This window comes from Cohnella luojiensis, assembly GCF_004564235.1.
Classification (GTDB): Bacteria; Bacillota; Bacilli; order Paenibacillales; family Paenibacillaceae; genus Cohnella; species Cohnella luojiensis.
Genome location: NZ_SOMN01000008.1, coordinates 57,672 through 115,342, shown reverse-complemented (window position 1 = coordinate 115,342; position 57,671 = coordinate 57,672). Strand labels below are relative to the sequence as shown.

At 51.3% G+C, this 57,671-nt stretch carries 51 protein-coding genes (2 of these 51 cut by a window edge); 39 read left to right on the top strand and 12 right to left on the bottom strand.

Features of this window, described 5'->3' with window-relative positions:
- A protein-coding gene (locus E2980_RS08865) for an ABC transporter permease (RefSeq protein ID WP_135151820.1) crosses the window boundary here: on the top strand, positions 1 to 438 show its end. The gene continues 822 nt to the left of window position 1, outside the view; the window shows 438 of its 1,260 coding nt (coding positions 823–1,260); the start codon falls outside the window, past its left edge; it ends in the stop codon at positions 436 to 438.
- A 30-nt stretch (positions 439 to 468) separates the two neighbouring features.
- Entirely contained in the window at positions 469 to 687 is a 219-nt protein-coding gene (locus E2980_RS08860) for a helix-turn-helix domain-containing protein (protein ID WP_135151819.1), read from the top strand.
- A 49-nt stretch (positions 688 to 736) separates the two neighbouring features.
- Here the strand turns inward: E2980_RS08860 and E2980_RS08855 are convergent, their stop codons facing one another.
- Together E2980_RS08855 and E2980_RS08850 are read right to left on the bottom strand one after the other, a co-directional pair.
- Positions 737 to 2,041, bottom strand: a complete 1,305-nt coding sequence (locus E2980_RS08855; protein ID WP_135151861.1) for an aminotransferase class I/II-fold pyridoxal phosphate-dependent enzyme — start codon at positions 2,039 to 2,041, stop codon at positions 737 to 739.
- A 109-nt stretch (positions 2,042 to 2,150) separates the two neighbouring features.
- Positions 2,151 to 2,777: a pyridoxamine 5'-phosphate oxidase family protein gene (locus tag E2980_RS08850; protein WP_135151818.1), complete on the bottom strand. Its 627-nt coding sequence runs from the start codon at positions 2,775 to 2,777 to the stop codon at positions 2,151 to 2,153.
- A gap of 104 nt (positions 2,778 to 2,881) precedes the next feature.
- Between E2980_RS08850 and pdxR the strand changes: the two genes are divergently transcribed.
- From pdxR to E2980_RS08835, 3 genes are all read left to right on the top strand, one after another.
- Positions 2,882 to 4,441 (top strand): MocR-like pyridoxine biosynthesis transcription factor PdxR, encoded by a 1,560-nt coding sequence (pdxR, locus tag E2980_RS08845; protein WP_240702943.1) that lies wholly within the window; start codon positions 2,882 to 2,884, stop codon positions 4,439 to 4,441.
- Positions 4,434 to 5,219: a helix-turn-helix domain-containing protein gene (locus E2980_RS08840; RefSeq protein ID WP_135151817.1), complete on the top strand. Its 786-nt coding sequence runs from the start codon at positions 4,434 to 4,436 to the stop codon at positions 5,217 to 5,219. Before pdxR ends, E2980_RS08840 begins: the two co-directional genes overlap by 8 nt.
- A 437-nt stretch (positions 5,220 to 5,656) precedes the next feature.
- Positions 5,657 to 5,998: a hypothetical protein gene (locus E2980_RS08835; protein ID WP_135151816.1), complete on the top strand. Its 342-nt coding sequence runs from the start codon at positions 5,657 to 5,659 to the stop codon at positions 5,996 to 5,998.
- A gap of 74 nt (positions 5,999 to 6,072) precedes the next feature.
- Here E2980_RS08835 and asd read toward each other — a convergent pair whose 3' ends face one another.
- Positions 6,073 to 6,864: an archaetidylserine decarboxylase gene (asd, locus tag E2980_RS08830; RefSeq protein WP_135151815.1), complete on the bottom strand. Its 792-nt coding sequence runs from the start codon at positions 6,862 to 6,864 to the stop codon at positions 6,073 to 6,075.
- 166 nt (positions 6,865 to 7,030) lie between these two features.
- Here asd and E2980_RS08825 point away from each other — a divergent pair, with 166 nt between their 5' ends.
- The 12 genes from E2980_RS08825 to E2980_RS08770 all read left to right on the top strand — a co-directional run bounded on the left by E2980_RS08825 (position 7,031) and on the right by E2980_RS08770 (position 22,203).
- Positions 7,031 to 8,179: a glycosyltransferase family 4 protein gene (locus E2980_RS08825; protein WP_240702942.1), complete on the top strand. Its 1,149-nt coding sequence runs from the start codon at positions 7,031 to 7,033 to the stop codon at positions 8,177 to 8,179.
- Between the two features lie 225 nt (positions 8,180 to 8,404).
- Positions 8,405 to 14,560 carry a WIAG-tail domain gene (locus E2980_RS08820; RefSeq protein ID WP_167747042.1) on the top strand — a complete coding sequence of 2,052 codons (6,156 nt, stop codon included), beginning with the start codon at positions 8,405 to 8,407 and terminating at the stop codon, positions 14,558 to 14,560.
- A gap of 219 nt (positions 14,561 to 14,779) precedes the next feature.
- Complete coding sequence (locus E2980_RS08815) at positions 14,780 to 15,571, top strand: glycosyltransferase family 2 protein (RefSeq protein ID WP_135151812.1); 792 nt, start codon at positions 14,780 to 14,782, stop codon at positions 15,569 to 15,571.
- 4 nt (positions 15,572 to 15,575) lie between these two features.
- Positions 15,576 to 16,679 carry a hypothetical protein gene (locus E2980_RS08810; RefSeq protein ID WP_135151811.1) on the top strand — a complete coding sequence of 368 codons (1,104 nt, stop codon included), beginning with the start codon at positions 15,576 to 15,578 and terminating at the stop codon, positions 16,677 to 16,679.
- Entirely contained in the window at positions 16,676 to 17,413 is a 738-nt protein-coding gene (locus E2980_RS08805) for a glycosyltransferase family 2 protein (protein ID WP_135151810.1), read from the top strand. Before E2980_RS08810 ends, E2980_RS08805 begins: the two co-directional genes overlap by 4 nt.
- Positions 17,414 to 17,460: 47 nt before the next feature.
- Complete coding sequence (locus tag E2980_RS08800; RefSeq protein WP_135151809.1) at positions 17,461 to 18,189, top strand: sugar phosphate nucleotidyltransferase; 729 nt, start codon at positions 17,461 to 17,463, stop codon at positions 18,187 to 18,189.
- Positions 18,186 to 19,310 (top strand): GT-D fold domain-containing protein, encoded by a 1,125-nt coding sequence (locus tag E2980_RS08795; protein WP_135151808.1) that lies wholly within the window; start codon positions 18,186 to 18,188, stop codon positions 19,308 to 19,310. Before E2980_RS08800 ends, E2980_RS08795 begins: the two co-directional genes overlap by 4 nt.
- Before the next feature lie 25 nt (positions 19,311 to 19,335).
- Positions 19,336 to 20,748, top strand: a complete 1,413-nt coding sequence (locus tag E2980_RS08790; RefSeq protein ID WP_135151807.1) for a glycosyltransferase family 2 protein — start codon at positions 19,336 to 19,338, stop codon at positions 20,746 to 20,748.
- 194 nt (positions 20,749 to 20,942) lie between these two features.
- Positions 20,943 to 21,233 carry a nucleoside-diphosphate sugar epimerase gene (locus E2980_RS08785; protein ID WP_135151806.1) on the top strand — a complete coding sequence of 97 codons (291 nt, stop codon included), beginning with the start codon at positions 20,943 to 20,945 and terminating at the stop codon, positions 21,231 to 21,233.
- A gap of 36 nt (positions 21,234 to 21,269) precedes the next feature.
- Positions 21,270 to 21,605, top strand: coding sequence for an alpha-helical endospore appendage domain-containing protein (locus tag E2980_RS08780; protein ID WP_135151805.1), 336 nt, complete (start codon positions 21,270 to 21,272; stop codon positions 21,603 to 21,605).
- On the top strand, positions 21,602 to 21,898 hold the full coding sequence (locus E2980_RS08775; RefSeq protein ID WP_135151804.1) for a hypothetical protein: 297 nt from the start codon (positions 21,602 to 21,604) through the stop codon (positions 21,896 to 21,898). The genes E2980_RS08780 and E2980_RS08775 overlap by 4 nt, the downstream gene beginning before the upstream one ends.
- Positions 21,895 to 22,203, top strand: a complete 309-nt coding sequence (locus tag E2980_RS08770) for a hypothetical protein (RefSeq protein ID WP_135151803.1) — start codon at positions 21,895 to 21,897, stop codon at positions 22,201 to 22,203. The genes E2980_RS08775 and E2980_RS08770 overlap by 4 nt, the downstream gene beginning before the upstream one ends.
- 20 nt (positions 22,204 to 22,223) lie before the next feature.
- Here E2980_RS08770 and E2980_RS08765 read toward each other — a convergent pair whose 3' ends face one another.
- A complete protein-coding gene (locus E2980_RS08765) occupies positions 22,224 to 22,505 on the bottom strand; it encodes a hypothetical protein (protein WP_135151802.1) in 282 nt (93 codons plus the stop codon).
- A gap of 310 nt (positions 22,506 to 22,815) precedes the next feature.
- On the opposite strand from E2980_RS08765, the gene E2980_RS08760 reads away from it, so the two are divergent.
- The 12 genes from E2980_RS08760 to E2980_RS08705 all read left to right on the top strand — a co-directional run bounded on the left by E2980_RS08760 (position 22,816) and on the right by E2980_RS08705 (position 39,598).
- On the top strand, positions 22,816 to 24,051 hold the full coding sequence (locus tag E2980_RS08760) for an S-layer homology domain-containing protein (protein ID WP_135151801.1): 1,236 nt from the start codon (positions 22,816 to 22,818) through the stop codon (positions 24,049 to 24,051).
- An 11-nt stretch (positions 24,052 to 24,062) separates the two neighbouring features.
- On the top strand, positions 24,063 to 29,237 hold the full coding sequence (locus E2980_RS08755; protein WP_135151800.1) for an Athe_2463 domain-containing protein: 5,175 nt from the start codon (positions 24,063 to 24,065) through the stop codon (positions 29,235 to 29,237).
- Positions 29,238 to 29,387: 150 nt separating this feature from the next.
- Complete coding sequence (locus tag E2980_RS08750; RefSeq protein ID WP_135151799.1) at positions 29,388 to 30,488, top strand: CgeB family protein; 1,101 nt, start codon at positions 29,388 to 29,390, stop codon at positions 30,486 to 30,488.
- 175 nt (positions 30,489 to 30,663) lie between these two features.
- Positions 30,664 to 31,647: a CgeB family protein gene (locus tag E2980_RS08745; RefSeq protein ID WP_240702941.1), complete on the top strand. Its 984-nt coding sequence runs from the start codon at positions 30,664 to 30,666 to the stop codon at positions 31,645 to 31,647.
- A gap of 98 nt (positions 31,648 to 31,745) precedes the next feature.
- Positions 31,746 to 33,254: a glycosyltransferase family 4 protein gene (locus tag E2980_RS08740; protein WP_135151797.1), complete on the top strand. Its 1,509-nt coding sequence runs from the start codon at positions 31,746 to 31,748 to the stop codon at positions 33,252 to 33,254.
- Between the two features lie 4 nt (positions 33,255 to 33,258).
- Positions 33,259 to 34,350: a non-hydrolyzing UDP-N-acetylglucosamine 2-epimerase gene (gene wecB / locus E2980_RS08735; RefSeq protein WP_135151796.1), complete on the top strand. Its 1,092-nt coding sequence runs from the start codon at positions 33,259 to 33,261 to the stop codon at positions 34,348 to 34,350.
- Positions 34,343 to 35,326, top strand: coding sequence for a polysaccharide biosynthesis protein (locus tag E2980_RS08730; RefSeq protein ID WP_135151795.1), 984 nt, complete (start codon positions 34,343 to 34,345; stop codon positions 35,324 to 35,326). Before wecB ends, E2980_RS08730 begins: the two co-directional genes overlap by 8 nt.
- On the top strand, positions 35,323 to 36,195 hold the full coding sequence (locus E2980_RS08725; RefSeq protein WP_135151794.1) for a dTDP-4-dehydrorhamnose reductase family protein: 873 nt from the start codon (positions 35,323 to 35,325) through the stop codon (positions 36,193 to 36,195). Before E2980_RS08730 ends, E2980_RS08725 begins: the two co-directional genes overlap by 4 nt.
- Complete coding sequence (locus E2980_RS08720) at positions 36,192 to 37,118, top strand: NAD-dependent epimerase/dehydratase family protein (RefSeq protein WP_167747041.1); 927 nt, start codon at positions 36,192 to 36,194, stop codon at positions 37,116 to 37,118. The genes E2980_RS08725 and E2980_RS08720 overlap by 4 nt, the downstream gene beginning before the upstream one ends.
- Positions 37,119 to 37,120: 2 nt before the next feature.
- The gene (locus tag E2980_RS08715) at positions 37,121 to 37,855 is read left to right on the top strand and encodes a glycosyltransferase family 2 protein (RefSeq protein WP_135151792.1); all 735 of its coding nucleotides are present in this window, start codon (positions 37,121 to 37,123) and stop codon (positions 37,853 to 37,855) included.
- A 108-nt stretch (positions 37,856 to 37,963) separates the two neighbouring features.
- Entirely contained in the window at positions 37,964 to 38,440 is a 477-nt protein-coding gene (locus E2980_RS08710; protein ID WP_135151791.1) for a hypothetical protein, read from the top strand.
- A 72-nt stretch (positions 38,441 to 38,512) separates the two neighbouring features.
- Positions 38,513 to 39,598 (top strand): tetratricopeptide repeat-containing glycosyltransferase family 2 protein, encoded by a 1,086-nt coding sequence (locus tag E2980_RS08705; RefSeq protein WP_135151859.1) that lies wholly within the window; start codon positions 38,513 to 38,515, stop codon positions 39,596 to 39,598.
- A 73-nt stretch (positions 39,599 to 39,671) separates the two neighbouring features.
- Here E2980_RS08705 and E2980_RS08700 read toward each other — a convergent pair whose 3' ends face one another.
- The 4 genes from E2980_RS08700 to E2980_RS08685 form a co-directional block, all read right to left on the bottom strand.
- The gene (locus E2980_RS08700; protein WP_135151790.1) at positions 39,672 to 41,060 is read right to left on the bottom strand and encodes a glycosyltransferase family 2 protein; all 1,389 of its coding nucleotides are present in this window, start codon (positions 41,058 to 41,060) and stop codon (positions 39,672 to 39,674) included.
- A complete protein-coding gene (locus E2980_RS08695; RefSeq protein ID WP_135151789.1) occupies positions 41,057 to 42,136 on the bottom strand; it encodes a glycosyltransferase family 4 protein in 1,080 nt (359 codons plus the stop codon). The genes E2980_RS08700 and E2980_RS08695 overlap by 4 nt, the downstream gene beginning before the upstream one ends.
- A gap of 24 nt (positions 42,137 to 42,160) precedes the next feature.
- Positions 42,161 to 42,886 (bottom strand): glycosyltransferase family 2 protein, encoded by a 726-nt coding sequence (locus E2980_RS08690; RefSeq protein WP_205699946.1) that lies wholly within the window; start codon positions 42,884 to 42,886, stop codon positions 42,161 to 42,163.
- A gap of 140 nt (positions 42,887 to 43,026) precedes the next feature.
- Positions 43,027 to 44,007, bottom strand: coding sequence for a ketoacyl-ACP synthase III (locus E2980_RS08685; protein ID WP_135151788.1), 981 nt, complete (start codon positions 44,005 to 44,007; stop codon positions 43,027 to 43,029).
- 218 nt (positions 44,008 to 44,225) lie between these two features.
- On the opposite strand from E2980_RS08685, the gene E2980_RS08680 reads away from it, so the two are divergent.
- The 4 genes from E2980_RS08680 (at position 44,226) to E2980_RS08665 (ending at position 47,552) form a co-directional block, all read left to right on the top strand.
- A complete protein-coding gene (locus tag E2980_RS08680) occupies positions 44,226 to 44,834 on the top strand; it encodes a YhcN/YlaJ family sporulation lipoprotein (RefSeq protein ID WP_135151787.1) in 609 nt (202 codons plus the stop codon).
- A gap of 197 nt (positions 44,835 to 45,031) precedes the next feature.
- Entirely contained in the window at positions 45,032 to 45,256 is a 225-nt protein-coding gene (locus E2980_RS08675; RefSeq protein WP_019422432.1) for a helix-turn-helix domain-containing protein, read from the top strand.
- A gap of 147 nt (positions 45,257 to 45,403) precedes the next feature.
- Positions 45,404 to 46,126 (top strand): SDR family NAD(P)-dependent oxidoreductase, encoded by a 723-nt coding sequence (locus E2980_RS08670; RefSeq protein ID WP_135151786.1) that lies wholly within the window; start codon positions 45,404 to 45,406, stop codon positions 46,124 to 46,126.
- An 82-nt stretch (positions 46,127 to 46,208) separates the two neighbouring features.
- Positions 46,209 to 47,552, top strand: a complete 1,344-nt coding sequence (locus E2980_RS08665) for a DRTGG domain-containing protein (RefSeq protein WP_135151785.1) — start codon at positions 46,209 to 46,211, stop codon at positions 47,550 to 47,552.
- Between the two features lie 6 nt (positions 47,553 to 47,558).
- Here E2980_RS08665 and E2980_RS08660 read toward each other — a convergent pair whose 3' ends face one another.
- The 3 genes from E2980_RS08660 to E2980_RS08650 form a co-directional block, all read right to left on the bottom strand.
- Complete coding sequence (locus E2980_RS08660) at positions 47,559 to 47,855, bottom strand: YtpI family protein (RefSeq protein ID WP_135151784.1); 297 nt, start codon at positions 47,853 to 47,855, stop codon at positions 47,559 to 47,561.
- Positions 47,856 to 47,997: 142 nt separating this feature from the next.
- The gene (locus tag E2980_RS08655) at positions 47,998 to 48,492 is read right to left on the bottom strand and encodes a sporulation membrane protein YtrI (protein ID WP_135151783.1); all 495 of its coding nucleotides are present in this window, start codon (positions 48,490 to 48,492) and stop codon (positions 47,998 to 48,000) included.
- A gap of 9 nt (positions 48,493 to 48,501) precedes the next feature.
- Positions 48,502 to 48,828 carry a YtrH family sporulation protein gene (locus E2980_RS08650; RefSeq protein ID WP_135151782.1) on the bottom strand — a complete coding sequence of 109 codons (327 nt, stop codon included), beginning with the start codon at positions 48,826 to 48,828 and terminating at the stop codon, positions 48,502 to 48,504.
- 134 nt (positions 48,829 to 48,962) lie between these two features.
- Here E2980_RS08650 and E2980_RS08645 point away from each other — a divergent pair, with 134 nt between their 5' ends.
- Positions 48,963 to 52,547: a DNA polymerase III subunit alpha gene (locus tag E2980_RS08645; protein WP_135151781.1), complete on the top strand. Its 3,585-nt coding sequence runs from the start codon at positions 48,963 to 48,965 to the stop codon at positions 52,545 to 52,547.
- 1,266 nt (positions 52,548 to 53,813) lie between these two features.
- Here E2980_RS08645 and E2980_RS08640 read toward each other — a convergent pair.
- Positions 53,814 to 54,014, bottom strand: coding sequence for a hypothetical protein (locus E2980_RS08640; RefSeq protein WP_135151780.1), 201 nt, complete (start codon positions 54,012 to 54,014; stop codon positions 53,814 to 53,816).
- 109 nt (positions 54,015 to 54,123) lie between these two features.
- Between E2980_RS08640 and E2980_RS08635 the strand changes: the two genes are divergently transcribed.
- The 5 genes from E2980_RS08635 to pyk all read left to right on the top strand — a co-directional run.
- Entirely contained in the window at positions 54,124 to 54,864 is a 741-nt protein-coding gene (locus E2980_RS08635) for an alpha/beta hydrolase (RefSeq protein ID WP_135151779.1), read from the top strand.
- A gap of 166 nt (positions 54,865 to 55,030) precedes the next feature.
- Positions 55,031 to 55,219 carry a glutamate decarboxylase gene (locus tag E2980_RS08630; protein ID WP_135151778.1) on the top strand — a complete coding sequence of 63 codons (189 nt, stop codon included), beginning with the start codon at positions 55,031 to 55,033 and terminating at the stop codon, positions 55,217 to 55,219.
- A 56-nt stretch (positions 55,220 to 55,275) separates the two neighbouring features.
- The gene (gene accD, locus E2980_RS08625) at positions 55,276 to 56,142 is read left to right on the top strand and encodes an acetyl-CoA carboxylase, carboxyltransferase subunit beta (protein ID WP_135151777.1); all 867 of its coding nucleotides are present in this window, start codon (positions 55,276 to 55,278) and stop codon (positions 56,140 to 56,142) included.
- Positions 56,132 to 57,097 carry an acetyl-CoA carboxylase carboxyltransferase subunit alpha gene (locus E2980_RS08620; protein WP_135151776.1) on the top strand — a complete coding sequence of 322 codons (966 nt, stop codon included), beginning with the start codon at positions 56,132 to 56,134 and terminating at the stop codon, positions 57,095 to 57,097. The genes accD and E2980_RS08620 overlap by 11 nt, the downstream gene beginning before the upstream one ends.
- Before the next feature lie 48 nt (positions 57,098 to 57,145).
- Positions 57,146 to 57,671, top strand: the beginning of a protein-coding gene (pyk, locus tag E2980_RS08615; RefSeq protein ID WP_135151775.1) for a pyruvate kinase. 1,229 nt of this gene lie beyond the right edge of the window; 526 of the gene's 1,755 nt are visible here — the first part of the coding sequence; its start codon is at positions 57,146 to 57,148; its stop codon lies off the right edge, out of view.

The window sequence follows — 57,671 nt, the reverse complement described above, 5'->3', positions numbered from 1 at the left end:
CTGCTCTGGCAGCATCGATGGTCATGGCATTTCTTATATGCCAAGGTGTTTCTGCGCGGCGAAACGTTCGGAGCGTTCTTGCGGTGGACCGTGCTTGCCGGAATCATTATAGCGGCGACAAGCAACAATGTATTGGCAGCGGGCGTCATTTACGGAATTGCTATTCTCATAGGAGGCTTGCAGCTTAGCGAATTGAAAAGGGTTCGTTTCGTCGAAACGGCCGCGACTGTCCCCCTTGCGCCCGAGGGGCGGCTCGTTGCCGCATCGGCAATCGCTCGTACGGCAGGACTTGTGATGACGCTTCTGCTTGGAATAGCAGGCTTTATCAGCTCATTCCCTCTAGATGTTTGGCTGCCAATAGTAATCGGAGGAATACTATGGTGCGGCTGGTGGATGCCTAGGAAAATCGCCAAACACTCCGATGAAGATGATCTGTAATTGCCTTAATCTAACCGTCCGTTCTCCTTCGTGAGAGCGGCTATTTTTTTCAAACAGAAGACCGGAAGCACTTTCATCGAACGGCTGACCGAAATCCGCATCGAAGAAGCCAAGAAAAAGCTGGCATCGTCCGATAGTAAAATAACGGACATCGCGGAGCAAACCGGATTCTCCAACATCAGGCACTTTAACCGCGTATTCAAGAACGAGACGGGGTTGACGCCAAAGGATTACCGGGAGCGGGCTTAAATAAAGAAAAGGAGCAGTCCCTAAGGCTAACGGGAACTGCTCCTTTCGTTTATGCATTGCCGTTCTTAACGTCCAGCACGGCTTGGTGAATTCGATCGAACAGGTCTTCCAGGTTTGGCTCCTCGATGCAGGAGAAGGCTATCCGCAGGTCGTTCGTTCCAAGGGCGATCGTTCCCACTCCGTAAGCGTTCAGCAGGCGCTGGCGAACGGGTTCGGCTTCCGAGGTCAACAGCTTGAGGCACATGAAGTAACCGGAGTTGAACGGATAGTAAGTCCATTCCTCGCCGTATTTGCCGCTGTCCAGCAGCTGCTTTACTTTATTGGCGCGGCCTTTCATGATATGGAACTTCCGTTCCTTCTGGGCTTGGAATTTATCGGATTTCAGCGCGCGAAGGATAAAAGTTTGGGAAGGATGCGGTCCGCTTGAGATGGTAGCGCGGATAATTCCGGTCGTCTTCTGTTCCAGTGCGGAAAGGCTGGCTTCGGAAAGTCCGCCGTAAGTGATGAACCCTACGCGGAAGCCCCATACGTACTCTTCCTTGGTGGCTCCGTCAACTTTAATGGCAAGAACGCGCTCGTGCAGTCCGCACAATTGGCCGAACAAGGATTCCTGCAAGGAGTCTTCGAAGAACAATCCGAAGTACGCATCGTCGGTTACCGCTACGACGTTAATGCCGGCCTCCGCCGCTTCACGGATGGCGGAGACGATCTCGCGTCCCTCTTCCACGCCAGGAGTGTATCCGGTCGGATTAATCGGGAAGTTGAGCAGCACGATCGCTTTGCCGCGTTCTTTCTGCGTGAGAAGGGCATCCCGCAAGCCAGCCGAATTGAAGCGGTTGTCCGCGTCGTACAGCGGATAGGTAACCATCTCCGCACCCCGGCGAACGCTGAAGGTAAGCTCGTAGTTCTCCCAGTTTTTATCGGGAACGATAACGGCATCGCCGGCGTCCGCGAAAAGGTCGGACACGATGCTCAGTCCATGCGTCAACGCGTTCGTGACGACTGGAAGGCTGATGCGCTTACCCGCTGCCGAAGGATTCTCGATAAGCATCTTATCGCGCCAAATGTTGCGGAGCTCGGGTTTTCCCCCCGGAGGGGCATATTCGTAAAGATCCTTAGGATCGTAAGCGGACAACGTTTCTTGAATGACTTCCAGATGCATCGGTTTGCCGTTCTCGGTGGCAATGCCGATCGTGGCGTTATAGACATTCGCCTTCTGTTTGGCTTCCGCGGATTGGCTCAATATGCCGACTTTGGGCATATAGATCGCTTTTCCAAGTCCGGAAAGCATCTCGGCGACCTTGGGATCGTCCCGGGTAATCGTTTCGTTCAGCTGCTGGGCAAGGGGGTTCATGACTTCCATCCTTCCAAGATTCCAATATTCATTAGGTGATATTATACACTATTGGAAGAGGAGCGTCATTGAAATCGGCGGCTTTCGCCGAAAAAAGAATCGGATTAATCTAGGAATGATCGACGGGGCACTTTAACGCGCTGTCGCGAATGCGCTTTATCGCGTCGGCATCATCCGGAAGGTTGCGCTCGCACAATCCGGTTACGACTTTTTCTCTGCTTTTTTCCGATAGATTTTGCCCGAATTTGAACTTGCCCGACATCTCTTCCGGATCCAGCCGAAGCACGGCTACTCCGCGCAAGGAGCCTGCGTAGCGCTTATCTTCGGCGTCGATCGGGGCGTGCCCGCCTTCAGGCTGCATCCGCTTCAATAGCGCGGCAAGCGCGGATGACTTCTCTGCCGGGTCTTCTACCTGTTCAACGGTTCCTCTTATGCGAACGGAACGGAAGAACACGGTCGCCGGACAAGCCAAGTAGGGATCCGAGAAATAGGAAGGAATGAAGGCATGCGCTTGATAAACCACGAATTCCGCTCTCGGATCGGCGGCTAATCCCGCCATTTTCTCCCCATGCTTACTTCCATGAAAATAGACCGCGTCCCCGTGGTAGACATAGTTAAGCGGCACTGCCTTTGGCCATCCGTCCGCGCCGTTGAATGTCAGCACGCCGTCATGCCGCTCCTCCAGGAAGCTCTCGCACAGCTCCGGCTCAGATACTTGGAACTCTTTCCTTCTCATTCGGTTTCGCCTCCACCGTCTCTCGTTGAGGCTTAAGTGTAAGGCTGTCATTGACAAGTGAAAAGATCCAATTTACATTAAAAAGACTAGTCCATTCCAAGAGGGTGAAAAACCTGAGCTCGCCATTCGCGTATACCGTTAAGCTCTCCGAATGCGGGAGCAAACATCTGGCCCTGTACTTGTCCATTCGTGAAGCGATTACCGAAGGAAAGCTTGCGCCAGGCGAAAGATTGCCCTCAACTAGGCAGCTTGCCGCATTGTACGATGTATCCCGCGGCAGCGTAAGCGTCGCTTACGATATGCTTACCGCGGAAGGCTTCGTGCAATCGGGAGTCGGCAGAGGCACTTTTGTCTCCGGATGGAGAGCGGATGAAGCGGCTTCGCGGCTGTCTGGCGGTCCGAACGATGATTGGTGCCCACCGATGGCATCACCGGACTTAACGAGTTGGGGGCGTAAGTTGATGGAGCCGAACTCCGCGATGTACGATCCGTTACCGGACGCCGACCCCAGTTATTCGGTATCCGAGATTATATCTTTCGTTCCGGAGGGAGTCGGCACGGGGTGGTTCCCATGGACGGAATGGAAAGCCGAGGTGGCTTTGCAGTGGAAAAGGCTCGGAGATTCGAAGCGGGACGATATTCATTCCGCGGAAGGCAGCTTGCCTCTGCGTCTGGCGATCGCAAGCCGTTTAAGGCGGGAGAGGGGCATAACGTGCGATGCCGGGGATGTCGTCATCACCTCCGGCTCCATGCAGGCCATCGCACTGCTTTCCCAATTGCTGCTGGAAGAAGGAAAAACGGCGGTAATCGAAAGCCCTTGTTATACGGGAATACATAGGGCCGTTTACGCAACTGGCGCCAATGTCATCGCGGAGCAGGTGGACGGCAGCGGGATCGTCCCTCGGGATTGGAAGGCGCAGCTCCTATTCGTCACGCCAACCCGGCAGTTTCCTACGGGTGCAGTGCTTAGTTATGAACGCCGCCGCGAGCTATTGTCATGGGCTTCCCGAAGCAGCGCTTGGATTATCGAAGATGATTACGACAGCGATTTTCGCTGGGGAGGCCGCCCGATCGAGCCGCTTAAGGCGTTGGACCGAGAAGGCCGGGTCGTCTATGTCGGTACCTTCTCCCGCTCGATGAGCGTTGGCGTTCGTATTGGCTACGCCGTGCTCCCGAAGGAGCTTATCCAACCGTTTATCATGGCCAAGAAGCTGTACGATCCCTATCCGACGGGAATCGCGGAGCAGCAGGCATTGGCCGGTTGGATGACGGAGGGCGGTTATAACCGGCATATGCGCAGGATGCGCAGGATTTACGGAAAGCTGGAGAATTGTCTTCGAGTCGGCCTGGAGCGGGAGTTACACGGATTATTTGAAGTTTTGCCGTCCGATGCGGGGCTTCATTTGTTCGCAAGATGGAATCTTTCCGCCGAGGAATATGAGCGATTGGTTCGGGAATGCGCCAAGCTTGGGGTAACTTGGAGGGACGGAGCGAGGTATGAAACAAGTCGTTCGAACGTTTCCGGTTCGCCTTCCTCGCTGTTTGGTTTTGCTCATTTGGACGATAGTCGAATCGAAGAAGGAATTAGGCGGATAAGCCAAGCGGCACATCTATTGGGATTGATCGACTCCCACAAGGGTCAAGGAGGAACCGTTCATGCTTGATTTGCAACCATCCGCATTCGTGCTGCTCCCGGCGTTCGCCAAGATTTCCTGCGAGCCCGGATGGAAGTGGCAAAAGCGCGAGAAGCCGTTAGCCAATTACGATATTTTCTACGTATGGAGCGGGGAAGGGGAATTGTTCCTCAACGGGCAATCTTATAAGTTGGGGAAAGGCAGCTGCTTCCTGTTCCGTCCGGGAGACCATACAAGCGCTACCCATAATCCGCAGAAGCCGCTTGTTCTTACGTATATACATTTCGACGTAACCGAACCGGCATCCCTCATTCCGGAGCCTTACAGGCAATTGGATGAGATATTCGATTTCGAGCACATGCTGGCCAAGTATGTACGTTTGTTTCTTGTCCGTACCTTCGCCGCGGAGGAAGAAGCCCGTCTGATTCTCAAGCAGCTGATTATCCACTTGCTGCGGCATGATCGCGATGAGCCCGTTGAACGCAAAGCGAGCAATCAATTGACCGAGAGCATACGCGAGGTGGCCAATTACATCCAGCAGCATCCCGGCGTCGTTCACCGGGTGGACGACCTCGGGAAGAGGGCGGGGCTGTCGTCCCGTTATTTCTCTATTAAATTCAAGGAGCTCATCGGCATGTCCGTGCAAACGTACATGATCCGCACGAGAATCGAACGGGCGCAGCATTTGCTCATGCATGCGGGCATGAACGTGACGGAAGTCGCGGACGCGCTGGGCTACCGGGACATCTTCTTCTTCAGCCGTCAGTTCAAGCAGTATACGGGGAAAAGTCCATCGGAAATTCGTTGAGCGGCTTAAACCGCCAAAAGTAGCACCCGCGAGACCTTTAAGCCGCTGGGAGCGGCTTAAATCGCCAAAAGTAGCACCCGCGAGACCCTTTAAGCCGCTGGGAGCGGCTTAAACCGCCGAAAGTAGCACCCGCGAGACCTTTAAGCCGCTGGGAGCGGCTTAAACCGCCGAAAGTAGCAGACGCGAGACCTTTAAGCCGCTGGGAGCGGCTTAAACCGCCGAAAGTAGCAGACGCGAGACCTTTAAGCCGCTGGGAGCGGCTTAAACCGCCGAAAGTAGCACCCGCGAGACCCTTTAAGCCGCTGGGAGCGGCTTAAATCGCCAAAAGTAGCACCCGTGAGACCTTTAAGCCGCTGGGAGCGGCTTAAACCGCAGAAAGTAGCACCCGCGAGACCCTTTAAGCCGCTGGGAGCGGCTTAAACCGCCGAAAGTAGCAGTTGGAGGCACTTGCGGCGCAAGTAATTGGGTTAGTCGGAGGTACTTTTGGCAAAATAAGCGTTCCTGGCGCGGTTATTTGTTTGTTCGGAGGCACTTTTGGCGAAATAAGCGTTCCTGGCGCGGTTATTTGTTTGTTCGGAGGCACTATTGGCGGAATAAGCGTTCCTGGCGCGGGTATTTGGTTAGTCGGAGGTACTATTGGCGAAATAAGCGTTCCTGGCGCGGGTATTTGTTTGTTCGGAGGCACTTTTGGCGAAATAAGCGTTCCCGGCGCGGTTATTTGGTTGTTCGGAGGTACTTTTGGTGAAATAAGCGTTCCTGCGGTACGGTTATTTGGTTAGTCGGAGCGATAATTAGTCAAAAGAAACCCCGTTCTCTCTATAAGAGACGGGGTTTCTTTTTCCACTAGCAATGTTTAATTCCTAACCTTCAACATGCCGAGCTTCTCGCCCATGCGAACCTTGTCTCCGGTCTTTAGGTTGGAGCGGGGTTCAAGCGTTCCGTCCTCGGTAAGCAGGACGATCGTCGAGCCGAATTCGAAGTAAGCAAGCTCGTCGCCGCGCTCCAGTAACTTGGGCATAGGTTCGACGTACTTAATGCTGCTCACGTTCAGGGCGCCGACTTTTACGACGGCGACTTCGCCGATGTCGTTGCGGATGTAAGTGACCAACCTCTCGTTGCGGGAAAGTACGCGTTTCATGGAGGTGAGGCCAAACTCGTTGACGGGATACACGCGGCCGGGAATGTGTTCGGTTTCTACGATTTCGCCTTCGCAAGGGGAATGGATTCGGTGGTAGTCCGTCGGGCTCAAGTATAAAACCCAGAAATAGCCTTGCAAATACTGAGACATTCTCGGCGAACCGTTGAGGAGCTCTTCAATCGTGTAATCCTGACCTTTGACCTGCAGCAGCATACCGTCTTCGATAACGCCGCAGCCGGTTATTTTCGCATCTACGGGACTAACCAAGGCGCCAGCCGTCGCGTCGATCGGGCGTATACCTGGCTTCAGTCTGCGAGTGAAGAAATCATTAAGCGAGCGATACTCCTCCAACGTTTTCTCCGCTTCTTCTACAGGAATTTTGTACATCGCGGCGAAACGGGGAATCCATCTGCGACTTAAGGAAGATTTAGCGAAACGTCCCGTTAATTGGGACACGAATTTGCGTGAGGACAGCTCCGTCATCATGCGCAGCAGCGGGCGATTCATGCGGCCGAGCACTCCTTTGTCGTAAATTATATTCCCGTGAATTGTGACACATCGGTAGGCAAAGTGCAATAGTCGCCGTTCACAGGGTATGAGCCGTGTCTATTCTCTCTAGATTCGTATAAGCTGTCACGTCAAGCAAGATTTGTCCGGTAAGGAGAAGATGGCGATGCTTAAAGCGGCTTTCATTACTCCGGGAGCTTTTCCCGTTCCTTCCTCCATGGGAGGCTCGGTCGAGCGGGTGGTGGAGATGGTCGTACCCGGGCTTGTTCCGCACGTCAATGCCAGAATTTACGGGCGAATCGGCAAAAGACTTTCCACGAAAGGAAGCTTGAACGGCGTTTCGGTCGAGAGATTACCGGCAGCGAACAAGATCAAATACTTCAAGCTCGTGCGCGGCAGGTTAGCAAAATACAAACCGGACGTCATACAGGTCGAGAACCGTCCTTTATGGGTTCCCCGGTTGAAACAATCTTTTCCCCGGAGCCGTATAGGGTTAAATTTACATTCGACGACATTCATTAAAGCGCCGTATATAAGCGAGCGGAAACGGAAGATTTGCTTGCAGGCGGCAGATTATATACAAGTAAACAGCGAGTTTCTCCGGGAGTATATTGATAAGCATGTACCCCAGGCAGCGGCGAAAATAAGGGTCAATTATCTTGGAGTCGATGCGGAAAGGTTTCCGGGGAGATCCACGTTAGAAGGAATGTGCATGCGCGAGGAGTGGCGGAGACGTCACGGATGGGGAAACCGTCCAATCGTGCTGTATGTCGGAAGGCTAATTCCCCAGAAAGGCGTACACCATCTGTTGTCTACGTTGCCTGCGCTTATCTCGAATGCCCCGGATGTTCTCGTCGTCATCGTCGGAAGCGCGTTATATGGCTCGCATCGGCAGACCGGATATGTGAGACGACTCCATAATCAGGCCAGACGATGGAAGAATAACGTTCATTTTCAACCTTATGTCCCTCACCACGAGATTCCGAACTGGTTCGCGATGGCGGATATCGCCGTCGTGCCCTCCATAGGACAGGAGGCATTCGGATTGGTTAACCTAGAGGCGATGGCTGCCGAGTTGCCAGTCGTCGCAACGAAAGCGGGGGGCATGAAGGAGGTCGTGGCCGATGGTTCTACCGGTTATCTGGTATCGGCGGATTCGACGGCCATCGTACCGGAGCTCTCGGAAAAAATCGTCTATTTGCTCGTCCAGGAAGTGGTCCGCAAGGAGTTGGGGCGAAGGGGAAGAGAGCGGGTTTTAAACCATTTTCTGTGGCAGCATACGGCGGAGAGATGGCTTGGTTTTCAAAGAGAATAACAGGTATTCGTACCGCGTTCCAAAAACGAATAAGCCGATTTCCTTGGAGGCGGTTTTTTGCGCGTTTCAGAAAGGACGTCGAAAGCCGGTTAATGCAACCCGCATTTAGCGGAATATCAAGCATTCGCTTTATAAAGTAACAGGGACAGTCGCCCATCCTCGTGACGTGCCCATGGGTGAATGCATATGATACTGAAGATTTCGATGATCAGGAAGGAGATGGACATGAAAAAGAAACAGGCGAGTAAAACACCCAAATCTCGCCGGCCGCTATATTACGTCGATAATCCAAACTCGCTCGAGCTGAAATGGCTGGATGACATAAAAAAAACGAACGCCAAGCCGATTTCCGTTCATGCATCGCCCGCAACAACGCAGAGGCCGGTCGACAGTCAGACAGGAAGAAAGCAGGGACGCGTTGATGCGCCAACGGCACCTGCTTCATTGACGAAGAATGCAGTTATCTCCGAGCCCGACGTATCCGAGAAAACGGAGTTCGTCTCGTCCGAGCAGGAGGCGGAGGAAATCGTGGCGATTGCCACGTCTCTTTCCCGACCGGACGAAATACCCGCAGCGCAGGATTCCCCGGATATCGTAGCCGTCGTCCAATCACTGGAAGCCGAGAGTTCCCATTCAGCGGACGCATTAGTAGCCATCCTTAATCGGGAAAGCGAACCCCCGGAAACCGAAACTCCGGAAATCGTAGAAGAGCGGGAGCCGATTATCGACAGGGAGATCCGTCATTCCAGGTTGGAGGAGAAACGAGTTCCGCTTAGGCCTGCTCCGATCGTCTATACGGATGATGTAGCGAACCAAGCGATTACCGGGGAGAAGCTGGCACCGCATTCGATCGAGTCCATGCATTTGGCGGCGGACTCCGTCTATACGAATGCGCTGGCTGATTTCGCCGTTACGGCCATCAAGCTGGCGGACGGCTCGATTACCTCTTCGAAGATCGCTCCCGAATCCATAGTGGGCGACCACCTGACCAAGAATTCCATCTCCGGACAGAAAATCCGCGACCGTTCCATTACCGGGGAGAAGCTTCGCGATGGCAGCGTATCGTCCGAGAAGCTTGCGGATAGAACGATCAGTTCGGATAAAATCGCCGAAGGCTCCATTCAGTCAAAGCACTTAAACCTCGCTGTAATTACATCCGAATTGCTTCAAGATCAGATCGTCACCTCGGAGAAAATTCGCAGCGGCGCCATTCGGAGCGAGAACTTGGCGAACGAGAGCATTGATACTTCCAAAATATCCGACGGAGCAGTTACCTCCTCGAAGCTTCGAGACGGAGCGGTATCGAAGGAAAAAGTAGCTCGCGGAGCGATAGAAACGCAGCATCTGACGGACGGACTCATCTTAGCCGATCATGTCGCTTCAGGGGTATTGCAGGGAAAGCATTTGGCCCCGCACGCCGTAGCGGCGGATCATCTAGCGGACGGGGCAGTCGGTATTCGCGAGCTGGCCGACCGATCCGTGTCGGGAAGCAAGTTGGCTATCAAGTCCGTGCAGTCGGAACATCTTCAAGTAGGAGCGGTCAAAGGCGAACATCTCGTAAACGAGGCCATTGAGACAAGGCATTTGGCGGACGGAACCGTAACGGCTTCCAAACTGACGGAGCAATCCGTTACGACGCTTAAGTTAGTCGACCATGCCGTAACGTCTACGAAGATTGCCGATCAAAGCATCCTCTCGGTTAAACTGGCTGACGAATCGGTGCAGTCCCGACATCTGGCCAAGGGCGGCGTTGTGTCCGATAAGCTTTCGGACTCGATCGTGGAACCGCGGCATCTTACCGATAAATCCGTAGAAAGCAGGCATTTGTCAGTTAAATCGGTTGGACGGGAGCATTTGAAGGATGGGTTGATCGGTCCAGAGCAGCTAGCGCTAAGTACGGTTCAATCCAAACATGTTGCGGCAGGAGTCATAGGAACGTCTGAACTCGCTGACGAAGCTATCACCTCGGCGAAGCTCGGACGCCAATCGGTCGAAAGCCGGCACTTGTCGGCTGCTTCCGTGAGAACGGAGCATTTGTCCGCGGAGAGCATTACATCTGAACAGTTGGCAAGCGGTTCCCTGGAGTCCAAGCATTTCGGCGTTGAAGTGGTAACGGGAGGCGTGGTAGCTTCGGAATCCATCGAAAGCAGGCATATTCGCCAGGGCGCGGTAGGACCGGCGCAACTCGGGAACGGATCCGTAGGCACCTTAGCATTGCAGATCGAGGCGGTAACCGAGAAGAACATCTCGCCAGGCGCTGTCGGAGAGCGCCAGCTTGGCATACGGGCGGTTTACTCCCATCATTTGACCGATCATCTGATTACTTCCTTGAAGTTATCTCCCGAATGCGTATCGACGGATAAAATTGCGGATTTCGCGGTCACCACGACCAAACTGGCAGACGATAGCGTCAATTCCGACAAACTCGACGACCATTCCGTATACGAGAAGGCCCTGCAGGACAGTGCCGTATCGGAGCGCGTATTGGCTAATGATGCCGTTTCTTCGAAGCATTTGCAACGGGGTGCCGTTCAACGCAACCACTTAAGCAAAGAGTCGGTCTCGTCGGAGAAATTAGCGGATGGCTCCGTTACGTCGAGCAAGCTCGCCGATGGGTCGGTAACAGGGCAACACCTGCTCTCGCAAACCGTGGAAAGCCGGCATTTAGTTGAACAATCCGTGCTCGGTAATCATCTAGCAGAGCAAAGCATCCGAGAATACCATCTGAGAGATGGTATCGTGACCGCGGGCAAATTAGCTGCGAATAGCATTGACAGCAGCAGGCTGCAAGCAGGGTCCGTGAAAGAGCAGCATCTGGCTGAGCAGTCGGTTTCGTCGGTTCATCTGAAAGCAGATTCCATCGATTCCTTCCATCTTCGCGAAGGAGCCGTAGGCGCGGCGCATATGGCAACGGGTAGCGTTCATGAAGCCTCCATCGTCGAGCGGGCAATTACCGAGGGAAAATTGGCGGAGGAAAGCGTAACGTCCAAGAAGCTTGCGTCCGGCAGCGTGGGAACCGAGCACGTTCAACCTGAGAGCATTAGCGGAAAACATCTGAAATCTGAGGCTGTTCATGGCTTCCACCTTCGCAAAGGTACCGTGTCAATCTCCCATCTCGCACCCGATCTGCTCGAATTGGCCAAGAATGGAGAACGGCGAATCGATTCCGAACGGTTAGAGCCGAACGCGGTAAACACGGTTCACGTTAGGGAAAAAACGATCACCGAGGAGAAGCTTGTTGACGGTCTGATCTCGAGCGTTAAGCTGGCGAACGAAAGCGTGACGACGGATAAGCTGGCTCTCGGCAGCGTGGGAACAAGACAACTGGCTGAAGGCGCGGTGACCGCGGAAATTCTGGCGGATGGCAGCGTGAAGTCGGCTAAGTTCGGCGTTTGCTCCGTAACGACGGATAAGTTAGCAATTGGCAGCGTAGGAACAAGCCAACTTGCGCTTAGATCAGTAACAGCGGATATTCTGGCTGAAGAAAGCATCACCACGGAGAAGTTGCAGGGAGACGCCATCACAACAGATAAGCTGGCGAACGCAAGCGTAACGTCCAATAAGCTGGCTCTCGGCAGCGTGGGAACAAGACAACTGGCTGAAGGCGCGGTAACTGCTGAAATTTTGGCTGACGGCAGCGTGACGCCGGCTAAATTCATAGACGGTACCGTTACGACGGAGAAGCTGGCTTTCGGCAGCGTAGGAACAAGCCAGCTTGCGCTTCGTTCCGTGACGGCGGATATACTGGCCGACGAAAGCATCACGACGAAGAAATTGCAAGACGGCGTCGTAACTACAAATAAGCTTGCGAACGAAAGCGTGACGACGGAAAAGCTGGCATTCGGAAGCGTGGGAACAAGACAACTGGCTGAAGACGCGGTGACTGCTGAAATTCTGGCGGACGGGAGCGTGACAACCGCTAAGTACGGAGACGGTTCCGTGACGACGGAGAAGATAGCTCTTGGCAGCGTAGGAACAAGCCAGCTTGCGCTTCGTTCCGTGACGGGAGATATTCTGGCTGACGAAAGCGTCACGACGGAGAAGCTGCAGGAAGGCGCCATCACGACGGATAAGCTTGCGAACGAAAGCGTGACGACGGAAAAGCTGGCATTCGGAAGCGTGGGAACAAGGCAACTGGCGGAAGGGGCAGTGACAGCTGAAATTCTGGCGGAAGGCAGCGTGACTGCGGATATTCTGGCCGACGAAAGCGTCACGACGGAGAAGATAGCTCTTGGCAGCGTAGGAACAAGCCAGCTCGCGATTAGATCCGTGACGGCGGATATTCTGGCCGACGAAAGCGTCTCGACGAAGAAGCTGCAGGAAGGGGCTATCACGACAGATAAGCTTGGGAACGAAAGCGTGACACCGGAAAAACTGGCGTTCGGAAGCGTGGGAACAAGGCAACTGGCGGAAGGGGCGGTGACCGCTGAAATTCTGGCGGACGGCAGCGTGACGTCGGCTAAGTTCGGAGACGGTTCCGTTACGACGGAGAAGATAGCTCTTGGCAGCGTAGGAACAAGCCAGCTCGCGCTTAGATCCGTGACGGCGGATATTCTGGCCGACGAAAGCGTCACGACGGAGAAATTGCAAGATGGCGTCATAACTACGGATAAGCTTGCGGGAAACAGCGTAGGGACCAGTCATTTGGTAGTCCGTTCGGTTACATCGGAAATCCTTGCAAATGGTAACGTCACCTCCGAGAAGCTAGCCTATGCTTCGGTAACGTCGGAGAAACTCGCGTTAGGCAGCGTGGGAACTCCCCAGCTTTCCGAGGGCGCCGTGACTTCCGATATCCTGGCCGATTTAAGCGTAACAGCGGAGAAGCTTCAAGACGGTTCGGTTGGAGCCGCAAAGCTCGCCCTTGGCAGCGTAGGAACGAGCCAATTGGCAGCCCAATCGGTGACCTTCGATATCCTGGCGGATGGCAACGTGACGACGGAGAAGTTGGCCGATGGATCCGTAACAGCGGAAAAGCTGGCTGACGAAAATATCGGAACGAATCACTTGGCCGCAGGCTCGGTGACGGAGTCCATTCTGGCGGACGGCAGCGTAACGACGGATAAGTTGATCGATGGCGGAGTTACGACGGATAAGCTAGCGGGCGGCAGCGTGGGAACGAGCCAACTGGCGGAAGGGTCCGTTACCGCCGATATTCTCTCGAATAGCAGCGTTACGACCGAAAAGCTGGCAGACGGGTCTGTATTGGCCGCCAAGCTAGCGATTGGCAGCGTTGGAACGGAACAACTTGTTAAGGGCTCAGTAACCGCGGAAATTCTGGCGAACGGAAATGTGACGGAGCCTAAGCTGGCGGACGGAAGCGTAACTGCGGAGAAGCTGGCGCAACGCAGCGTCGGAACGGCTCAATTGGCGGAAGGGTCCGTGACCTCCTCGAAGCTGGCAATGGGTGCGGTAACGGTGGAAAGCCTTTCCCCTTCGTTATTCGAGTATTTAACCTTGGTCGGAAATCCAATCGAAGAGGAGCGCTTGATTGATGGCTCCATCGGTTCGGAGAAGCTGGCATTGGGGGCCGTGGGAACCGAGCAGTTGGCGGATGGATCTATCACTAGCGAGAAGTTGAGCATAGGAAGCATTGGCACAGAACAATTAGGCGCTGGTGCGGTTAATGCAGAGAAGATATCCGTACGAAGCGTAAGCTCATCCCATATTATCCCGCGTTCCATTCTCGGCTACCATCTCGGGGAACAAACGATTACCTCAAGCCATATCAAGCCCCAATCCGTCACGGAAGCGCAACTGGCGGATGGCAGCGTCGGCGCCTCCAAGTTGTCCTTGGAAGTTCGACAGTTGCTTGAACAAGCGCAACAATCACAACTGGAGCAGCCTGTTCCTTCTCAGCCCGATAAATATGAACATGTACTGGCTGCAGGCAGCGTTACGGGCGAACATCTTGCCGCGGGAAGCATAACGGGCGAACATCTAGCTGCGGGAAGCGTAACGGGCGAATATCTGGCTGCGGGCAGCGTGACAGGCGAACATCTGGCTGCGGGCAGCGTTACGGGCGAATATCTGGCCGCGGGCAGCGTGACAGGCGAACATCTGGCAGACGGAAGCATAGGTGCCGAGAAGCTCTCAATAACGCCTGTTATTGCCCCATTCCCCGGCGTCGGGTTACTTTTCGGAAACTTACCTTATTCGTTTCAAGGCGGTGCCGAATCGTTGAGGGTAACGATTTCGTTCGCTTCTCCATTCACGGACGAATCGTATACTTTGGTCGCGATGTCAGATCATCCTTCCTGTCATTGCGTGTTGGGAAGCAAACGGGCGAACGAAGCGGAGGTCATTATCCTCCGAACGCGATTAGGTCCAGAACCGGAGGGCTGCATTCAATGGATGGCCTTGGGCTGTCCGGAATCGAAGTGACCCATAGCTACACCAAAGCGGTGCCGGTTCTTTCCCGGGCACCGCTTTCGTCTAGTTCGAACCGTACATAAGCCGTTGCGCATGGACACGTCACACATACAATGTCTTGTATACCGTTGCCCGAGCTAGAGGGGGGTAAGTGGATTGGCGAACAAAATCGGGAGAGTCGGTTCTCGTTCCTTAAAGTCGCGAACGACCAAAGGTAAACGGAGACTACCGATGAGAAACATAGTTGCTAAAAAAGTAACTGAATTGCCCCGTCCTAACGGCGATCCATGGTCAGTTCCTTACGTATCGGTCATCGTGCCCGTTATGAATGAACGAAGAACGCTTAGAAAGGTAATTCGGGAAGCATTCCGCGTTCATCCGCATACCGAAGTCATCGTAGTCGTGAACGGTTCTACCGACGGTTCGTTGGATATCGCTAAGAAAAGCGGAGCCAAGGTACTTTTTTATGATCGCCCTCTCGGTCACGATGTCGGAAGGTCAATCGGTGCCAGGGAAGCAAGGGGCAACATTCTGCTGTTTATCGATGCCGACATGGTCATTCCCGCGGCTAAGCTCAAGGCGTTCGTTCATGCGGTAGCACAGGGAACGGACGTGGCTCTAAACGACTACTCCGGTCCGGTCAATAAAACGGTTGTCCATGGGGTCGTTCTCGCCAAGCACGCCTTGAACGAGCTGCTTGGGCGCCCCGACCTGGGGGGGACTTCGATGACGGCCATTCCCCATGCGATCAGCCGAAAAGCGTTATCCGTCTTGGGAACTTCGGCATTGTCCGTCCCGCCGATGGCCCATACGATGGCCATTCGGGAAGGACTGAAGGTAGAGCGGGTCATTTCCATAAACGTAGGACAACTGAATCCGATACGGGCCAAGCGCGAACGCAATAATTCGCTGGAGCCGCTCATCGTGGGAGATCACCTGGAAGCAATCCAATGGTGGCTAAGAAAAACGGACTCCAGGGGCGGATATGAAGATGGAGCCCGTCAGAGATGGATGGTGAGATAACCGAATGAAGAAAAAACGCCTTTCGGCGAATCGCTCGCTCCGCTCCGGCAGACTCTTGAAATCACGTGCTTTCCATAGCATTAAGAGGAGAGGTAAATTACAAAGGCCTGTTGCCAAACGTCTGAGCCGAAACCGAAGCCGCAGCTCTCGCTACGATCACTCTGCCGGAGTTAGCGACGGCCGTGCCTGGCGAAGCGGCGCAACCTACGATACTCGCGTCGAGAAGCTTAGAGAGGCTATTCATGACAAGTGGAGGAGAAGATTCCTCGAGACCCCGATCAAACAGAACGAGGACTGGAAATTCTTGCAGCTTAGAGGGAAAAGTTATGCTGCCGGCTTCATGCAGGGATCGGGAATGCATACTCCTCTTTCAGCAGTCCCTCTACGCCATAAAGCTGCTGCCGTTGTCTGCGCCGGATCGAACGAAGCCGCTTTGCAAGCGGTGCTTAATGAGCTTGAGGCTTTGCCCCTTCATGAAATCGTCATCGTTCTCGCTACGCCTACGGACTGGATGTATTCGCAAGCTCGAAGCCGTCATAACACGGTAATTGCTCATCTGCCGGCAGCGGTCGACGCTGACGTCGGACGGGCTCTGGGCTCCAAACTTACGGGTGCGGATATCGTGCTTTTCGTTGATGGCGAGCATGCGGTAAACGCGGATATACTTGCGCGTTTTCTATGGGTATGCGATGGAAGACTCGATGTTGCTCTGAACGATCTCTCCGGACAAATGGGCGTATTCCAAAAACGTGCCGGAGTCGAGCGGTTTCATGAGTTTCTGAATGCGAGCTTGGATAGAGGAGATTTAAAAATCAATTCATTGTCCTCGTTGCCTTTTGCCGTATCCCGACATGCGCTCGACACGCTTGGGGCTACGGCGTTAACAGTTCCGGCAAAAGCGCACGCCCTTGCGATCCTTAAGGGTTTACGCATAGGTTTGGGAGGCATGGCCGACAGTAGAAGGCTCAATGGTTCTAGAGGAGATTGGAGAGTAGCGGCAGGTGATCACGTGGAAGCCTGGAGGGAAGCCATGACAGCGAGGGGCAGTCGCTTGCAATTCACGGATTCTACTCGTAATCGGACGGCACTGGGGGATTGGGAACGATGACTACCGCATCCATTATTATTCCTTCATACAATCGACTTGATCTGTTGCAAAGATGCGTTTCGTCCATCCGCCAACATACGAAGTCCCCTTACGAGCTTATTATCGTAGATAATGCCTCGACAGATGGGACTTCGGAATGGTGTAGGCGGGAAAATCTAATCTTCATCTCTCTTCCCCGGAATGAAGGCTTTCCCGTCGCTTGCAACAAGGGGTTGCTCCTTTCATCCGGGGATATTCTGGTCCTTCTCAACAACGATACGGTCGTTACGCCGAATTGGTTAACGAATATGATTACAGCTTTAAATTGCCATTCCGACGTTGGAATCGTCGGTCCAGTGACGAATTACGCGAGCGGCTCGCAACAAGTCCATTACCCGTTCGAGGATCTGGAAGAGTTTCAGCGGATCGCGGCTGAAGTGAACGTGTCGGATTCGTCGAAATGGAAAAGGGTAGAGCGAATCGTGGGTATTTGTTTCGTATTCCAACGCAGCTTGATGGAGAAAATCGGCCTTCTCGACGAACGCTTCTCTCCAGGGCATTACGAGGATGATGACTTCTGCTTGCGGACTAGGCTTCACGGTTACAGTCTTCTCGTTTGCCACGATACGCTCATCTATCACGAGGGCAGCGCAAGCTTTAAACGAGAAGGCGCAGAACAGCAGCAACAGCTGGTAGAGAGAAATTATAGGAAGTTCATGGAGAAATGGCAGTTGGATCCACGAGCGTTCATCTGAGGAATGACATAGCCTCGCACAATATGTTGCATGGGGGAGGATTTGCTTTGAAAGCTGTCATACTGGCGGGTGGAACGGGAACGCGCCTTAAACCTCTCACCTACTGGACGAATAAACATTTGCTGCCCGTCGGATCGTATCCTATGATCTGCTACGGAGTAACGAAGCTGCGCGATTCCGGCATTCGGGACATCGTCATCGTGACAAGTCGCGCGGCGTTGGGCAATTTCGCCGACGTTCTCGGCAGCGGTCGAGACTGGGGCGTTTCCATCGTCTATCGGGTACAGGAGGAAGCGGGCGGAATCGCCCAGGCTCTAGAACTCGCGCGTCCTCTAATGTTGCCTGGGGATAAATTCATCGTGTTGCTAGGCGATAACCTGTTCGAGGAAAGCTTGCAGCCTTATTGCGATCTATTTGCCAAACAGCCGGCAAGTGGAGCAATGGTACTCTTAAAGAAGGTCAAAGACCCTCGTCGCTACGGCGTTCCGAAGCTGGACGAAGCTAATGGCCGAATATTGCACATCGAGGAAAAACCGGATTTACCGCCTTCCGACTTTTGCGTGACCGGGCTTTATTTTTACGATACCGAAGTGTTCCAGATGATCGATGGGGTGAAGCCGTCCAGGAGAGGGGAACTGGAGATTACGGACGTGAATAACGCATATGCGCAGACAGGACGCCTGAGCTATCAGGAAATGAGGGGCTGGTGGACGGATGCGGGAACTTTCGAGTCCTTGGAGGAAGCGGGAAGGAGATTGAAGGGAGCGATCTCATGAGCATTCAAAGTTTGCGCAAATTGGCCAGTTCAATAGGGTTGCCGCCTAAAATCGAAAAGAACCGTAATGCCGACGGCATTCCCAAGAAGCCGGAGAATCTCCGAGTTTCTAAAGGCGTTCCTCGCAAGACGGTTAAAGTTCGGGCTTCAAGCGGCATGGCTCACAAAACGGAGAAAAGGCGGGTAACGGTCCGTCGGCGGGTAAAATCGCGAAAAAGGCTCATGGGAAAAAAACGCAGACGGATTCCATTAACTCGATCCAAAATCGAACACCAAGTAGAGAATTCCGATAAAAATAGAAGTTACGATCAAGGATATCAGGAAGGTTTAACCGCAGGCGGAGAGCAAATATTGGCGGAACATATTCCGGCCGACATTATCATTCCGGACATAACGGCGGGCGAGGCCATGGCGGCCGGCGTGCAGGTTTTGCGTAAAAGAGGGGTACCGCTTCTCGATCCGCAGGGGGTATATCAGGAATTAGAGGATGCGCTTGCGGCAAATCGACCTTATGCTTTCATTCGTCTGGGAGACGGAGAACTGTTGACTTTGGCGCAGGAAAAGGTACTTACGTTCGAGGAAATCCGCCGTGCGGGACCTTTTCTCCCTTATGCGGGAATCACGGTGCCTAACCTCTTAGCGCGTGACGAGATGATTTCTTGCATTCAGGTTGCATCATTGATCGGCGTGCCGATGTCAAGACATCCCCATTTTCAACCGCTGCTGTTTGCCGTCCTTCGTGCCTATGGCATCGATTATCGGAAACTCCGGTTTACGACTTCGACGATGAATTACTCGCTGCATGAACTGGGGTTGCTGATGAAACTGCTGCAGGGCCGCAAAATACTCGTTATCGGAGACGTTGCCGCGAAACTTAGGGACGTACTAATGGAGCAAGGCATGGTGGTTACGGGCATCGTAACACCTGTTAACGGGTATGATGACGTTCCTCGCGTAGTGGCGGAAGCATCCGGACGCGATTTCGATATTGCGCTTATCGCCGCAGGAATTCCATCCATTCCGATCGCCGTCCATCTGGCGGGCATCAAGGGGAAGGTAACCTTTGACTTCGGTCATCTGGCAAATCGCATGGCGGGGGTGGAACATCCTGCAAGAGTATGACTAGAATGAATAAGAGGTGAAGATAATGGCTGCGACGAATTCGTTAAAAAAGCGTAAAAGGCATCGTAAGCCTGCCCGGTCCGATCCGGATTCCATCCCCGCAACGAAGCGACGGCGCAAGCGTGCCGCTTCTTCTCTTCAGAAAGCAAATGCCCGTCAGGTTCGTTATGATGAAGGGTTTGGGGAAGGGTACCGTGAAGGCGTGCAATCCGGTATTCAAAGCTATCCGACTTTATTCGAGGGAACAAGCATAGTCATTCCTACGTATAATCAGCAAGCTTTTCTTGCTCAATGCATCGACAGCATTATAGCGAACACGGATTCACCTTATGAAATTATCGTTGTGGATAACGCATCAACAGATGGAACCGCGGCCTATTTGCAAGAGTTGGGCGGGCAAATCAGGTACCGCGTGCTTGAGAATAACCGCGGTTTTGCCGGAGCGGTTAACGTTGGGATGATGATGGCCAAAGGACGTACGATACTGCTGCTTAACAACGATACGTTGGTCACCGAAAATTGGCTTGCCAATTTACTCATCTGCTTGAACAGCGATGAAGGAATCGGCATGGTCGGGCCTGTAACCAACTACATTAGCGGGGAACAGAAGATCAACGTTCCCTACGTGGACGTAGCGGATATGCCACGGTTTGCCCGCGAGAACAATCGCTCGGATGCTTCACGGTGGCAGCGGATTGATCGATTAACAGGTTTCTGCTTGTTATTCCGAAGGGAACTGTTCGAGGGAGTCGGCTTCTTCGACGAAGGCTTCGAGATCGGTAATTTCGAGGATGATGATTATAATATCCGGGTTCGAATGCTGGGCAAAAGCTTAGTTATCGCCAAAGATACGTTCATCCATCATTTTGGAAGTGTTAGCATGAAGGCGCTCGGAGATCGGTTCCAGGAAGTGAACGACAGGAACCATTTTTATTTTATGGACAAATGGCAAAATCCGTATATCTGGGTTCATAATGTGCGTCAGCATCCCGACCTTCAGCAAGGTCCTTTGTCACATTCGGCACATTACTTTCCCGAGCATATCGTCGTGCAAGCCATAGGCGCGAATTATTATTGGATTGAGAACGGCGTACGCAGGTTAGTGGAAGGAGTGTTAACGTTTCCCGTTACTCGGATTTCGCAAGTTGATTTGCGTCGATGGCCGCTAGGAGAACCAATCTCCGCGGATGAAGTGGAGCAACGTTGGAGAGGCCTTGCGGAAAATGCGGAGAGTCCGGTAAATGGTGTCGTTGTGCTGCCGGAGGGAGAGTCCTTTCATGTGGAAGGGGATAAAATTCGGCGAATAATCAGCTCGGCGGCCATGCAAGCATGGAATTTGCATCTGAAGACGCACAGGGCGATATCCCAGGAGATGCTTGAGGGCAAGGTCCATGGATTGCCGATTATTTCGCTCCCGCTGCTTCGTCAATTATTGTAAATTAGAACTGCCTCATCGTTAACCTTTCTTTACGGTTGGTGATTGGGGCAGTTTTATTATTGGACCTAAACGAATGTGGGTGTTTGTTCCTGTGGCAAGCGCTGAGTGGCGGCATATGCTGTAAGAGGCTAGTAGTTTGCAATGATCGCGTGGAGCGAGTGGTAATCCGCTGAGGGATGGGGGATACGATAAGTATGCAAGAGTTGTTGACCGAAATCGTCGTGCATTTATCAAGATCTCATCAGCAAATGGCCAGAATATTGGATGCCAAACGTCAAGTGACCGTGCGGATGGCTCAGATGGTTCAAGCGCTGCCCGATGAACACCCCCAGCTAAGCGGTCTTAACGGTTTGTTGGATAGTTCCTCCAACGTTACCAAAAGCGTCGTTTCTTATTTGAACAGTCTCGCGGATTTGCAGGAAGCGGTCGCGGATAGCATGACTCACGTGGTGAAAGTGATGGGCGATTCGGCTGACGAGGAGTAGGCAGAAAAGCTTTTTCAGGAAAGGGGGGCAGGAGGGATGAGTCGGGAGGAAGCTTATCATCTTACGCTTGATGCCATTGCGAAGATGCAGTGGAACGTAACTATGATTCTAGAAGCCAAAGCCACTGAGGCCGAGAAGGTTCGCAATTGGTTGTGCACCCATATTACGAAAGACACCTATGTTGCTCATCAAGATCAATTGTCGACCAGTTTACAGCTGCATGAGCAGAATATCGAGGTTATTGATGGATTAACGAAGCTGTGCAATGGCTTAAGCCGCAATTTGAAAATCATTCTAAGCCCGGACGGCGACGTATCGGATAATATGGCTTCCATGTTCGGCGGCATGGATTCGGGAGATCGGGACAAATGAACCGGCTGGATCGAGAATGGGAAATCAAGCTTCGCTTAATTGGTGCGATATCCAGAAGCCAAGAAGCCTTAGCTAAAATATTAGAAAGCGTAGCGGACGTGACGGGCACCGCCGGGGTTGCCCCCGAGACTTTGCATGAGCATGTTCGTGTGTTGACAGGCATGCAGGGAGCGTTGCTAAGAACGGTATCCGGAACAAGTTGGCGTCCGCCGGTTAGGGGGAAGCCTGCTTCTCCGTGGTTATCCGACAGGGTAAGATCATGCGATCGAAATGCTGGAGGTGTCTCGAATTGAAGCGCAAACAGCGTTCTAAACGCGCCGGCGGCAAAAGCCGGAATAGTAAGCCGGGCAAGGCCAGCCGAAGCGCAAAGAAAAAAGTCGGAAAAAGCATGCGGCGCGCGAAATCCCGTTCAGGAAAGGGCAAGCTTCGCGTTCATAAAGGCCATATCCGTCGCCGAGGCAAAGCAAGAAAGCGGCGTACTACAACCAACGACGCCTACAACGTCGGCTTTAATCAATCCTACAACGAAGGATATCATGCAGGCTTTACCAAAGGATTCGAGGACGGCCATCAGATTGCGTATGAACAACAAGTGTAAGAGATAGATTTGGTACTTTATTAGGTGCGGAGGGTAACCCCGACTAACCAAATACCCGCGCCAGAAACGCTTATTTTGCCGAAAGTGGCCTCGACCAACCAAATACCCGCGCCAGGAACGCTTATTTCGCCGAAAGTGGCCTCGACCAACCAAATACCCGCGCCAGGAACGCTTATTTCGCCGAAAGTGGCCTCGACCAACCAAATACCCGCGCCAGGAACGCTTATTTCGCCGAAAGTGGCCCCGGCCAACCAAATAACCGCGCCAGAAACGCTTATTTCGCCGAAAGTGGCCCCGGCCAATCAAATAACCGCGCCAGAAACGCTTATTTCGCCGAAAGTGGCCCCGACCAACCAAATAACCGCGCGAGAAACGCTTATTTCGCCGAAAGTTGCCTCGACTTTCGGGCATTGTTCAAACGAATGATTTGCCGAAAAAGAATAGTAGTTGACGAATTTGATGTGTTATTCATATAATAAATTATCCAAAAACAGGATATCAAACGCGAGGAAGCACCCGCAGACGTTAACAGATGTCGGCCGTGCTTTCTCTTTTTTATGTCTTTTTTACTAGAGTGCGAGCGAGACGAGCCAATAATGAGGAGTGTTATTAATGAAAAAATGGATTTTATCTGTAATGGCGACGATGCTGATGGTCATTTCTTTGCCTGTATACGCTGTAGAGTCGGATACTGCAACAACGCCTAAATTCAAGGATGTTCCAACAACCCACTGGGCTTATACGTCAATTATGCAAGGCGCAGGAAAGGGTTATGTCAAAGGTTTCCCGAATGGCACGTTTAAGCCGAATGATCCCGTAACGTCATCACAGTTTATATCTATGCTGATTTTGTCTCTAACGAGTAAAGACGAAAGCGGCGTAATTAACTGGTCTAAAAATACGCTAGATCTCATTCCAGAATTTGCGAAATCTACTATGATTTACGGAGTGCAATACGATTTTGGCCAAGGTTCTCCGTGGTACATCAACTATGTAAACATAGCGAAAGATTTCGGTGTTATAAATAATGAGTTTGAAGGTCGGTACAATGAACCGTTAACCCGAGAACGCACAGCAGCCATTGTAAAAGGAATGGATGAATATCTGAATGATGTCGTTACGGATGCTTATGCTAAAATCGCTGCGGGCCAAATCAAAGATAGCAACAAAATAGATGAATTTTTACGGGTATCTGCCGGTGCGACACTCATTCGGGGGATTATGACAGGTTTTCCGGACGGAACGTGGAAACCTAAGAAAGTAATCACTCGTGCCGAAGCTATTGCAATTATTGAAAGGGTTAATAACAAATCGATTCGTCGTCCGATGCAACCAAATATGACAGGTGTTTTTTATTCTGATGTTCCAAGTTACGGCTATTCAGAACTAAAGAGAATCGTCTTTACAAATAATGAAATGAAAAAAGTTTATGATTCACTTTCTGGAACATTGGATTCATTTCAAGGCTCCTATTTAAGCGATACAGGAATTTTAAGGTACTACAAAGACGAGGTAGAAAAAGAAAAAGATATTCGCAAAAATTTTTTCTTCGAGGACTTTACTGATCCTGTACAGTATTACGATCTAGCAATTAACCCGACTGGCAATGTATATAACTTGTTCATTAACTTTAAGTCCGGGAGTTTAGAGCGTTCATCTAAACCACTAGATCAATTTTTATCGATGATCTTCAGCACTAATGATGCAGCGACTGTTCGAAAATTAATAACTGATAGAATAGCAGACCAAACATCAGACATCAAGAAAACGGTTGGTAAGCGTGAGGTTGTTATTTCATCAGACGGTGACATTCTATTCATCGCGATTTCTGCGTACCAGGATAGATAAGGAGAGATCAAATGCGTAGAAGAATGAGAAGGAAAGCGATCACTTTTTCGATTTTAATTACGTTCCTCGTTTCACTATTACCTATGTATCCAATAGAAGTTTCAGCTGCCTTATCGGCAAAGGACGTATGTGAGAAAACATACGCATGGGTTACTCCGCCGCCTGGTTTTCCTAAATGCAGCGACTTAAAGAATGGAAATTCATGGCCGTTTAATCAGTATCTTTTTGATAAACTAGGGGTAATCGCCTATGTCAAAATGGATGAAAACAAAAACCCCGTTTTAGAAAGTATCTCTGAGAATAGAGCTGGAAATGGATTTAAGAGAGGATGGCGAGATCCGGCCAATGGTAACGTATACTCGGATGGTGAAACCACAGGATATGGAGGAAAACATCCGGCTTTTCCTGTAGGCAGCCCTTATGGAGAGTATCGTTATTTAGGTTATGATCGGGCAGGAACGCTATACTCCAATACCTTCTTTATTAATGATTCTAAAACGGGTACCGATCCGAATACGCGTTACTGGGTGTATAAACCTTGGACAAGTACCTTATTAAATGGGCGTACCGATAAACCGATTAAAATGAGCCCATTGTTGTCAAAAGGGTTTGACGCTGATGATACAGATGTAATATATGCAAGAGGTACCGTTGTAGTTAATTCAGTAAAAAAGATCATCAAATCCGATGATGTCACTATTCAAAAAGCTGCGCTCTTGAACGGATCTAGTACACCGCCTGATACTAAACACAACCTATTCGATTATATGTACGTAGAACAAGACCCTACCGTTTGGGCGCCTGGCATGGGGCGGATGTGGCATAAAAAGCCGGATGGCGCGATTTGGTATCAGACCTTTCCCATTGCGAAGACAGAGGGTAAGGACAAGCCAGGTCTAGATTCGAAAATCGTAATTACAGGTCCAAATAAATCAGACGGGAAAATTCAAACGGACGCCAATGTGTTGGGCAATAGTTTCACCTATTCCATGGACTTGACTGGCGATCTAAAAGATAATGCTTATTACAACGATCAGTACTTAAAAGCGAAATGGTATACGCGTTATGATCTTAAGGAATGGAACTTGAAGCTCGAAGCAGCATATCCGGGCAAATCTCTATATACTGTAGGCACTTATTCTTCATTAAGTAACGGCCAAGTAACGCTTAGCAATGAAGGAGAAATCGCCACAATTAAAGACGTCAAATTCAAGGTGAACAATAAATTAAATAAAGGCGACGAAATTGAGCTAATATTAACTGCAACGGCCCAATACCAATCTACTAATAATGAATTTGATCAGAATGTTTATAGAACAAAAATTGTTATCGGTGAAAAACCAATCCCTATTCCACCGCCACAAGGACCACCTCCAGAGCCGGTAGATGAAACGCCGCCGCTCGTGTGCAAACCAAACATACCGACGCAAGCTTTTGACATCGTGGAATTTCCTGCATCCGATGGAACCGATCTATCAAGGATTGATACCAGAATCGTAACGGTTAATGGGGTATCGGTTGATCCGGATTTATTTTTCTCCGGCGGTTACGTATTCGGTGACGATGCCGATGGGTTTGCAACCGTGACGATGAAGTGGACACCTAAGCCTGGGGAAGACAAGAATGGTGCGGACATGTGCGATACCTATCGAATCGTCAATGTCCACGATACGAAACCGAGGGCCCAATTCAAATTGTTCGGGGGGAGCTTTAAGGAAAACCGAAAGATGTCGATCGACAACACTTCACGAGATCCTAATGCAAACGATCCCTATGTTCAAGCGACATATCCTATTGTTAGCAGCTCATGGAGCTGGGAGCCTCTGAATGGATCAAGTGACGCCGATCGACGGATGAGGGTTGACACACCCGACCATAAAGAGTTCCTGTATAAAAAACCAGGGGAGTATCAAGTCTCTCTTACGGTCACCAATGCCCTCGGTCGAACTTCCGAGCCTTACGTACTGAACTTTACTGTTCTGAATGATTATGCACCTGCCGTTATTATGACGCCATACTCCAGTCAAATTGCCCGTGGTGAAGGTGTGACGCTATTCTATGATGCGGTTAGTACCGATGGAGATATCATTACTAATCAGAACTTTAAGATTTATTATGATAAGGACTTTAACGAAACGTATACCGAGCTTGTTGATTCGTTCTCTGGTCCACGTTCGGAGTATACGCCGCTTAATGCAAAACTCGGAAAATACCGGATTGTAGCAACCGTAGATGAAGATTTTGGACAAGAAACGTTCCCTGAATTCATTACAGCTTCGGATAAGCGGCAGACGATAACTCAAATGGAGTTTGAAATCGACAACTATCTCCCTTATTCCGATTTATATACGGATATACCCTCGATTCGACCTGATGTTGATACCTTCTTCTTGCTAGATAAAAATCTTGCTCAGAGCAAAATCGACTATGTAAAAGGTAATGGAGTAACGATTAGTAATCAACTTCGATTGGAAGGGATTAATCCGCAAGTAAATGTATGGGACATGCACACGTACACCTGGTCCAATCCAGCATCTACGACAGTCAATACAGGATCTTATCCGCCAAACACTTACTACTATTGCTCTAGTGGTTATTGTGGAACATTAAACCGTACGTCCGCCTCCGATAATGGATATTATTACGATTATGGTCAATACGTTAGCGTAGTCGATGTTCCGGGACATGAAGAGACAAGATATAGGGATGAGTTATGGTGTACTGGAACAGCCGATAGTGGTATCGTATACGATCATCCAGGTGGTTGTAATGGGGGAAATAATGGCGGCGCATCATCACATTCCTATTACAAACCAGTGCCGTATCAAGTTTGGGTGCCTACCACCTACAGAAATGAATGGGACCCGGATGTAAGATGGGTAAGCAATTGGTACGGCAGCTATTCGGGAACGATCTATAAAGACGTAAGACAGCCATATACAAACCCTTACGTTCGAACGACATCAGCTAAATATCTTATCTATATCTCGGATGGGATCATAAATGAACTTGCTGATTTTAATAATGCAAGGAGCCAATCAGATGCTAAAGTAATCGTAATCGGTAACGCGTCGATTAAAACTCAGGTACCGAACGAGTTCTTTATCTTGAACAGTGGCCAACCAATTGTAACACTCATCCAAAGCGCGATTGATTATATCGCCTCATTTAATTCGGCCACGGCATCGCAGCTCGTCTTAACAAATGAGAACTTTCAATTACTAACAACGGACGATGATGTTGAACATGATCCAATTTCTCAGAAGCAGACCATGTATGTTCATAACGAGAACTATTTCGACAACCCAACGGGTCATGCAGCATTTGCTTTGAGAAATACAGATCCGCCGTCTTGGACTACAGAATCTTTGAGGACTAGTTTTGCATTAACGGGAGAATACAAAATATCTCGCCGTATCAAGGACCAACCAAGCGTCGACCCCCTATTCGCAAAGTATAGTTATTATTCAAACGAGTCAACGACGATCGTCCGAGTGCATCGCAAGCCAATCGCGCTAGCTGCCTTGGATTGGACTTATGACACCAACTGTATCTGTTATCAGACATCATGGGTGGATCAATCGTACGATTTGGATCATAACGTTAGCGACCCGATCAAACGCGGAATAGCGGATAGGAAAATCAAATATCGATTGAACGGAGAATGGTTCTACAAAACGCCGGATAAATTGGAACCAGGCACCTACCATCTCGAGTATTTGGTAAAAGATGTCGAAGGGGTTTGGTCGGATCCGTTTATCTTAGACTTTACGCTTGCGGCAACGCCGCCACCGCAGCTTAAGGCGAAATTGACATCGGCTGATCCTTATTTCACTTTAGCAGGCGGCGTTCCGGCTAGCGAAAACCTGATTGCTTATGAGTTGTGGACGCGTTTCCCGTTATCCGTCGGGCTTCAATTTTCGATGGGCAGCTACATTAATAAAACCGTTCCTTACTTCACGGGAACGAAATCCGGCAGCAATATCGATTGGACCGACGTACTGACCCCGATTCCAGCCACAACGCCGGATGGCTCATATACCTATCGCATTCAAGCAAATGGATCCAATGCTACGTCTGCCTATAAGGATTTTGCGGTTAAAGTACTGACTCCGATCAATCTTGTGCCGGATATCCGCAAAGCGGACGGTCATACGACAGACACGATCGTCGTCGGATACCCGTTTACGATAGCGGCTGATACGACGGAATATCCCAACCAAGTGACGTTAGTCGCGTTTAAAGGAAAATCCTTTCAACGGTCGCTGACGCTTAATGGAACAGTGTCCTCCACAACCGGAAAAGGGAGCAAGCAATGGAGCGCATCGTTTACGCCGTTAGGAGTCATTCCGGATGGCACGTACACCTTCGAATGGACGGCCCGTACGCTAAACGGAAACACTGAAATACGAACGCTTCAAGTCCAGCTCATTAATAACACCCCGCCTTTTGGCGATTTCAAGCGATACACCTATGACCCTGCCGATACTGCAATGCCGATCTACGAGGGGGACCTGCTCCATATTCGTTCAATCGGAGTCGGGGACAACGAACATGATCCTTTAACCCTGAGATACGAGTTAATGGACCCTTCCGGTACGAAGCGATTCGACTCGACCTTGAACAGTCTTTATCCGTATGCTTCCGCCGGGCCGGACTACCAGCTTCCCAGCGGCCCGACAGCCGTTGGAACTTGGACAATCAGGCAAACGATAAGCGATGGGAAAGCGGCACCGGTTGTGCGAACCCAATCGATGTCCGTTCGTCCGCTTGGCATCCAAGGTTATGTCAAACACACAGATGCATGGGAGAGGAATCGTCTTCTATACAATGAGAAGCATTCGAGCGCTCAGCGCCCCGCCCATTGGTTCTGGGCAGGCGAAGCCTTCGTGCTGGAAGCAACGGTTACGGATACCGGAGCATCGGGCACGAAGCCGATATCCGTTAAATCCGTCGCGACCCCGGAGCTGCAAAAAAGCTTAGCCGCAGCAAACCCGCAAGCTATCTTATGGAAGGGGCTTCTTCGCGAAGCGGACGCAAGCGTCTCCTTCAAAGATTTGCCGCAAGGGAACTATTCGTTCGTCTTCTCGGTTACTTTCAATAATGGAATAACGAAAACGTCCATCGTTCCGATTCGATTGCAGGATACGGTGGATAATTACGTTCAAGTTCATCGCCTTCAATAATAAATGAATAAAAAACAGGTCAAGCGCCCGTACTCCCGGATTCCCTTCGAGAGAACGGGCGCTTTTTGCCCGCCTAAATTCGTCCTATGGACGGGTAAGTATCCAAGTCCAACCCTGCCGGTACGCATATATTGATTGCGGGTGATGAGGATGCGGAACCATTCGGCTTCAAGATTAGGCGAGCGTGGCCGTAAGGACGGCTACCAGAACGGCTGGTTGGACGGTTGGAGGCTGGGAGCCTGCAAGGGCATTGAGGAAGGAGTACAGCCGGGTAACCAATCTCGTAGCGCGGCGCGTATTCTCTACGTTCCGCAAGGCTTCGAAGCGATTGACCAAGGGGTAATCGCCGCACTGCAGAACGAAGTTGCCGAAGTGTATGTCGTACCGGCCATTGAAATGCAGCTTCAAGCCGCGCAATTGCGTCCGGATGCGGTACTTGTCATGAATGGTCTTCACGTGTTTCCACCGGATCATCTTGAGCAGATCGATGCGATTCGTAATATGGGTATTCCTTCGGTCATTTGGTTTGTCGACGATCCCTATATTACCGATGTGACGGTAGAGGTTGCTCCCCATTACGATTATATTTTTACCCACGAAAGATCGTGTTTGCCGCTTTATCAATCGGTCGGCTGTACGCAAGTCCACCATCTCCCGTTGGCAGCGCATTTCGGACTGTTCAAGCCCATGCAAGTTCCGCATGAATACCGGACGGATATATGTTTTATCGGAGCAGCCTTCTGGAACAGGGTTCAATTGTTCGATGAGATTGCTCCGTACCTGCAGGATAAGAGGGTGCTGATCGGAGGGAGCCAATGGGAACGAATGACGCATTATCCCTTGCTGCAACGATTTGTCCAAGACAGATGGATCAAGGTGCCGGAAACCGTCCAATATTACAACGGGGCGAAAATCGTTATTAACCTGCATCGTACTACCGAAGCGGGAAAAGACAATTTTAATGGCCGAAGCTGGCCTGCGGAGTCCATCAATCCGCGCACCTTCGAGATGGCAGCGTGCGGAACGCTGCAATTAACCGATCTCCGCAGCGAACTGCCCGAGCACTATTCCATCGGTTCCGAAATCGCCGTTTTCCATAATGCCAAACATTTGATTGAGCAAATCGATTATTATTTGACCCACGAACAAGAACGTCTCCAAGTTGCAGCCAGAGGGTATCGGCGAACGAAAAAGCATCATACGTTCGAAGGACGGATTCGGAAGCTGCTGGAAATCACCGGACTCGGTTAAGGGATTGCAGGCAGGAGCGCAGGAGGGATGAAAGATAGCTGCAGCGAAAAGACGCACAGTCGTAAGGCTGAACGGGCAGGCTTATCGTAAAGGCCGGGAAGACGGGTACCCGCTCGGATGGAACCACGGCCGTTGGCTTGGACACTGCGAGTCCATCATCGCTAGGGCAGCCCCCGTGCCTGTCAAACGTCCGATTCATGTGCTTTATGTAACCTCGGGTAAAGGGTATCCCTACAGTCCGCTGGACAATGGGATTTACGAAACCTTAAAGACGGTTGCTGAACGTGTGACATTAGCCTTGCCCGTTCAGGATGTCGCGAAGATAGCGGCCAAATCCAGGCCCGACGTCATGCTGGTGCTCGACGGAATGAATATGCCTTTTGATAAAGTGCAAGCAGTAAGAAGCCTTGGGATCCGAACGGCCATTTGGTTTACGGACGACCCTTACTACTCGGACGTAACAGCCGAAATCGCATTGCGTTATCATAGTGTATTTACGCTGGAACGCAGTTGTCTTCCCTTCTATTCCGGATTGGGATGTCCGCGCGTTCATTATTTGCCGCTTGGGGTATTTCCCGGTGACTTCAGACCCCGCAATCCCTTGATTTCTAAACGGGGGGATGTCAGTTTTGTCGGTACCGCTTATTGGAATCGCGTAAAGCTATTTCATCAGCTTATTCCGCTGTTGGCGCACCGTCGCTTGCATATTTCAGGAATGTGGTGGGATCGATTGCCCGAATATGATCGCTGGAAAGCATTGATTGACTTGGGCAGATGGATGGATCCGGGCCAAACATCCGAGAGGTACAATGCCAGCAGGATCGTCATCAATGCCCATCGCGCCCATAACGATGATACGTTTAACCAGAATAAGGCGCGTATTCCCGCAGTTTCCCCTAATCCCAGGACATTCGAAATTTCCGCATGCGCAACATTGCAGATGACGGACCTGCGGGAAGACATTGCCCAATTTTATATCCCCGGTCAAGAAATCATTACGTATGATTCCCCCCAGGACCTCGTTGACAAGACCGAATATTACTTGGAACACGAAGAAGAACGGCAAGCTGTCGCGCTTAGAGGTTTATATCGGACATTAAGAGACCACACCTATATCTCCCGCCTTAATCAACTTTTGGATTTGACGATGAATGGTTAAATAGCCGCGCCGTGAAAGACATCTTATCCATACATTGTACTACCCGGCATAAAGGAGGTGGCGAACATGCCCTTACGCTTCATTTGGTATGGAAGGCCATGAGCGGGTTAAAACCGAAGTTGCTGCTATTTTCGCACATTTGCAGCCCGGTGTTCGTCACGGGAGCGGAAAAACTTCTCCTATTGTTCGCCCGCGAGCTGATCCACCGTTTTCATTGCGTGTTAGTCGTGCCTCAGGAAGGCATCATTTCGGAAAGAGCCAGAGAGTTAGGGATAAAGGTTACGGTGCTGGAACTTCCGTTAGCCATTTCACTGTACACGGCGGCACCGACGATCGCGGAGGAAATAAAAGGGCTGATAAAACATCCCTCGTGGAGCAAGCTGCATTCTTTATTAGCCGATGAGCGTCCCTCCTATGTATTTGTTAATACAAGCGTGCATCCTTTGCCCGCAATTGCTGCCAAATCGCTTGGCATTCCCACGATCTGGGCCATGATGGAGACGATTATGGATACGCCGAGCCGGGGGGCCTCCGCCGATTTCATTGCATCGCACAGCGATGTCGTCATCGGGATTTCCCATACTACGCTTCAACCGTTCCAAGGAAAGCAAGAAATGGTCAAGACGTTCATGCTCCCCCCGTATTTGGATCGCGATCAACTGCTTCCCGGCAGTTGGCACTATCACAGGGCACGCTTGCGGGAACAGTTAGGTTGGGGAGAGGTCCATCTCGTTGCGGGTTATATTGGGGCTACCATCTACCCCAACAAGGGATTGGAACCTTTTATACAGGCGATGCTGCCGATTGCGGCTGCGGATGCCCGAGCTCGTTTCCTCGTCGTTGGTAATCCGGTGGATGAAGTCTATTATCAAAAATGTCAAACGCTCGTGCAAATGTCGGGATATGCCGATCGGTTCGTATTTCATCCTTTTGTAGAACAAATTCAACAAGTTTTTCCGGCTCTTGATGTCGTCGTTGTCCCGAGTCTAGTGTCGGAAGGATTTGGAATGACGGCGTTGGAAGGTATGGCATTCGGCAAAGGCGTCGTTGCCTTCGCTTCCGGCGGATTAACGGAAATTCTTACCGTTACCGGAAATGAACCGTTTCTGGTACACACCGGCGATGTTGCGGGATTATCCGCCAGCGTAAACCTGCTCCTGAGCAACCAAGAGCTTCTGAATGGGGTAGGAGAGCGCAATGCGCTTGCGGCACAGAATATATTTGGCGTCGAAGCTTTTCGTGCAAGGCTAGAGGAATTGATGGCGCTCCTGCCTTTCCCATTTGATGTTCAAGGTTCTCTTCTGCGCGGAAGCGGTCCGACCGTTTATTTAGTGGAACAAGGGAAAAGAAGGCCATTCGTCTCGGAAAAAGCTTTTTTGCAAAGAGGCTACCGTTTCGAGGATGTCGCCCTTGTCCCGGAATCCGTCTTGGAACGTTTCCCCCCCGGTTCGCCGATGTACGAAATTCGGAATTCTAGATCAGCGAAACGCAAACGGCGGAGGAAAAGCATAACGAGAATCCGGAAAAACCGGCGCACCGCATTGCGCGGCAGACGTCTTATACGCGGCAGGAGTAAGGGGAGAAAAGCACATCGCAGAAGAAGGTGAAGGCTTGCGCATCGTTACGATATTAGGAACCCGGCCTGAAATTATAAGACTCAGCTTGTTAATCCGTAAGTTAGACTTGTTGGCGGATCGCCATGTGCTTGTTCATACGGGTCAGAACTTCAGCCCAAGCTTAAGCGCCGTCTTCTTCGAACAGCTGGGTTTGCGTGCTCCCGACCTGCTTTTAGATGATCGCAAGGAGACGATTGGCGGCCAGCTATCGGTTATGTTCGGAGCGGTGGAACAGCTGCTGCGAAAGGAGCAGCCGGATCGGGTGCTCGTTCTAGGCGACACGAACAGCGCATTATGTGCTTTGGTAGCCGAAAGAATGGGTATCCCGGTCGTTCATATGGAAGCGGGCAATCGCTGTTTTGACCTGAATGTACCCGAAGAGAAAAATAGACGGGTCATCGATGCCGTATCGACCTACAATCTCCCTTATACCGAGAACAGCAAACACAATTTGCTTAGAGAAGGGTTTCCCGTCCAGCGTATTTTTCGATCAGGCAATCCGATCTACGAAGTGCTCCGGCATTATGAAGAACAAATCGACCGCAGTACCGTGCTCGAACGGTTGGGACTTACATCCGGACAATATTTGCTGGCAACGATCCACCGCGCCGAGAATGTCGATGACCCGGAGGCGCTAGCTGGAATAATTCAAGGATTAAGCTCGACGGCCGAGGAACATCGGCTCCCCCTAGTCTGCAGCCTTCATCCCAGAACACGATCGAAGCTAACGGAAGAAATCAGCAGCCATATTCACCCGCTTGTTAAGTTTCATGAGCCTTTCGGGTTTTTTGATTTCGTTTATTTGGAAAAGCATACCCGCTGCGCTTTAACAGACAGCGGAACCGTCCAAGAGGAATGCTGCATCTTCGGAGTACCGACCGTGACGATCCGTCAGACGACGGAGAGGCCTGAGACGGTAGATTGCGGCAGCAACGCGGTTGCGGGGTTAAAGCCGGAAAGGATCCGGAGCGCGGCTCGGGTCATGATGGCCCTAACCGATAGATGGAAATGTCCTGAAGGATATTTGGAGGAAAACGTGTCCGATAAAGTGGCGAAATTTGTGCTTGGAGGGAAAAGGGATGTTTGAAGGTCGGCGTATCCTGGTCACTGGAGGGACTGGTTCTTGGGGTTATGAATTGGTAAGACAGCTGCTGCCGCTCAATCCTGCCGAAGTGATCGTTTTCTCCCGTAATGAGTCCAGTCAGGTAGCGATGAACCGCTCTTTTGAAGATTCTCGGCTTAGCTTTTGCATTGGGGATGTTCGGGACAGGGAGGCGCTCTCCAAGGCTTGCTCCGGGATAGATATCGTCTTTCATCTGGCGGCGCTCAAGCATGTGCCGGTATGCGAGGAGCAGCCCTATGAAGCGTTGAAAACGAATGTCATTGGTACGCAAAATGTGATTGAAGCGGCAATCGAGAATAAAGTGGAACGCGTCATCAATATCTCTACGGACAAAGCTGCGAATCCGTCGAACTTCTATGGAATGACCAAAGCGATCGGGGAAAAATTGATCGTCTACGCCAATCTATTGCGCAGCGGCACTAAATTCGTCTGTGTCCGGGGCGGCAACGTACTCGGTACGAATGGCAGCGTCATCCATCTGTTCATGAACCAGATTCGCAACAAAAATCAGGTGAGCTTGACCGATCGCAGCATGACGCGGTTTTTCATGACGCTGCAGGATGCGATTCGGCTGCTGTTCAAAGTGACGGCCCAAAGCATTGGCGGCGAAATCTTCGTCATGACGATGCCGACCTGCCGGATTGTGGATTTGGCGGAAGTGCTGATGGATGCCTTAGGCAAAAGTGTTGAAATGGTAGAAACGGGCATCCGGCCGGGCGAAAAAATCCATGAAATTTTGTTGACTGAATATGAGAGCTTGAGCACGATCGTATACGACGAGCAATACCTGGTCATTCTCCCTACGCTCGAGATCCCGGGCCTGCGCCATCATTACGCAACCTATCCTTCCGTTGAATTCGATAGCTTCAGTTCCAGTCAGGCATTAATGAGCAAAGCGGAAATCAAGGCCATGCTGGTACGCGGGGGGTTTCTGTCATGAAAGTCCTGCTCCTTGGAGGCAACGGGATGGCAGGTCGCCTGATCGCCACTTATATGGGCCGATATACCCGTCATAAGATGACCGTTACAGTCCGGAAGGCTGAACAAGCGGCTTCTACAAACGGCTGGCCGGCTTTGGAGGAGCTCGGCATCCGGGTTCGGGAGCTGGACGTTCGGCAATTCGCGGAGGTGGCGGCCGCGGTTTCCGAGACGTCTCCCGACATTATCATCAATACGGCGGGCGTGCTGAACCACCGCGCGGAGGACGATCCTCTTGACGCCTATATGGTTAACGGTTTGCTGCCCCATTGGCTTCGCCACTTGGGGGACCGGGAGAATTCCCGGTTGCTTCATATCAGTTCGGATTGCGTGTTCTCCGGATCGCGCGGAAATTACCGGGAAGACGACGAACCGGACGGGAAAACGGTATATGCCCTTAGCAAAGCGCTCGGCGAGGTTCGCGACCCCCGTCATTTGACGATCCGCACTTCAATCATCGGACCGGACGTAAAGCCTCACGGAATCGGTTTGATGCAGTGGTTCCTCACCCGGCAAGGCGAGGTGAAAGGGTTCCGCAACGTGCTGTGGAACGGGGTGACAACTCTGGAGTTGGCCAAAACCGTCGTATGGCTTCTCGACCATCCGAAGGCGGGAGGACTAATCCATTTGACCGCTTCGGAAAAAATCAGCAAACACGATTTGCTTCATCTAATGAAGGAGACGTTTGACAAAAACGACGTCACGATCGTGCCGGACGATGAACCGGTCATCGATCGGACGCTCGCCGTCACTCGGGATGATGTGAACTACAAGCGGCAGTCTTACCCCGCAATGTTGACGCAGCTGCGCCAATGGTTGAGAGAGTCATGAAAAAAGGAAGGGTAATGATCACGGGGGCCGGAGGTTTTACGGGACGGCACGCATGCCGCTGCTACGCGGATGAGGGCTGGGAAGTTACGGCTGTCGTTTCTCCAAACGGCGGAAGCGGGGAGGAAATAACGGCCTCGCAAGTGATAAGCTGCGATTTAAGGGATGGCGAGGCGGTCGTCCGGCTGTGCCGCGAAACGAAACCCGACGCTGTGCTCCATTTGGCCGGCCGGAACGCGGTGGACTTCTCATGGCGGCATCCGGCCCTTACGCTTTCGGCGAATCTGATGTCAACCGTGCATTTGCTGGAGGGGATTAGGGCCGAAGGGGTTTGCAGCGTGCTGATCGTAGGTTCCATGCTTCGCAACGATCCAAGCGATTTGCCGAGATCTTCCCACCCCTACGCGTTCAGCAAAACGCTGCAGATGACGGCCGCAAGAGCATGGCGCCATTGGTACGGTCTTCCCATTGTCATTGTCGAGCCGTCCAACCTGATCGGTCCCGGAGGCAGCGGCGGCTTGTGCGGTCGATTAGCCCGGTGGGCAGCTGAGATGGAGGAAGAGCGGGAGGGGGCGGGTCGGGAGCCGTTTTTCCTTTCGTCATTGCACGAATCGCGTGATTTCCTTGATGTACGGGATGCCGTCGCGGCCTATGAGCGGCTGCTTTCCGAAGGAACTCCCGGTGAGGTGTATGCTTTGGAGTCCGGCATATTCCGTACATTAGAGGATGTGAAAAACGCCTTCGATGCAGCATCGACAACGGAATTGCCCTGGCGGATCGGTGTGTCTGAGGCGTCTTGTCCCGCGCCGAGAGACTGCGATCCTATAAGGCAGCTCGGTTGGCAGCCTAGCATTCCGTTTCAAGACTCCATACGGGATGCGTTTAATGACGAACGAAACCTGCTCAAGTTCGAAAGGAGGGTATAGCGATGAGCGGCAATAAACCTCTTGTCACCATCGTCATTCCTTTTTACAACGATCCTTTTGTCACGGAAGCGATTGAAAGCGCGCTTGGGCAGACGTACCAGCCTCTGGAAATCATCGTGGTCAATGACGGATCCGACCGGGAAGCGGAACGATTGCTACCGTATGCCGGGAGAGTTCATGTCCTCGGAAAAAGTAACGGAGGAACCGCAACCGCGTTAAACCACGGTTTCCGGTATGCGTCGGGGGAATATGTCGCCTGGCTCAGCTCGGACGACCGCTTCCTGCCGCGCAAGGTGGAATGTCAATTGCGGGATATGCGTGCAAGAGGCCTGTCAATCAGCCATACGGCTTTTGAGGTTATCGATGAGCAAGGACGGCGGGAAAAGGAACCCGTGAAAATGACGTTTGCCTCCATGGCGGATTTTTACCGGACTTTTCTGAATGCCAACCCGGTGAACGGCTGTACGGTGATGATAAAAAAGTCGTTGTTCGAGCGGCTGGAGGGTTTTCGGGAAACGTATCGGTATACCCATGATTACGATTTTTGGGTTCGTTCATTCATGGCCGGGTTCTCGCTCGGCTATTTGGATGAACCGCTCACGGAATACCGCCGTCATTCGGCTATGGGGACGATGCGCCATCAGAAGGCGATAGAAAGGGAATTCAAGGCGCTGGTTAAAGAGTATCGCCCGCGGATTCAGGGGCTGCTCAACGCCTTGGAGCCTATCATTCGTTGATTATGATCACAAAATCCACGCATCATGCATATAACCTGTCCACACAGGTTTTTTTTTTTTGTTCATATACTATTTTAAATCAAATCAAATGAAAGGAGGAATTTTCACTTGAGTAGATTCTTAGATATGCGTATCGCGGATAACTCCGGCACTGTTGGTTTTCCCGGTACTCCCGTGCCTACTACAGCCGCTACAGCTGCCGTGGTCGGTCAAATTGGTTTGCAAACGCAGGGAGTGGTCGGTAAAGTCGGTCTCGGCGGCTTAATCGTCAACTTGCAAGCTGTGGTGGGCATCTCACCGTCAATTACTCCCGGTACCGTCGTGTTGCGGGTCGCACGGGCAACAACGATAGCTGGTCCCTTTACGACCATTCATACTGCCAATCACCTTGTTAGCCCCGTCCTCACCTTGCCGTCGTTAGTCTCCGTTCAGGCGTCCGACGTAAGTGCGCCGTCAGCGGCAGAGTTGGTGTACCAATTGTTGGTACACACCGAGGGCATCTTGACCTTAATAAACTCTCCCGTTCGCTCAGGACCGGAATCTTTTTACGGTATCGCGATGGACGGAGACTCGCCTCCGGCATAATGGAGAATACACCATGCGGCCTCCCGGGTTGCATGGTTTTTTCAAAGAAAATAGCTGATAGAGGTGAACGGCGTGGTCACGATCAGCCTTTGCATGATAGTGAAAAATGAAAAAGAAACGATAGGCCGATGCTTGGAATCCGTCCGTAATGTGGTCGATGAGATCGTCATTGTGGATACCGGCTCTACCGACCGAACCAAAGAGATCGTTAGAAGGTATACGGACAATATCTACGACTTCGAGTGGATCGACGATTTTGCCGCAGCACGCAACTACGCTTTCAGCAAAGGAACCCAAGATTATCTGTTTTGGATGGATGCCGATGATTGCATGCTGGAGGAAGACCGGGAAAAACTGAGGGAATTGAAGCATGAGATCGATCCTTCCGTTGATATGGTGACCATGATGTACGTAATGAGCCAGGATGAAAAAGGCAATTCTATTTATTCTATCCGACGGGAGAGATTGGTCAAACGAAGCCGTAACTACCAATGGCAGGACTTCGTCCATGAATATATTCCTCCCGAAGGGTATATTATGGACTCCGATATTGCCATTATCCATAACAAAAAGAAGAGCAGCGGGAAACGGAACTTGAACATGCTCGAGAAACGTTTGGAAGCCGGAGAGAAGTTCACCCCCCGGTATCTGTTTTATTACGCCAATGAATTATTCGAGCATAAAGTCTTTGACAAAGCGGCCGAATATTATCATAAATACCTGGACACGAATCAAATGGCGTTCGAGGACAATGTAGCGGCGTGCGATAAGCTGGCTCAATACTACAAGGAAACGGGCGACCCGGATAAAGAACTTCATTACCTGTTGCAAACGATGAAATATAATTCGCCAAGAGCGGAATATTGCTGCCGGATCGGTCATCATTTTCTGGAAAAGAAGCAGATCGACCTGGCGATTCGATGGTTTCATATGGCTACAAAGATGGAAATACCGAATCATATCTGGGGATTGGTCAACCATCTCGCTTATACCTGGTTACCGCACCTGCAGCTGGCTATCGCCTACGGGATGATCGGGGATGTAGAGAGAGCCTATTACCACAATGAAATCGTAAGTGCTTATATTCCCGACGATCCCGGTATTCTGGATAACAAAAAGAAATTGGAAGAGTTAATGAAGAAAGCGCAGCGACAATAATTAAAACGAAGAGGCTGCCCCTAAGGTCAACTTATGGGACAGCCCCTTCTCTATTTCTGTTTTCTTCCGTTGCTCACACAATGTCATATCCCTTCGGCGTCCGCTCAAACACTTCTTCCGGAATCGCCAGCGCGCGCTCTCTCCGCCATCCGTAACGGGCGAAGGCATCTTCCCCGGCAATACGCCGAAGCCGCTGTCCTTCCCCGTAATAGAACGTTCCGTCCGGTCCTCGGTAGAGTAGGTAGTCAAACAATTCATGCTCTTCCCACACGTTTTGCCGAAGCGGCCAGCCTGCCGGAAGCAGGATGATTTCCGTATCGCTGACCTCGACTGCTTCTTCCTGACGTAATCCTAATGCGGCATAAGCACCCGCGTCATTAAAGGGATAACGGATGCCGTTTGTTACGGCGAAGGTGTCACCGACCGGATCACGTGCCAGGAAGACGTCGGGATATCCATCCGGAAAGCGGTTTTCCGGCTGAAGCGGGTTGCCTGTCGGAAGCTTGTCAAGGAGATGGCCGACGTCGGAAGCAACCCGATCCATGGACATGTTTAACCGGCAAAACGCCTCGAAGGAGACAACAGGGCGTTTATATCCCCGCTCGATCCGATAAACGCCGCCGTTCTCGTCAGACGCAAACCATCCACTTGGAAGAGTAGGCCCTTTAGGCTCGTGATGAGGGTGCGCTTCGGAATACCGGCCTGGAAAAAAAGCTGGATCCACGGTCAATATGAGCCGTTCCGGATTAAAGCGCCATTTGCGCAAAAATAACCTCCGGTTGGCGCCCGCAATTCCGTATATATCCATTCCGTTTTGTTGAAAACTGCTATTCCCTTCGTGAAAGACGAAAGTGTCTCCCGCTACCCGCAAAGTCAGTCCCGCTTTTAAAGCGCGATATCCCAAATCGATATCCTCGTAACTGCCGATGCCATAACGTTCGTCCAGCCCAGAGAGCCTGTTCCAGGTTTTGCGCCGCAGTAACAGGCAGAAACCGGATAACGAAGTAACGTTCTTCCACAAAATCGGGTCGCGGCGGTTAAAAGAATCCGTAAACCGATGATAGGATTCTTCGTTCGGGAAAGTGACCGTCAACAACTGAAACGGGAGTACGAAGTTGGACATAGGTCCGACCATCCCTGTCCGTCCGTCTGCATACAGTGCGGACAGAAGTTGGGATAACCAGCGATGAGAAACTATAGTGTCATTGTTGAGCAGAAGGATGTTGTCGCCCTTTGCCGCTGCGGCGCCTTGGTTGCAAGCCTCGGCGAATCCTCGGTTCGTTCCGTTCGAGATCAGACGAACATCGGGCTGCTCCGACAGCCACGCCACCGTTCCGTCCTCGGAGCCGTTGTCGATCAAAATCAATTCATAAGGCGCATCCGTGAACAAACGAATGCTCTCCAAGCAGCGTTGGGTTTGAGTCAAGTTGTTGAGCGTGACGATGAGTATGCTCGTCATCATGAGCCGATACCCATGTAGCGAAGCATTACGGCAAAATGATTTGCGTATTTCCCCATGGAAAATTCATTCCGGACATGTTTTTCTCCATTTCGGATCAGTTTTTTCCGTAAATTTACGTCCGATATTAATCTGTTGATTTGGGAAGTCCCCCCGGCAATGTCTCCATGCTGATAATACAGCCCGGTCACTTCGTCTATGATGGCCTCCCTTACACCATCCGAATCCGTCGTCACAACCGGACACCGGCAGCTTAACGCCTCAAGCGCCGCATAAGCGGTGGCGCCTTCCGTCTTGGAAGTCATGCACAGCATGCCTCCGGAATCACCGACTTGCGAGAGAAAATCGGCCATTTGCGCATGGGGGATATTATGGTATTGGGTAACGCGCGAAAGAAGACCCAGTTCGATTGTCATGGCATGCAGTTGTGCAGGTTCGCCGGGATCCGCGAGCGTAGGATCGCTGAACACCCAAAGGGCAACATTCGGCACGGATTGGGCTACAACCGACCCGAGGCGTAAAAAGTCTCTCCAATTCTTGTTGTCGTCTAGGCGTCCGATCCACGCTAATATCGGAACGGGAACCCGAGGGTTCGGGCGATACCCGAATTGATCGACGTCGAAAGGGTTCGAAAAAGAAAAATGAAACTTGTGCGGATAAAGCGCGCTGAAGCTAGCTTCGATATGAGGCGTTCGGGGATATAACAAGGCATCGGCGTGCGCGTTCAAATAAGGTTGGGCATGTACCAAAGCCTGGTGCGCTTGTTCCTTCGGTCCGAATCCTTGATTTTCAAAGATGATCGGCTTTGTAAACCCTAAGTGCCGAAACAACTCCAGTTGCATAAAAAAAGAGGTTAGCACAATGGCATCAAACGAGTAGAACTGCAATATATAGCGTATTTCTTCGTGATCGGTGGTATAAAAAACGGGGGTATCGGCCGAATGATTGCTAGACCCGCTTCCCCTCCGAAAATAGAGAAGACAGCTTTCGATCCCGACGCTGCGCAAAGCCTTGATTCTCATCCGGTTTAAGGTGTCCATGCCTCCGCTTGGCAGTATAAAGACGAATAAAACTCTCAAGCCGAACGCCTCCTTCGCCGTACTTCACAAGTTATGGAGCAAATGGTTCATTTGGTGACCGTACCGGGCACGAACGATTTCAAACTCTTGATCGACCGTCCCTTTTTTCTGAACGGTTCCCATTCCTTCGTGCCAGCGATAGAGAGTCAGCGTTTCATTGATAAAGTGAAAGTCGATCCGGGCGAGGTGGACGCGAATCCAATATTCGTAATCTTGAGTACAGGAAAGCGACTCGTCGAACAAGCCGATTTGCGCGGGGAGGGAACGGTGCATCATTACCGTGGATCCATTAATCGGACAAAAGGTGAGGAGAGATTCGATAAATTGTTTCGCGCTGGGGAATTTAACCGCAAGGGACGGCATCATAATATCGTTATTGGAATTGATGAGGTGGAAATCGGTGCAGCTGATCAAGGATCGGTGTTCTTGCATGAATGAAAGTTGGGTTGCGATTCTTTGAGGATACATGAGATCATCGGAACTGAGCCAGGCAATGTACTCTCCGCTGGCCATTCGGATGCCGTGATTGAGCGCGCTGCCGGTTCCGCCGTTTGCCTTACCCAAATAGTGAACGCGAGAACGGAAGGGGTTTATCTTTTCTTGATTAATCGTGGAACCGTCGTCCACGAGCAGGACTTCGATGTTTGGATAAGTTTGATTCAGGACGCTGGACACTGCCTGGTCCACGTAAGGGCAGTTGTAAAACGGGATAATGACGCTGACGAGCGGCATCCCGGGTTCATTGGTCATGACATGCCTCCTGCACATATAAGCGAAGTGGTATGTAGCAATGTATGTGGACAGGACGGTTTGCGTCACGACAATTGAACCTCCGTAATCGACCTATTTTCCGCCGCGGAGACGTTAGAAGCTATCTCCGCAGCGAATCGTTAAGCGGTCCCTAACGTCCAACGGACTAGCAAGCCGGATTGGGTTAGGCCGGAGCCGAAACCATAAAGAGCCAATAGATGCCCGGATTGAAGCTTACCTTCCTTGTAAGCAGCGTCCAAGGCGAGTGGAATCGACGCAGCGGAGGTGTTGCCGTTGCGTACGACGCTTTGCAGAGCTTTCTCGATTGGCAATTCAAGCCGCTCGCAGATCGCTTCGATCATTCGCAGGTTAGCGCTGTGAGGCACGAACCAATCCAAATCGCCAAGCGTCAGACCGGCTTTCCGAAGGAGATCGCGAACTTTGTCGGGAACGGTGCTTAACGCCCATTTATAGACTTCCCTGCCGTTCTGGACGATTTTGTTATCGGGATTGCAATAAACGTGCATGCCGCCAGATCCTTCCGTATCGGCGTTGGAGTAGAGGAACGCGCCTTGCTCACTGGCCTCTAAGAGCACGGCACCGGCTCCGTCTCCGAACAGAATGCAAGTCGAACGGTCCGTGTAATCCGTGATCCTCGTGAGGGACTCGGCTCCGATAACGATAATATTACGGTAGATACCCGTCATAATGAGGCCATTGGCGAGTTGCAAAGCCGATACGAATCCTGCGCAAGCGGCGCTCACGTCCATGGCGAGACAATTCGCAGCTCCAATAGCTTGTTGAACCTGGGAAGCAACCGAAGGAAAAGGCATATCGGGCGTTGTCGTGGCGACGAGGATCGCATCGATACCTTGCGCATTAACGGCCGGAAATCTGCTAAACATATCGTGAACGGCAGCTATGGCCAAATGACTGGTAAGCTGGTCGTTGGCGGCTTTATGGCGTTGCTCGATCCCGGTACGCCTCAAGATCCATTCGTTGTCCGTCTCCACCATTTTTTCCAGATCTGAGTTCGAGATCACCTGTTCGGGTACATAACTACCGATAGCCTTAATCTGCGCCTTAGACAAGAAAGCGGGATATTCCATTCGTTCAGCCATGATGAATCCCTCCTTGAGTTATGATATCGAATATATTATCAAGTATTAGTACCAGGTATTAAAACCATCATACTGCCGACTTGAAGGAATGTCAACAACCCAACAACAACAACAATTAGTGTTCAATCACCGCAGGGGAATAAGACAAGCCCGATCGGAGCACATTATGCATTGGCAAATAAAACTAAGCTAACCGACAAAGGGGGCATCTTTTCAACATGCGAAAAAGCATCATTCTCGCCACGGCAGTTCTGTCATCAGCGATCGCATTGTCCGGATGCATGGACAATAGAACGGGAGACGTAGGAAACAAGAACATTCGTCCGAACGCCATCCGGGGGAACGACATTAACGGGTTGAACGGAATGAACCGATCAAGGTTCGCCAACGATCAGGATAACGAGCAGAACCGAATGTACGGGGAAAGACGCGAAAATAATAACGTTGTCGGCATGCACGGAAATTCCCGCATCGAGGCGAGCGATAAGGTAGCGGAGAAGATCGCCGCCATGCCGGAAATAGATACCGCGTTCGTGATGATGACCGACCGTAATGCTTACGTCGCGGTCACCCAGGACAATGATAAGAGGACGGGCGCAAGCCCCGACTTAACAGACGCTATAAAGGACAAGGTCGCGGATCAAGTCAAAGCGCTGTCGCCTTCCGTCGAGAACGTCTACGTTTCCGCGAACGCCGACTTCGTGGGCCGGATGCAAGGATATGCTAACGATGTTAGGGCGGGGAACCCGATTCAAGGCTTAATAACCGAATTCAATGCCCTCGTCGAGCGCGTGTTCCCGCAACCGGCGGGCACCAGAAACCGGTAACGCAAGAAAAACAGCAGATACCTCTAAAAGCCGAGCCCAAAGGTTCCTCCCTTTGATCTCGGCTTTTTCTATATAAACAATACGTGCCCATTTTCTCATACATCCGCACCAGAAGAAAAACCCTTTCATATGATAAAGTTGACTGTATCCCTATACCTTGTAATCACACATTCCCGGGCAAGGAGGGGTGACAAACGTTGAAAGGCAGCGACCATAAAAGCAAATTCCTACTCACCAATCGGGAACGCGAAGTCTTTGAGCTGCTAGTGCAGGATAAGACGACCCGTGACATTGCGCAGCAGTTGTTTATCAGCGAGAAAACGGTACGCAACCACATCTCGAATGTGATGCAAAAGCTCAATGTCAAAGGTCGTTCGCAAGCGGTTGTCGAGCTTATTAAGCTCGGGGAGCTAAAGATCTAAAGCAGCATGTGGCACCTTCATTGTCGCTATGCAATGTGGCGCGGGCCTTCTTTTTCGCTTCCGGAACGGGTGCGAGGGAGAAGGCTTTTTGATGTCGGAAAGAGAAGTATTACATGAAAAATAGGACGTCAACAGGAGGAAATCTGCATGATAATGACGGCTTGCGTGACGGGAGCTGATTACGGATTAGGATTGGAGCTTGTTGCCGAATTATTGAACAGGGGTTGCACGGTGTACGCGGGGCGTTATGCGACCGAGGATAACGTGGCGCTGATGGAGCTGAAAGCCCGCTGCGAAGGGAAGCTCTTCACTGTACATATGGACGTCTCCCAAGATGAAAGCGTCCGAACAGCGACCGACTGGATCGTGGAGCGAACAGACAGCATAGATCTACTGATTAACAATGCGGCGAGGCTTGGAGATATTCAAAAGACGATATTCGACGAGCTGCAATTTCAAGAGATGCTGGACGTCTACAACGTTAATGCGGTGGGGCCGTTACGGGTGACCAACGCGCTATTGGGGCGGATTCTCCAATCCGACGGTAAGCTGATCCTAAATATATCCTCCGAGGCCGGGAGCATCGGGGATTGTTATCGGACGAATTGGTTTGCGTACAGCATGTCCAAAGCCGCGCTCAACATGCAAACCGCGCTGCTTCATAACCAGTTGTATCCATTGGGCGGCAAGCTGCTGTCCGTTCATCCGGGATGGGTTCAGACTCATATGCAAGGGAAGCTGGATTCGGCGGCAACTTATACTCCGGCCGAAGCGGCAGGCCACATCCTGAAGCTAACGGATGAACCTGGGCGGTACGTATCCGACAAGCCCGCCTACGTGGATTTACTTGGGAATTTCCTTAATTGGTAACGAACCGCTTCCTTCGCCATGGCTTTTTCGATGTTTTTTGGTAAGCTAGGGAGAAAGAACATTGATGAAGGCGGGGAGCTGCATGCCGGGAAACGAAATCAATCCGAACGAATTGACGAAACACGAGCAACTGCTCCAATATATTCGCGAGGTTCCCATCGGGACGAAAATTCCCGTCCGCCAAATGGCGAAGGACCGTGGCGTATCCGACGGTACAGCTTATCGAGCCCTTAAAGAAGCGGAGCAGCTTGGACTCGTCAGCACGAAGGAGCGAATCGGGACCGTTCGGGTCGATAAGAAGAGACGAAGCCATCCCGAGCAGCTCACCTTCGCGGAAGTGCTTGAGATCGTACAGGGAAGCTTGCTCGGCGGGGAAGAAGGCTTGGAGAAAACGCTCCACAAGTTCGTGATCGGAGCGATGGAGATTGGTGAGATGATGGCTTATATCGACGCCGGGAGCTTGCTGATCGTTGGGAACCGGGAGAACGCGCACCGAATCGCGCTGGAGCATGGGGCTGGAGTACTGGTCACGGGGGGATTCGGGACGAGCGAAGAAGTCCGAGCGCTGGCGAACGAACGGCAGCTTCCGATCCTCACGTGCCGTCACGATACGTTCACCGTTGCCTCGATGATCAACCGCGCGATGTACGACCGGTTGATCAAGAGGAAGATCATGATCATCGCCGATCTTCTCGAGCCTTCGTCTCGAAACGGAGTGTTGAAGCAATCATCGGAGGTTGCGGATTTCCTGAAATTAAGCGCGGAGACGGGAAGCAGCCGATTCCCGGTCACCGACGAGTGGAATCGGGTCGTGGGAATGATTACATCCAAGGACGTAATAGGCTCTCCTTCCGGGCAAGCATTGGACAAGCTGATGACCCGGCGACCGATGACCGTGACGTTGAATACGCCCGTCGCGTCCGCTGCCCATCGCATGGTATCGGAAGGCATCGAGCTTCTACCCGTCGTCGATCGGCAACGCAAGCTGGTTGGAGCCATTAGCAGGGGAGAAGTTCTAAGGGCCATGCAGTTCACCAACCGTCCCGCCCATCTAGGAGAAACCTTCGACGCGCTGATGTGGGGAGGATTCGCCGAACAGCGAGACTCGGAAAGCCGATTGTATTTTACGGGCATGGCAACGCCTCAGATGTCGGGACCGTTAGGCACGATCTCCGAAGGGGTGCTTACCTCGTTGATGCAACAGGCCGCGAATCGCGCGGTCGAAGATTTGCGGAAGCGGGAGCACGTGCTGGATAACATGACCACTTACTTCTTGCGAACCGTTCCCGTAGACGCGAGTATTTCCATCGTTCCTCATATTATCGAAGCCAGCAGGAGATACGTTAAAGTGGAGGTTCAGGCCGTGCAGGACGGAGAGGTCGCAGCCAAAGCGATGCTGACCGCCCAGACGATCGATCCGTCGTAAGCGGTATTACTTCATTAGCCGGGTGAAGTGGGAGCGGTTGCGCATGCCCGCGAACAGGTTGAACAATCCCAGCAGAAAAAATAACGCGCCGATTACGACCCTAAGGGACGAGCCGCTGAACAGGAACATCTGAATGATGGCGATGAAAATGAGCATAAGCCCCATGCTGATGTTCATCTTGGACGCGTACAATCCGCGTTGAAGGCCATCATTGGTCCGACGGGATCGGAAACTATAGAGGGCGGAGAGAAAGCAAGTAACGATAATCAGGGCGCCGAACACCCATTGCAGCGTATTAACCATGTGACTAGCAGCTCCTTCGGTTAGTCCTAATAACGCCAATTATTGTACCACAATTGAAGAGGAACGCGCTCGTTCGGCGAGGTGACGTTCCTCTTTTGCGCAGCGGTGGCAGTATGGCCATTATCCCCGTCACTCAGGAGAGTTATTTCCGAAGATGGATTTTCGCCTCGACCCATGCCTGCAACACGCCGTCCACGACCAATATCGTTTTGATAGAGACGGCGTAATCCTTATCCGCGACATTGTCGTAGATTTTGGTGCTAAGCAGCTTCCTGACAAACACGGCGTCCGTATTAATATCGTAAATGCTTCGTCCGAGGAAAATATCCAAATCCCCCTTGACCTTCTTTTTAAGCGCAGTCTCCGTGAGGATGTCGATCTTGTTTTCTTCTGTCCCTTGCTGAAAAATAATTCTGATATTGTTGATGACGTTCTCTTTGCGAACTTGCTGAGCCAGCTTCAAGTCCATTCTCATCGTCTCCAGTTGCTCTTCCAGCTGGTAGTTTCTCAGAATGAATCCCTCAACCACGTCATTTTCCAAAGCGCTGTAAACGGCGCTGCCCACGACCATCCCGCACACGAAGAAAGCTGTTACCTGCATGAACTTCTGGAATCTATCGAAAGAAGGTATCCGCATGTCGGTACTTCACCCCCCGTTGCGGCACATCCACTGAACGAGCTCCGTGCCCATGTGCGCCCCCAGAAAGGCAAACAAGATATAGCCGATCTGATAGAGGGCGGGAGATAAATAACCTTCTATGACATTGGACTCTATGACCCGAATCGGATCGATCGTGCCGCCGACCGCCGCGACGAGCGCCCATATTTTCAGACTTCCCGCGACCTGAAGCATCTTCACTTTAGGCGGAGTAAACAAGAAAACCGAACCCATGCCCGCCAGCAATGCCCCGCCCAGCACGACGCCGAACGCGATGAAGAAGCTGAACGCCGCCTTCGTAAAGAAATCGTCCATGATCATCCCTCCAACGAGCGATCCTGCGAGAAGGGTCTCGCGTCTCGTCTCCACTATTATATGTATGGGACGGGTCCTCCCCCTTATGATACAATTAATCAAAGAGAGTTTTAGCGGAAAAGAAGGGATAAACCATGTGCGATTTCGTACACTTACACGTTCATAGCGAATACAGCTTGCTGGACGGCGCGGCTCGCATCAAGGAAATGACGGCCAGGGCGGCAGAACTTGGCATGAAATCTCTCGCCCTTACGGATCATGGCGTCATGTACGGCGCGGTTCCTTTCTATAAAGCGTGCCTGGAGCACGGAATCAAACCGATTATCGGCATGGAAGCCTATATTACGGCAGGCTCCCGGCATGACAAGCAATCTCGCAAGGAGCAGCCGACCTATCATCTGACTTTGCTCGCCAAGAACGAGAAGGGTTACCGGAATCTCATGAAGCTCACTTCCATCGGTCATTTGGAGGGCTTCTACTACCGTCCCCGCATCGATTTCGAAGCATTGACTGAACACGCGGAAGGGCTGATATGCTTAAGCGGCTGCATGAGCAGCGAATTGTCCCGCCAACTGATGGACGACAAATACGATGAAGCGAAAGCGACCGCGATAAGGTATCGCGAGCTGTTCGGCTCCGATTACTATTTGGAAATTCAGGATCACGGCATCCTCGAGCAGAAAAAAGTGACGGCAGGCGTAATCAAGCTTTCGGAAGAACTTGGGATCGATTTAGCCGCGACGAATGATTCGCACTATATTTGCGAGGACGATCATTCCTTGCAAGACGTGCTTCTGTGCATCGGGACCGGCAAGACGATCGACGACCCGGACCGGTTCAAGATCTCGACGAACCAGCTGTTCCTGAAGAGCGGCGAAGAGATGTCGGATTTATTCCGCCATGTGCCCGAAGCGATCGCCAATACGGTGAAGATCGCGGATAGCTGTTCCTTGAAGCTTGAGTTCGGACGCCACATTTTGCCGTCGTTCTCTCCGTTGCCAACGGGGAGTTCAGCCGCGCAGTACTTATGGGAGCTCTGCCAGAGAGGTCTATCCGAGCGATATGGCGGGCTTGCGGAATGGAAGGATGCAGATTTCCGCAAAACGACGGAGGAACGGTTGCAATACGAGCTGCGGGTAATCGGGGAAATGGGGTTCGACGACTATTTCCTGATCGTATGGGACTTCATTCGTTTCGCGCATGAGCACGGCATCGTGACCGGACCGGGCCGCGGTTCTTCGGCAGGCAGTTTAGTGGCGTATGTGCTGAAAATAACCGATGTTGACCCTATCAAACATAAGCTATTGTTCGAGCGGTTTCTTAATCCGGAACGGGTCAGCATGCCCGATATCGATATCGACTTCAGCGACGAACGCCGCGAGGAAGTCATCCGTTATGTCGTCGAGAAGTATGGAGCGGAGCATGTCGCGCAGATCATTACGTTCGGGACTCTAGCTGCCAGAGCGGCTGTTCGGGACGTCGGCAGGGTACTTAACCTGCCTTACGGAGATGTGGATAAGACAGCCAAGCTCATTCCGGGAATGCCTGGAATGTCCATCGAGCGGGCGATGAAGGAAAGCTCGGAATTCCGAACGCTGGCCGAAGGAGGGTCGGGTACGGCGGAGTTGATCGCGATGGCAAGGCGGGTAGAAGGGATGCCCCGCCATGCTTCCACGCATGCCGCGGGAGTCGTCATCTCGTCCGATCCTCTTACCGACTACGTCCCTTTGCAGGAAGGAACCGACGGAGTACCTCTGACGCAATATTCCATGGAGAATCTGGAAGCGATCGGATTGTTGAAAATGGACTTCTTGGGATTGCGTACGTTGTCCATTATCGAGCGGTCTCTGGCAACTATCCGGGAGCAGACCGGCCGGGAGCTTCGATGGGAAGAAGTGTCGTATGAAGACGGACCGACTTACGAGCTGATGGGCCGGGGGGATACGACGGGGATCTTCCAGCTGGAGTCCTCCGGAATGAGGCGCGTGCTCAAGGAGATGAAGCCGAACTCCTTCGAAGATATCGTCTCCGCCGTCGCGTTATTCAGGCCGGGTCCGATGGAGTTCATTCCTCAGTTTATCCGCGCAAAACACGGCTTGGTGGCCGTGGAATATCCGCATAGCAATTTAGAGCCTATCTTGAAGGATACCTACGGCATCATCGTTTACCAGGAACAAATCATGCAGATCGCTTCCACGATGGCCGGGTTTACGTTAGGACAAGCGGACCTGTTGCGGAGAGCGGTGAGCAAGAAAAAAAGGGAAGTCCTCGACGAGCAGCGGAAGTATTTCGTGCAGGGGAGTCTAAAGCAAGGGTATTCGGAGGAAGAAGCCAACGGCGTGTACGACCTGATCGTTCGGTTCGCGGACTATGGGTTCTGCCGAGCGCATGCCGCCGCCTATGCGGTATTGGCATTCCAAACCGCCTACCTCAAAGCGCATTATCCGATCGCCTTCATGGCTTCCATGCTCACGGCGGTCGTCGGCAACCAGCGCAAGACGGCGGAATACGTGGATGAGTGCCGCAAAATGGGCATTGCGGTATTGCCGCCCGACGTCAACGAGAGCGGAATTTTATTTACGCCGATCGCGGCGGACACGAAAGCGGATGCGGATGCCAAGGGAGCGATTCGCTTCGGGCTTGCCGGAGTCAAGAACGTGGGCACCCAGGCAATAGAGAGCGTGCTGCGCGAGAGGAGAGAGTCTCCCTTCGAGAGCTTGAGCGATTTCTGCAGGCGCGTGGATCCGCGAGTGTGCAACAAGCGGGTTATCGAATCTCTCGTGCAAGCGGGAGCGCTAGAGTCGCTGCCGGGACATCGTTCCCAGCAGCTTGCGGCGCTGGAGCCGACGCTCGCGGCCGCGGCCGTCTGGCGCAAAGAGCGGGAAGAGCTGCAGATCGAGCTGTTCGATTTCGAAGAATCGCCCAATTGGAACGTTGATTTGCCCGTCGTTCCTCCTTATTCCCAGACCCAGATGCTGGATTTGGAGAGGGAACTGATGGGGCTGTATTTGTCCGGCCATCCGCTTGACGCTTTCGACGGGCTGATGGAGGAATTGCGGCTGGATCGGCTAGTGGATATTGCGGACGCGGCAGACGGTTCGACGGTATTTACGTCGGGTATGGTTGTTTCTCTCAAGCCTTTCATGACCAAAAAAGGTCAATCGATGGCTTTCCTGGAGATCGAGGATCGGATCATGGGTACGGAGCTGGTCGCATTTCCGACCGTATGGGCCAAGGCGTCATCCATTGCCAAAAAAGGTTCATTGCTATTCGTTCGCGCGAAGGTGCAGCAAGGGGACGAGGATTACAAGCTGCTCGCGGACGACATCCTTCCGCTGGATGCCCCGGATTTAAAGCTTCAGGTGGAACGGTTGCGCAGGATGGGGCAAGGGATGCGATCCGGTGGTAACTACACAAAGCCTAAACCATCTTCACCGCCTGCACAGACACTAAGGCCGACACCGACTGTTGCACCACCCGCAAATAGCAGTCCAGCACGCGTCTACATCCGCATCGACAACCAACACGAACAGCCAGCCACACTTATTCGACTTAAGCTATTGCTCAAGTCGTACTTTGGTGAGCTTACGACTGTGCTCCGTTATGAGAGGGAGAAACGCACCGTAGCGCTGAGTGAAGAATTCAATGTCAATCCTACGCAAGAGTTTATCGTGGAAATGGAGAAACTGCTCGGTGAGGGCAGCATCCGGGTGAAGTGAGGCTGATTAATTCGTGATGAGTTAAATTTCGGTATTTATATTGACTTTCCGTTTAGGCATAGAGGAGTATCCCTCTATGCTTTTTGAGTATATAGACTTACTTATTTCTAGTAATTTAGACCTATTAATTACATCCGATCTGCATTAATTGTTGTAATTTGGAAATTGAAATAGTACAACCAATACTATAGGTCTATTAATTTGAAGAAAATCCCAACTTAGACTCTATCGTAAGTAATCGAGCTTATAGAATAAAGGCAAAGCCGGACGAAAGTCGGATTCCTGGTCTTGTACACTTTATCGTCGATGTCGTACCTTATTATATTTTAGGAAACTCAACAAGTGATCCTACTGCATTCTCGGAGAAATATGATGCAACGTTAAGGTCCATGGGGATAAAATAGGGGGGTAATAGCTATCAGTAAATTAAAAGTGCATATTTCAATTGGTATATTAAGTTGGTTACTTTTCTTGTTCAATAGCACTATATTCTACTATTACGTAAATAGTAACTCCTATGTAGTTGAAAAAAATATCTTAATTCTCATTAATATAGCAATGTTTTTACTGTCTTTGTTGTTTGGTGTGGTCTCATTAATGATTACTATTAAAAATGGACGTACCCTTTTCAAAGGTAATCGTTCAAAAGGTGTAAAGGCAAGTTTTCTAATCAATTTTCTATTTGTTATTGTTTATTTTCCGTTTACTTTACGGATAATTGCTAATGCTTACTATATAATGATGGGCGTATAAGTGAAGGGAATCCCAAGGTTTTTGCTTAAATAGTTTTTACACCACATGCGAGTGTAACAACTCCATGTGGTTTTTTCTAGCCCTTCCCCCTCCCCCCCGCTTTGATTGTATTGCTTCGAAGAATCGACAGACAGAAGGGAGAGCGGAGCTCGGTACTGCTCCGAAGAACAAAGGAATGGAGTTACAGCAAGCTTTTCAGTAGCTGAGGGGAATATATCGAAAATGACCATTACCTATTATATAAGTAACGGTTATGTATACGAATCGGTTCAAATTAATACTGGATTAATGGCTGCAGGTGTTACAGACGTACCTCAAACAATCACGAATATGTACTTTACATCTCAAGGTCTTCCATCCTCTGAATAAGAAAGTGAAAATATATCCTTTATAGAATAGGCATCATATAGATAAGCCGTCTTCTCGTAATAAATAGCGACCTTTCCTTTGAGAATGCCCTTAACTAGCTCGTCGCCTTTAGGAGTCGGTGTATAATGGGATTGGCTAAGTATTTCAGGTATTGGTAAGGCCGGCACATGGCCGAATAGACCAAGGGACGCCTTTTCTCAGTTGCTCTTGACCTACCAAATGATTGAAGTACACAATATGAATACCGGACAAAGGGTATTCTTGGCTGGACAGATCGGAGCAGTCTTGAAACGCCTGAAGCGTTTGACGAAGCAAAACATTCCTAGTTTGGCTGTCTTCGCTCATCATTCGCGTTCTCCTTTGCTTCTTAGTTGACTTAGAGGGAGTATTGATTCTTTGTATTGCCAGAAGAGCGGGCATCCAAACCGAATTTTTTTTAACGGAGTGATGGAAAATGGCTTTTATCCAATGTCAGTTTTACTCGGAAACGTTAGAGATACAAGCGTCTATGAACGTTATTCTTCCGCAAAGGAAAGGCCGTTTGTTCCCTACGCTTTACTTGCTGCACGGCCTTTCGGACGACCACACCGCATGGAGCCGGCAAACCTCCATCGAAAGATATGCTTCTGCCCATGGTATAGCGGTAGTCATGCCGGCAGTAAACAGAAGCTTCTACACCGACATGAGCCACGGAGCGAAATATTGGACCTTCGTTAGCGAAGAGCTGCCCGAGTTGGCTCGTTCGTTCTTTCCTCTGTCGCCGCTACCCGAAGATAATTTCGTTGCGGGCCTTTCCATGGGCGGTTACGGAGCGATGAAATTAGGACTTAGCTTTCCTGAGAGGTTCGCTGCGGCTGCCAGTTTGTCCGGAGCGGTTGACGTTAATCGTTTAGCTAAAGTAAGATTTACCCCGGACCTGCTGAACGTGGTCAGCGATCCATCCACGATTCCTGGCTCGTCGGCCGATCTGTTCGCGCTTGCGGAACGGTTAGCCGGACAACCTTCCGTTCCTCTGCTATTCCAGTGCTGCGGAACGGAGGATTTCCTATATGAAGACAATATCCGGTTCCGCGACCTTTGCTTACGGCTAGGGCTCCCATTGACTTACGAGGAAGAGCCGGGAAATCATGAGTGGGGCTATTGGGATCGTAAAATAGAGCGAGTTCTGAATTGGCTTCCGATAAAGCAAGGGTAACGTCATTCTTCTCCCATTCCGCGCGCCGCAAGGAATCTGCCGTTGTTTGGTTGCTAGTCTTGCGACTTCTGTGCTATGATTTCTTTATTGCTCTATTCGTTATACCAAGTAATACGACTCGTTCCGATCTTACAATGAATGACTAAGAAATTGGGGGTACCGCTTCATGTGGACGGTCATCTACATCGCACCGACCGCTAAGATCGCCGAAAGAATTCAGAAGCGTCTGACCGATGAAGGTTTCCTCGTACAGGTACGCCCCATTAACCTAACCAAACCGCAGTACGAAATATTGGTCCCATCTGGCGAAGTGCGGGAAGTGCAAGAGGTATTAGGCAGTATTCTGCACCTGTAATTCAGAACGATACCTATTAGCTTCACGGTCCCCTATATCGCTTGTGAGGTGTCGCTGTGTTCAAGGATTTATTTCAGAAGAAAAAATACGCCGTCGTTCCTTCGGAACGCACGAAAAGGGATATTCCCGAAGGCTTGATGAACCGTTGCCCGAAATGCGGTACGATTCAGTTCAGCAAGGAACTGGAGAAGAACCTGAAAGTCTGTTCCACCTGCGGACACCATTTCCGTCTGAACGCCTGGGAGCGCATCGCAATGACGCTCGATGAGGGGCGTCTTTTTGAGATTAATGAAGATCTGATTTCGGAAGATCCGCTGCAATTTCCTGGTTACGCCACGAAGCTCGAGCAGCAGAAGGCAAGCTCCGGCTTGAAGGACGCGGTCATTACGGGAGAAGGCGAGATCGGCGGATTTGCCGTCGTCGTCGGAGTGATGAGCTTCGACTTCTTCAGCGGCAGCATGGGCTCCGTAGTGGGCGAGAAGGTTACTCGCGCGATCGAGAAGGCCACGGAGAAGCAATTGCCGCTCGTTTTCTTCTCTACCTCGGGCGGGGCAAGAATGCAAGAGAGCATATTAAGCTTAATGCAGATGGCGAAGACGAGCGCGGCGCTTGCCAGGTTCCAGGAAAAAGGCGGCTTGTTCATCTCCGTATTCACCGATCCTACGTTAGGCGGGGTTTCCGCGAGTTTTGCGAGCCTTGGCGACTACAATTTGGCCGAGCCTGGCGCGATCGTCGGTTTCGCCGGCCGTATCGTTATCGAACAAACGATTCGTCAGAAGCTGCCGGAAAACTTCCAGACGGCTGAATTCAATTTGAAACACGGGCAATTGGACAAGGTCGTCCACCGCAAGGAAATGAAAGCGATGCTGACCAAACTGCTCGACATGCACGCGGGGAAAGGAGAGCCGGCCGATGTCCAGTGAACTGCCCTTTGAGAGGCCGCTCGCCGAATTACGCAAGAAAATAGATGAGCTCAAGCATTTCGGAACCGAGAAGCAAATCGACTTCACGGATGAAATCGGAAGGCTTGAGGAGCGTTATAAGCAGCTTGAAGTCGAGATCTACGATAATATGAGCGCGGCTCAGATTATGCATATGGCCCGTCATCATCAACGTCCGACGTCTCTGGATTACATAAATACGGTTTTTACCGATTTTATCGAGCTCCACGGAGACCGCTTGTTTGCCGATGACCTTGCGATCGTAGGCGGCTTAGCCAAGCTGAACGGCATACCCGTTACGGTTGTCGGACACCAGCGCGGCAAGGATACGAAGGACAACATCCAGCGTTTCTTCGGCAGTCCCCATCCGGAAGGCTTCCGCAAAGCGCTTCGCTTCATGCAGCAAGCGAACAAGTTCGGTCGCCCGATCATCACGTTCATCGATACCAAGGGAGCTTATCCCGGCGATACCGCGGAAGAGCGCGGCCAGTCGGAAGCGATCGCGCGCAATCTCCGCGAAATGGCGATGTTCGGGGTGCCGATCATCTGCATAGTTATCGGAGAAGGCGGAAGCGGCGGCGCTCTGGCATTAGGCGTAGGCAACCGGGTGCTCATGCTGGAGAATGCGATCTATTCCGTTATTTCGCCGAACGGCGCGGCTTCGATCCTATGGAAAGATGCTTCCAAAGCCGATCAAGCTGCTGAAGCGATGAAGATTACCGCGAAGGATCTGCTTGAATTCGGCGTTATCGAAGATATTATTCCCGAGCCGCAAGGCGGAGCTCATCGGGACAAGGCGATGCAAGCCGAAGCAATCAAGGAAGCTTTATGGCGCCATCTGCAAGAGTTAATGCAGATGACTCCGGATCAATTGAGGGAAGACCGGTACCAGAAGTTCCGCAAAGTCGGGCGTTTCGGTACCGCAGGGTTAGAATAGCCCTATATAAATGAGACCATGGATAGATAAACGGAGGAAAAAGAAATCATGCGTAAAACGAAAATCGTCTGTACGATCGGCCCTTCCAGCGAATCGTTGGATAACACCAAAAAACTGATTACCGCCGGAATGAACGTTGCCCGTCTGAACTTCTCGCACGGCGACTTCGAAGAACACGGAAACCGGATGAAAGCGATTCGCCAAGCCTGCCAAGAATTGAACAAAACGGTTGCGATCCTGCTGGATACCAAAGGCCCTGAGATTCGCCTTGGGAAATTGAAGGAAGAGCCGATCGAGCTCGTTCAAGGCGAATATATCACCTTGACTACAGAAGAAATCTTGGGCGATATCAATCGCGTTCCCATCACGTATAAGGAATTGCCTAGCGACGTTCATGTCGGTTCGACGATCCTGATCGACGACGGCTTGATCGGAATGACGGTCGTTGACATCCAAGGCACGGAAATCAAATGCCAGATCGTTAACAGCGGCCAAATCAAGAGCAAAAAAGGCGTAAACGTTCCGGGAGTCGCGATCTCCATGCCTGGACTTACGGAAAAAGATATCGGCGACA

Coding starts and splice junctions, on each gene's coding strand:
- E2980_RS08855 (WP_135151861.1), bottom strand. CDS start 2,041: ATGAACCCCCTTGCCCAGCAGCTGAACGAAACGATTACCCGGGACGAT.
- E2980_RS08850 (WP_135151818.1), bottom strand. CDS start 2,777: ATGAGAAGGAAAGAGTTCCAAGTATCTGAGCCGGAGCTGTGCGAGAGC.
- E2980_RS08840 (WP_135151817.1), top strand. CDS start 4,434: ATGCTTGATTTGCAACCATCCGCATTCGTGCTGCTCCCGGCGTTCGCC.
- asd (WP_135151815.1), bottom strand. CDS start 6,864: ATGAATCGCCCGCTGCTGCGCATGATGACGGAGCTGTCCTCACGCAAA.
- E2980_RS08825 (WP_240702942.1), top strand. CDS start 7,031: ATGCTTAAAGCGGCTTTCATTACTCCGGGAGCTTTTCCCGTTCCTTCC.
- E2980_RS08820 (WP_167747042.1), top strand. CDS start 8,405: ATGAAAAAGAAACAGGCGAGTAAAACACCCAAATCTCGCCGGCCGCTA.
- E2980_RS08815 (WP_135151812.1), top strand. CDS start 14,780: ATGAGAAACATAGTTGCTAAAAAAGTAACTGAATTGCCCCGTCCTAAC.
- E2980_RS08810 (WP_135151811.1), top strand. CDS start 15,576: ATGAAGAAAAAACGCCTTTCGGCGAATCGCTCGCTCCGCTCCGGCAGA.
- E2980_RS08805 (WP_135151810.1), top strand. CDS start 16,676: ATGACTACCGCATCCATTATTATTCCTTCATACAATCGACTTGATCTG.
- E2980_RS08795 (WP_135151808.1), top strand. CDS start 18,186: ATGAGCATTCAAAGTTTGCGCAAATTGGCCAGTTCAATAGGGTTGCCG.
- E2980_RS08790 (WP_135151807.1), top strand. CDS start 19,336: ATGGCTGCGACGAATTCGTTAAAAAAGCGTAAAAGGCATCGTAAGCCT.
- E2980_RS08785 (WP_135151806.1), top strand. CDS start 20,943: ATGCAAGAGTTGTTGACCGAAATCGTCGTGCATTTATCAAGATCTCAT.
- E2980_RS08780 (WP_135151805.1), top strand. CDS start 21,270: ATGAGTCGGGAGGAAGCTTATCATCTTACGCTTGATGCCATTGCGAAG.
- E2980_RS08775 (WP_135151804.1), top strand. CDS start 21,602: ATGAACCGGCTGGATCGAGAATGGGAAATCAAGCTTCGCTTAATTGGT.
- E2980_RS08760 (WP_135151801.1), top strand. CDS start 22,816: ATGAAAAAATGGATTTTATCTGTAATGGCGACGATGCTGATGGTCATT.
- E2980_RS08755 (WP_135151800.1), top strand. CDS start 24,063: ATGCGTAGAAGAATGAGAAGGAAAGCGATCACTTTTTCGATTTTAATT.
- E2980_RS08750 (WP_135151799.1), top strand. CDS start 29,388: ATGCGGAACCATTCGGCTTCAAGATTAGGCGAGCGTGGCCGTAAGGAC.
- E2980_RS08740 (WP_135151797.1), top strand. CDS start 31,746: ATGAGCGGGTTAAAACCGAAGTTGCTGCTATTTTCGCACATTTGCAGC.
- E2980_RS08730 (WP_135151795.1), top strand. CDS start 34,343: ATGTTTGAAGGTCGGCGTATCCTGGTCACTGGAGGGACTGGTTCTTGG.
- E2980_RS08725 (WP_135151794.1), top strand. CDS start 35,323: ATGAAAGTCCTGCTCCTTGGAGGCAACGGGATGGCAGGTCGCCTGATC.
- E2980_RS08720 (WP_167747041.1), top strand. CDS start 36,192: ATGAAAAAAGGAAGGGTAATGATCACGGGGGCCGGAGGTTTTACGGGA.
- E2980_RS08715 (WP_135151792.1), top strand. CDS start 37,121: ATGAGCGGCAATAAACCTCTTGTCACCATCGTCATTCCTTTTTACAAC.
- E2980_RS08700 (WP_135151790.1), bottom strand. CDS start 41,060: ATGATGACGAGCATACTCATCGTCACGCTCAACAACTTGACTCAAACC.
- E2980_RS08690 (WP_205699946.1), bottom strand. CDS start 42,886: ATGACCAATGAACCCGGGATGCCGCTCGTCAGCGTCATTATCCCGTTT.
- E2980_RS08685 (WP_135151788.1), bottom strand. CDS start 44,007: ATGGCTGAACGAATGGAATATCCCGCTTTCTTGTCTAAGGCGCAGATT.
- E2980_RS08680 (WP_135151787.1), top strand. CDS start 44,226: ATGCGAAAAAGCATCATTCTCGCCACGGCAGTTCTGTCATCAGCGATC.
- E2980_RS08670 (WP_135151786.1), top strand. CDS start 45,404: ATGATAATGACGGCTTGCGTGACGGGAGCTGATTACGGATTAGGATTG.
- E2980_RS08665 (WP_135151785.1), top strand. CDS start 46,209: ATGCCGGGAAACGAAATCAATCCGAACGAATTGACGAAACACGAGCAA.
- E2980_RS08660 (WP_135151784.1), bottom strand. CDS start 47,855: ATGGTTAATACGCTGCAATGGGTGTTCGGCGCCCTGATTATCGTTACT.
- E2980_RS08655 (WP_135151783.1), bottom strand. CDS start 48,492: ATGCGGATACCTTCTTTCGATAGATTCCAGAAGTTCATGCAGGTAACA.
- E2980_RS08650 (WP_135151782.1), bottom strand. CDS start 48,828: ATGGACGATTTCTTTACGAAGGCGGCGTTCAGCTTCTTCATCGCGTTC.
- E2980_RS08645 (WP_135151781.1), top strand. CDS start 48,963: ATGTGCGATTTCGTACACTTACACGTTCATAGCGAATACAGCTTGCTG.
- E2980_RS08640 (WP_135151780.1), bottom strand. CDS start 54,014: ATGAGCGAAGACAGCCAAACTAGGAATGTTTTGCTTCGTCAAACGCTT.
- E2980_RS08635 (WP_135151779.1), top strand. CDS start 54,124: ATGGCTTTTATCCAATGTCAGTTTTACTCGGAAACGTTAGAGATACAA.
- E2980_RS08630 (WP_135151778.1), top strand. CDS start 55,031: ATGTGGACGGTCATCTACATCGCACCGACCGCTAAGATCGCCGAAAGA.
- E2980_RS08620 (WP_135151776.1), top strand. CDS start 56,132: ATGTCCAGTGAACTGCCCTTTGAGAGGCCGCTCGCCGAATTACGCAAG.